This window comes from Saccharothrix australiensis (assembly GCF_003634935.1).
In the GTDB taxonomy this organism is placed as follows: domain Bacteria; phylum Actinomycetota; class Actinomycetes; order Mycobacteriales; family Pseudonocardiaceae; genus Actinosynnema; species Actinosynnema australiense.
Map to the genome: position 1 here is coordinate 902,462 of NZ_RBXO01000001.1, position 55,323 is coordinate 957,784.

Consider the following 55,323-nt stretch of genomic DNA (forward strand, 5'->3'; position numbering starts at 1 on the left):
TGTCCCGCGCGCGGTCCTCCACGAGCCGGCCGAGTTCGCGCGAGGCGTTGCCGAGGGCGGCGGCCACCGCGCGGTGGAACTCCTCGACCGCGTCCTCGATCCGCCGACGGCGCTCCTCGCGCCTGCTCACGTCACAGCTCCGCGGCCAGCCGCTGGACCAGGTCCAGGCTGCCGACGATCAGGTCGAGCTGGTCGGCGAACCGCTCGGCGGCGAGCGCGAACCCGGCGGGCACCAGGGACTCGGGGTGGTTCGCGCCCGCCTCGACGAGGACGTCCAGCGCCTCCTCCAGCGCGGACTGCGCCTCGCGGACGCACCGGTAGGCATCGCGGAGCAGCTCGCAGCTCTGCTCGAGCGCGAGCTTGATCTCGCCGACCGAGGTCATGTCGTGGCCTTCGCGGTCGTGGCCTTCGTGGTCGCATTCTCCGTGATCGCGGGCGTCGGGGCGACACCCCTCGGGATCGCCGACTTCGGGGTCGCCACCTCCGGGGTCACAGCCGGTTGTTGATGCCCTCGGCCTGCGAAATGCCCGCGCTGAGGTGCTTCTGAAGGTCGGACACCCCGTTCACGACCGCCGCGAACTGCGCGTTCGCCTGCTCGACGTCGCCCTGCGCGCTGCCCTGGGTGGCGGTGTTGAGCAGCGCCTGGGCGTCCTCCGCCAGGTCGGCCGCTTGCTGTAGGGCCTGCGCGCTCTGGCCGGCCTTGTCGACGGCCTGGGCGATCGCGGCGCGGACCTCTTCGATGCTGGCCATGACGTATCCCGACCCCTCCTGGGAGCTGGAGTTCCCATAGTTGAAAGTAGTACCGAAAGAAATGCGTTCCACAAGCAAGATCGGCTGACCGGGTGGTCCGACAACTCCACTCGATCGGATGAGCGGGAATGGTTTCAGCCGGGCACCGTCCACACGAATGCCGAGGCCGGTGTCGCGGTGAGTTCCAGCGCCGCGATCCCGCCGCGCGGCACGGGCGCGGCCGACCAGCGCGTCACCGCGGACCGACCGGACCACGCCACGGGCGTCCACCCCGAACGGCCCAGCGAGGAGACCGCGCCGAGTAGCGCCGCCGCGGGCGGATCGGCGCTCGACCCGAGATCGACGTGCACGCTCAGTAGATCCCCTTCCGGAGCCACTCGGGTGATCTTGCCACTCCGCGCGACGCGACTGGCTACCGCCCGCGCCTGCCACTCGGCCCCGGCCGACCGGTCGGTCGCCACGTCGACCCGCAGCAGCAGCCGGGTACCCGTCGGCGGCGCGCTCCCGGCACCCGACGGCGGTTCGACCCGATCCCCGGCGGGGTCGTCGGCTGGATCCTCGGTTGGATCCTCGGCCGCGCGCCCGGCCGGGTCCGCCGCCGGTCCGGCCGGGACCTCCGCCGCGGTCGCCTCCGGCCGGGCGGCCCGGTGCTGCGGATCACCGCCCGCCCACGCCTCCACGAGCAGCCGCTCGGCGCCCGGCACGAGTTCCCCCAGCAGCGCCTGGTCCTCCAGCACGGTCCACGCGGTGGGCGGTTCGCACGCGACGCGGGGCAGGGGGAACCGGTCGCCCAGCGACCGGACGAAGGTCCGGACGGCCCTGGCCAGCGCGCCCGCGACGTTCTGCGTGGCGCGCTCGCCGCTGACCAGGCTGACCGTGACGGACCAGCAGCCGGGCTCCTCGTCGGAGCAGTCGCCCGCCTGCACGACCCGCCCGCCGACGCGCCGCAGCAGGCCGGCGCAGGCCGTCCGGGCCTGCCGCTCGTCGTCCGCCCCGACCACCACGGTGATCAGCAGCTCAAGCTCTTCTCCCACCATCGCGGGGCAAATTGTCCACGAAGCCGGTCGCCGGGTCTTCCCCGGCTTGACCCGAGGTGCACCCCACCGTGTTGGCTGTGCCCATGACGTACCACCTGGAAGGCAAGGTCGCGCTGGTCACCGGCGCGTCGTCGGGCATCGGGGAGGCCACGGCGGTCGCGCTGGGTCGGGCGGGCGCGACCGTGGTCGTGGCCGCGCGGCGGGTCGAGCGGCTGGCGGCGCTGGAGCGGCGGTTGGCGGCCGACGGGGTCAAGGCGGCGGCGCTGGCGCTCGACGTGACCGACGAGGCGGCGTGCCGGGCCGCCGTGGAGCACGTGGTCGGGTCGTTCGGCGGGCTCGACGTCCTGGTCAACAACGCCGGCGTGATGCTGCTCGGGAACGTCGAGGGCGCGGACACCACCGACTGGACGCGGATGGTGTCGACCAACCTGCTCGGCGTCATGTTCCTGACCCACGCCGCGCTGCCGCACCTGCTGGCGCGGCGCGGGGCGGTGGTGCAGGTGTCGTCGACCGCGGCACGGGTGGTGCGGGCGGGCAGCGGGGTCTACAACGCGACGAAGGCCGGGCTCAACGCGTTCAGCGAGTCGCTGCGGCAGGAGGTCACCGAGCGCGGGGTGCGGGTGGTCGTGGTCGAGCCGGGCGTCGTGGACACCGAGCTGCCGGAGCACATCACCGACCCGGAGGCCCGCGCGAGCAGGGAGCGGCGGATCGCGCACCTGCGGCAGCTCAAGCCCTCGGACGTCGCCGAGGCCGTGCTGTACGCGGTGGGGCAGCCGGAGCACGTGGCGGTCAACGAGATCACGGTGCGGCCGACCGACCAGACCTGGTGACCGGCGGGCCGCCGCGACCGGTCGTCGCGGCGGCCCGCCCCGGTGCCCGGTGCGCCCTGCACAGCCGGTTCGCCCCGGTGCCCGGCCCGTCGCGATGCCCGCTGTCCTCGCTGCCTCGCTGCCTCGCTGTCCTCGGTGCCCGGTGCCGTCGTGCCGGCTCACCCGTCGTGGGACAGCTCCTCGGCGCGGGCGGCGATGAGCCGCAGGGACTCCGCCGGACCGAGCGCGACGGCCTCGACCCGCGCGGCGGCCGTCACGTACGGCGTCGCGTCGGCGCGTTCGAGGAACACCGCGGAGCGCTGGAGCCGCACGTGCGCGACCGGCGTGGCCACCCGGAACTCGAGGAGCAGGAACGGGCCGACCATGCCGGGGTGCACGGCCGCCGACGGCACGACACCGACCCGGACGTTGGGCAGCTCGGCGGTCTCCAGCACGTGCCGCCACTGGTCCGCCATGACCCGCCGGCCGCCGACGCCCGTGCGGAGCGCGGCCTCGCCGAGCAGCGCCACGTACTCGACGCCGCCGCGCAGCACCTGCTGCCGCCGCAACCGCGCCATCAGGCGGGGTTCGACGTCGCGCGGGTCGACGCCGTCGGCGGCCATGAACGCGCGGGCGTAGTGCATGGTCCGGAGCAGGCCGGGCACCAGCAGCGGCTCCCAGCACAGCATCCGGACGGCCTCGTGCTCGTAGCCCGCCAGCGTGTTCGTCTCCGGCGGCAGGCCGGGCAGGTCGCGCTCCCACAGGCCGGGGCCGCGGGCGCGCCCGGCGCGCTCGACCAGCTCGTCCCGGCGGCGGCCGACGACCCCGTAGAGCGCGAGCAGGGCAGCGACCTCCTCGGGCGAGGTCTTGCGCTTGCCGTTCTCCAGGTTCGACAACACGGACTTGCTCCACCCGAGCCGCGCGGCGGCGGCCGTCACGCTCAGCCTCGGCACGGCCGCCTCCCGGATGCCGCGCAGCTCCGCGCCGAGCGCGCGCTCGTGCGCGCCGGCGGCCTTCCTCGGCATGGGACCTCCGATGGGTCGGTGCCGCGCGTTGTGTTGTCGCAACGCACGTTGTCCGCACAGCAGCGTCCCACGTCGCGTGCGCGCGACAAAGGGTGCGTGCGCGACCCGTTCGGGTGAACCCGGCCGCCCGCGTCGTCAGCCCGCGTGCCCCCGGCCGGTGTCGGCCCGGTCGAGGCGCAGCACCCGCCGGACGAACGAGACCACGTCGGACAGCACCTCGTCGCGGTTGGTCTCGTTGAAGACCTCGTGCCGCGCGCCGGGGTAGACGCGCTCCTCGAACAGCAGGCCCCGGATGCGGTCGGTGCCGGTCCTCGTGTCCGCCAGGGGCACCAGCTCGTCGGCGTCGCCGTGCAGCCACAGCGTCGGCAGGTCCTCCAGCGTCGGCCCGTAGTTGGCGTCGTCCAGGGCCCGCTCCACCGCCTCCAGCGTCGCCCGCTTGAACGGCCCGTGCCAGACCAGCGGGTCGGCCGCGTAGCGCCGGCCGACCTCCGGGTCGCGGGACAGCACGTCGGGGTCGATGGGCGTGTCCGGGATCTCGTCCAGCGACAGCGCGTCGAGGCCCTGCCACGTGCCCAGCACGGGCGCGGAGAGGACCAGGGCCGCGACCGGGTGCGCCTGCGCGTAGCGGGTGGCGACCAGGCCGCCGAGCGAGTGCCCGATCAGGACGACCGGCAGGTCCGCCGCCGCGGAGCGGATCGCCGCGCCGACGTCCTCGACCACGCCGTCCAACGACGTGATCAGGGCCCGCTCGCCGGCCGAGGCGCCGTGCCCCACGTGGTCGGGGGCCACCACCAGCGCGCCGGCCGCCACCAGGCGCTCGGCGACGTGCCCGTACCGCCCGCCGTGCTCCCCGTACCCGTGCACGAGCACCGCCAGCCAGGTGGCGTCCAGGTTCGGCCAGGTCCGCACCACCAGTTCCCCGGCGTGGCCGGGGACGTTCGACTCGATCACCTATGCAGCGTAGAACGCGCTGATCCCGATCTTCCCGCCACCGCACACCGGGCCGAGGCCCCACTCGACGGTCATCGGCTCGGTCTCGTCCGGCGGGATGGCGGCGGCCTTCGCGGCCTCGGGCCGACAGGGCTGGTCCACCGGCTCGTCACCGGTCGGCACGACGGTCCAGCGCAGGTTGGCCGCCGCCGACGCGCCGGGCGCCAGGGTGACCGGCGTCGGTCCGGGCTCCTCGGTGCGCTCCAGGTCGGTGGGCACGGGCTGCCCGGAGGCGTCCAGCAGCTGGAAGCCGCTGTAGCCGTTGATCGTGCAGGCGTCCGCGCCGCCGTTGGTGACGACGAACTTCCCGTGGCGGTTGCCCGCGCCGGCGTCGGTCGGCTCGACCCGGCCGGTCAGCGAGGCGGCCGTGCACCGCGTCGACGACACGCCGGTGGCGGTCGGCGAGGGTGGCACCGCCGGCGCGGAGGACGAGCCGGCGGTCGGCGTGCCCGCGGTCGTCCCGGCGGCGGAGGGCGGCGCGCCGGTCGGGAGCGTCGGCTGGTCGCCGGCCTGCTGGGGACCCCCGCACGCGGTGAGCGCCAGCAGGGCGCCGCACAGCACGAGTCGCCTCATGTCCTACCTCCTGGTCCGTGGTCCTACCAGGAGGGCGTACCCAGCGCGCACGCCGTCGGGACGGTTGGCAAAGAATTCACTTGATCGGGCTCGTCACAGTCGATCCTCGACCCAACCGCCGGGCAGCACGGGCAGGTCGTGCGCGGCGGCCGTCCACAGGTACGTCCAGCACACCCGCCCGTCCGGCAGGGTCACGCGGACGCGGCGGTACTCGTCGCCCTCGTACTCGTCCAGCACGGGCAGGGCGTCCTCGGGCGACGCCAGCCGCAGGACGTGGCCCGGCACGCCCGGTCCGTCGCCGGGCCGCAGCGCCGGGTAGCCGCGGCCGGTGTCGTGCAGCGCGCCGGGCAGGGTCGCGGTGGTGGGCTCGCCGGTCACGAACGGCGCCACGAGGCCCCACGCCCGCATCCCCGGCTGGAGGGTGCCGTAGGCGAACAGGCGGTCCGGCCAGTCGTCCGGCGACGGGTCGCCGTGCACGGGCGTCACGTCCAGGCCGTCGCTCTCGGCGGCCCGCCCGCCCAGGCCGCGCGCGCCGCGCTGGTCGACGTCGGCGCAGCGCACCACCCGCCCGGCGGACAGCAGCGGCATCCGCCGCTTGCCCGCGCCGGTGTAGGCGAGGACGGAGTCGACCACGCCGCCGTCGAACAGGGTGACGCGGCCGGTGTGCACGCGGACCAGCCGGTACCGCAGGCCGCGGCCCTCGCAGCGGTCCAGGACGCGGAGCTGCTCGGCGGTGGCGAACCACACCGCGTGCTCCTCCTCGACACCGGGCGCGGCGGCCAGCGTCGCCGGGCGCTGCCCGTCGGTGGCGCGCAGCCCCGCCGCCCACACGGCGGTCAGCCCCTCGCAGCGGGCCCGCAGCACGACGGCGGGCCCGGACAGGCCCAGCTCCTCGCGCAGCCAGGTGACCTTGGCGGGGTTGGCGTTGGACCCGTAGGCGAGCACCGGCAGCCGGCCGGCCAGGGGCGGCTCGCCGTGGTCGGCGAGCCAGTCGTCGAGGTCTCGGCCGTCGGGCGCGACCCGCCACCCGGAGTCGGCCGCGGGGTGCGGGGTGACCGGCCAGCCCGCGCCGTCGAGGTGCACGAAGCAGTGTCCCGGCCGAGCGCCCGGATAGGGCTCGGCCGGGTGGGTATCGTCCGTGAACGGCAGCGTCATGAGCCCATTCTGGCGCACCACACGGGGAATTCACGGCTTGTTGGGTTATCGGTCACCCAAGACCTCGGAGCTGTGTTATTGGTGAAACGCTTGCGTCCGCTTTATTCGCGCGTAATCGAGACAGGGGTCGGATGTTTTGACGTGACCTGCCGCACGCCGATGGCGGTGGGTTCGGACTCGCGCGTGCCGGGGAGCGGACGGCGCGCCGTCCGACCGGGTGACCGGTCAGGCGGGTCGGGCGGGCCGTCGCGACCCCGGACCCGGCGACTCCCCGGACCCGGCGACTCCCCGGACCCGGCGGCGCGGGACCCGGCGGCGCGGGACCCGGCGGCGCGGGACCCGGCGGCGCGGGACCCGGCGGCGCGGGACCCGGCGGCGCGGGACCCGGCGGCGGCGCGGGATGTGGCGGCGCGGGATGTGGCGGCGCGGGATGTGGCGGCGCGGGATGTGGCGGCGCGCGGAACGCCGTCGGGTGCCCCTCAGCCGCCGGTCTGGAGGAGCGCGGCGTCGATCTCGGCGTGGGCCTGCGGGTTCTCCTCCCACCACCGCGCGTAACCGGGGTTGCGGGGCAGCACCGCCCGGTAGGCGCGGGCGGCGCACGCGAACACGTCGTGCGCCCGGCCCGCCGCCGGCCCCTCCCGCCGGGTGGCCAGCATCAGGTCGACCATCAGCGGCGCGCCCCGCAACGGGCGGATGACGATCCCGTCGCCGCTGCGCGACTGCGGCAGCGCGAACGACACCGCGCCCTTGGCGACCAGGCCGCGCGCCGTGGACGCCTCGTTGACGTGGTGGGTCAACCGGGGCGTGAAGCCGGCCTCCGCGCAGACCGTGAAGATCTGGAGGCGGTTGCCGACCAGCTCGTCCGGCGGCGACACCCAGTCCCGGTCCGCGAGCTGGGCGAGGTCGACCTCGTCCTGCTCACCCAGCGGGTCCCAGTCCGGCAGGGCGACGAACTGCGGCTCGCTGATCAGCCTGCGCACCTCCAGCCCGCGCAGCTCCCGCCGCTCCATGCCCTCGAACCGGTCCAGCACACCCAGGTGCACTTGGCCGTTGACCAGCAGTTCCAGCAGGTCGGAACCGCCGGGCATGATCTGGGTGCGCACCTCGGAGCACGGGATCGACCGGCGCAGCTCCTCCACGAAGTGGCCGAAGAACAGGGTGGGCACGCCGCCGACGACGAGCGGTCCGGGCGTGCCGTCGCGGGTCCTCCCCTTGGCGAGGCTGACGAGCTGCTCCACCTCGTCGAGCACCAGGCGGGCGGTGCCCACGACCTGCTTGCCCAGCTCGGTGGGCGCGCTACCGCCGTGCGTGCGGTCGAACAGCTGTCCGCCCACGATGCGCTCGACCGTCCGCAACTGGGCGCTCATCGCGGGCTGCGTCAGGCCCAGCCTGGTCGCGGCCTTGGTGAGGCTTCCCTCTTCGGCGATCGCGCACACCGCGCGGAGGTGGCGGAGTTCAAGGTCGGGCATAACGCTCTTCTATCCCCCTTTTGAATGAGCCGCTACCCCTCGGGACCGCCATAGTTGGCGCAGTCCCCGTGAAGTGGAGAGGAAGACATGCGCAGCGCCAGCCAGATCTACTGAGAACGGGCACCACACGCCTGTGGCCGTCACCTCCCGACCCACGCCCGACGCACGCGTGGTCGAGCGGCCCGGACGACCGTTTACGCGGGCGGACGTCCGGTGCCACGCCGGGGAGCCGGTGACGGGCCAAGGGGTGCGAGGCGGTCGTCCCCACCCCCGTTGCGGGCCGCCGGTCGTGACTGCGGAGTAGCGACCGGCGGCCTCGCCGCGTTCTGGGTAGCGTCTTGGGCATGACCGTGAGCGACAGCCCCGTCGACTGGGTGAACCAGCACATCCGCACCTACATCGAGACCGATGGCGCGCAGGGTCACGAGTGGCGGCCGGGCGTCTTCACGCTCCTGCTCACGACGACCGGGCGGAAGTCCGGGCAGCCCCGGCGCACCGCGTTGATCTACCAGCCGTACGGCGAGTCGTACGTGGTGGTCGCCTCGGACGGCGGCGCGCCGGGGCACCCCGCCTGGTACAAGAACCTCCAGGCCGACCCGACCGCCGAGGTCCGGGTGGGGCCGGAGGTGTTCAGGGCGACCGCCCGCACGGCGACCGGTGACGAGCGGGCCGAGCTCTGGGCGCTGATGAACGAGGTGTGGCCGGACTACGCGGAGTACCAGCGCAAGACCGACCGCGAGATCCCGGTCGTGGTGCTCGACCGCGCTTAGCCCCGCTCGGGTCGCGCTGGACGGGCCTGGATGGGCACGGCCGCGCCCGTGACCCGCACGCGGTCCCGGTCGGGCCGCACGTCGACCGTCAGGACGCTCGGGCGGCCCATGTCGTCACCCTGGTGGATGGTGATCGTGCGTGGCCGCCGCACCCGGCCGATCGTGCGCAGGTAGCCGCCGAACGCCAGGGCCGCCGCGCCGGTCGCCGGGTCCTCGACGACGCCGCCGACCGGGAACGGGTCGCGCGCGTCGAACACGTCCTCCGACCGCTCGTGGACCAGGTGGGCGGTGACGGCGTCGTTGCGCCGCAGCAGGTCGCCGAGCCGGTGGAAGTCGTAGTCGAGGTCGGCCAGCCGCTCCCGCGACCGCGCCGCCAGCACGAGGTGCCGCGCGCCGCCGAACGCCCAGTGCGCGGGGTGGCGCGGGTCCAGCTCGTCGCGGGTCCAGCCGAGCGCGTCGAGCGCGGCGTCGAGGTCCTCCGCGCCCACCGGCGTGGACGAGGTGGGCACGCTGGTCAGCGTGGCCGTCGAGCCGTCGGTCTCGACCACGACCTCGCCCGCGGGGGTGTGGAAGGCCAGCGTGCCGGTGCGCCGCAGGGCGACGGCCGCGGCCACCGTGGCGTGCCCGCAGAACGGGACCTCCACCTCGGGGCTGTAGTACCGGACGTGGAAGGAGTCCGGCTCGGCGCGCGGGAAGACGAAGGCGGTCTCGGAGTAGCCGACCTCCGCCGCGATCGCGCGCATGCCGGCGTCGCCCAGGCCGGTGGCGTCGAGGACCACCCCGGCGGGGTTGCCGCCCTCCGGGTCCGAGGTGAAGGCGGTGTAGCGCAGCACGTCCGTCATGGGCAGAGCTTCCACCACGGCCGGCCGCGCGCCGGAGCCGGTGTGCGTGCGGAGCGGGTCCGCGCGCGGGGGCTGGTGTGCGCGTGGCCGGTGTGCGTGCGGAGCCGATCCGCGCGCGGGGCTGGGGTGCGTGCGGAGCCCGATCCGCGTGCGGGGCTGGTGTGCGTGGCGGGGGCGGTGTGCGCGGGGCCGATCAGCCGAGGTCGGCCAGCATCCCCTCGCAGCTGCGCACGACCACGGCCGCCGCCCGGCGCCGGCCCTGGTCCAGCGCGGGGTCCGCGGCCTGCTCCCGCCACCGGCCGAGGGTGTCCAGCACGACGTGCCGCAGCTCGTCGGCGGTCGGCTCGTACTCCATGCCCAGGCGCGCCAGCGGGTTCGTGCCCAACCCGCCGACGAGCCGGGACGCCTCCGCGGCCAGCTCGCCGGGCAGCTTAATCCGCCCGCCCTGCAACGCGGCCAGCAGCCGCAGCTCCCGGAAGTCGTGCGCCGAGGCCACGACGCGCTCCAGCCCGGCCGCCAGCCCGACCGAGCCGGGCCGGGGTTCGTTGCGCAGCACGACGTCCAGGCCCAGCAACGCCGAGCGCGCCTTCAGCACGTCCTGGCGCTCGGTGAAGTACGCGCCGATCGACTCGCGCAGCTCGCCCAACCCGCTGCGCCGCACCAGCTGCGCGGTCAGCTTGACCTGGGTGTCGAAACCCTGCCGGATCAGCGTCGTGGTCAGCCGCACGCCGAAGATCCCGAACCGCTCCACGAGGCCGCGGCGGGCACCGGGGTCCAGCCGGACCGGGAAGTCGTCGGCGACGAACCGGTCCGCCGACAGCAGGTGGTCCTCCAGCTCGGTGCGCGCCAGCGACGCGAGCGACGCCAGCGCGGCGAACTCCTCGGGCCGCAGCGTCCGCGCCGCCACCGCGAGCAGGCCGGCGATCGCGACGACGTTCTGGCACAGCGGGCGCACCTGCGCCTCCCGCCGGTAGCGGCGGGCGATCTGCTTGGCCGAGGTCAGCGCGTCGATCCGGCCGCCGCCGATCTCGTCCGCCCGCGCGAGGACCAGGACGGTGCCCACCGGGGCGGCCCGCGCCACGGGGTGGTCGTGCGCGGCCTGGAGGTAGCGCAGGTCGGTGTGGTGCATGTGCCGGGTCAGGTACAGCACGGCGTCGGCCTCGCCGTAGACCTGCTCGACCGGCGCGTCCGCCGGGGTGTCGACCAGCGTGACGTCCCGCAGCGACCGGGACGGCCACTCCACCACCACCCGGTCCGCGTGGGCGGCGTCCACGAACGCCCGACCGTCCCGCCGCACGATCGGCACCTCGTGCGGACCCACCGACGCCCGCGCCCGCGGCCCGTCCCGGTACCAGGTGACCGTGCCGGTGGGCACGAACTCCTCGCCGATCAACGCGCTGACGACGGTCGACTTCCCGGTGCGCGGCGCGCCCGCGACCGCCACCCGGACCGGTTCGGCGAACCGGGCCTGGAGGGCGCGCAGCCACGCCACGGCGCGCGGGCTGTCCCGGTAGACCGCCAGCGCGTCCACCAGCAGCTCCCGCACCTCGTCCGCGAGCGTCACGCGCTGATGCCCAGCGGCGGCGTCCGCCCGAGCGCCTGCACCCGCTGGTAGAGCCGGACGAGGCGATCGAGTTCGAGCTTCGCCTCGCGGGTGCGGCGCTCCCGCTCGGTGGTGTCGTCCTGCACGGCGCGGCGTGCGCTGCGCGCGGACTCCAGCAGGGTCTCCTGCAACTCGTCGGCCAGCGCGCTGAAGTGGCCGCGCAGGCTGCGCTGGATGGTGCGGGCGGCGTCCCGGACGTCCTTGCTGAACTTGAGGAAGAAGTCGTCCACGTGCCGCTGCGCGGCGACCCGCGCGGCGGCCTGGCGGCGCTTGCGGCGCTGGTCGCCCTCGTCCAGGACGGACTTGCCGCCGAACAGCGCGCCCGCGCCCAGCGAGATCGCGTTGATCAGCGGCATCCCGGCGAGGCTCGTGACCAGGCCGACCATCAGCACGCCGCCGTAGGAGCCGCGCAGGCCGGTGAACAGCTTCTGGCCCAGGCCGAACTTCTCGATCACCGGCTTGTCCATCTTGGACACGCGGTCGAGCACGTCGGCCGGGAACACCGACTCCGGCAGCAGGTCGTCGCGGTGCACGGGGAAGCTCCGGGCGACCTTCTCCGCCACCCACGCCGAGCGGTCCAGCAGCCAGGCGAAGTTCGTCGCGGCGGCTTCGGTGAGGTTGGCCTCCAGCCAGCGCTCGAACTCCTCCCAGCCCAGCGCCGGGTCGGCCGTCTCGAACGTCCGGTCCACCTCGCGCAGGATGCGGCGGGTGCGGTCGCGCAGGTCGTACTCGACGTCGGACACCAGGTCGGCCATCTCGTCGGCCAGCACCGTCTGCCAGCGCGCGGACCGGCGGCGCAGCTCGTCGACGCGGCGCTGCGCCTCGTTCAGCGCGGCGATGGTGGCGTGCGCGCCCGCCGAGCCGCGCCCGTCCAGCTCCTCCCGCACCGGCGCGACGAGCTGCTCGATCGCCGACGCGGCGGCCACGGCGACCGTCCGGCGGGCCAGCACGTCGGCGGCGGCCACGATGTCCCGCTGCACGCACGCCAGCAGCTCGGGGAACCCGGACTCGGCGTTGAGGGCCCGGTCGCCGGTCTTGGCGGCGCGCAGCCGCAGCGCGGCCGACACGGGCACCTGCTTGGCCGGCACGCCCGCCCGCGCCAGGTGGGCGCGGTTGCGCTCCAGCACGCGCCGCCACTGCGCGGTGATGTCGATCTTGGTGAGCACCACGGTGACGTTCGGGCAGGAGGTCATGACCTGCTTGAGCAGCTCCAGCTCGGACTCGGTCAGCTCGGCGGTCGCGTCGGACACCATCAGCACGGCGTCGGCCTGGAGCAGCGCGGCGAACGTGCTGGCGGTGTGCGCGGGCCGGAGGTCGCCGACGCCCGGCGTGTCGATCAGCACCAGGCCGGAGGTGAGCAGGGCGCGGGGCAGGCCGACCTCGGCCCGCACCAGCTCGCCCGCGTGCGCCGCGCCGACCTGGCGCGCGAGCTGGTCCAGCGGGACCGGGACGCGCTCGGTCGGCGTGTCCGCGATCGTGCGCACGAGGGCCGCGCTGGGCACCTCGGCGTGCTGCACGAACGTCGGCACGGTGGTCGTCACGTCGTCGCCGACCGCGCACACCGGCGCGTTGACCAGGGCGTTGACGAGCTGGCTCTTGCCCTGCTTGGGCTCGCCCAGCACGAGCACCCGCAGCTTGGGGTCGAGCTGGCGGGCGCGCTTCTCGCGGAGCCGTTCGGCCAGGTCCGGCCGGTTGTGGGCGGCGCAGGACCGGATCGTGTCGTCGAGCACGTCGAGCCAGGGTGCGGACATCACCCGGCAGAGTGTGCCGTGTTCACCCGGTGAGGTGAAAGAGCGGGCCGGTCCCGTCCGGCGGACGGGACCGGCCCCGGAGGCGGAGCGCTCAGAACAACGTGTCGCTGATGTCGTGGCCGCCGCCGATGAGCGGCACGTCGTTCAGGCCGAAGCCGAGCACCGGCACGTCGATCGCGCCGACGTGGTCGGTGACGTTGCTCACGCCCGTGCCGTTGGACAGCCGGCCCGCGGTGTCCTCGGCGGTGTCGACCACCGTCTCCGGGGTCAGGTCGCGCTCGGGCAGGGCGGCCAGGCCGTCCGCGTTCAGGGTCTTGCCGAGGTGGGCCGGGTCGAGCGTGCCCGCCAGTTCGGTGGGCACGTGGCCGGCGAGGCCACCGGTCACGCCGTCGACCACGCCGGTCAGCGTGTCGACCGTGCCGAACACGGGGCTGGTCAGGCCGTCCGTGGCGGGCAGCGTGCCGGTGGCCTCGCCCGCGAGGGCGCCGTCCAGGGAGCCGGTCGCCGTGCCGGCCAGGTCGGAGACCGTGCCGGTGGCGGTGGTCGACGTGGCGTCCAGGGTGCTCGTCACGTCGCCCACCGAGGAGAAGTCACCCGACACGGTCCCGGCGAACGAGTCGGCGGAGTCGGTCGAGCCCCAGCCGGAGAAGCCGCCGAAGACCTCGTAGCCGTTGGCGTCGGCGCTCAGCGCGCCCGCCGCCGCGAGGTTCACGTCGGACGTGCCGGGCACGCCGGGGAGGGACAGCTGCTGGGCCACGGCCTGGAGCTGGCCGATGGCGCCGGTGGCGTCCGTCGCGTCCAGCGGCAGGTCGTTGAGCAGCGCGCCGTCGAGAGCGGGCAGGCTCCCGGCGGGCACGTAGTCGAGGACCAGCGGGAGGACCTCCTGCACGTCCAGAGCGCTGATGTCGCTCAGGCCCGCGTCGGCCAAGGCGCCCTCGGCGTCGGCCTGGAAGTCGGCCAGCGCGGTCGGGTTGCTCAGCAGGTCGAGGACGAAGTCGTGCAACGTGGTGGGGCTGGAGCCCATGATGGCGTGTCTCCTGGTCGGGTTCAGGGTGCGGTGCGGCGGGACCGGCAGGGGTGGGTCCAGCCGCGAACCACGGTAGGGAGCCGGGGAGCCGCCGCCATCGGGGATTACTCCCAGTAGATGCCGCAACCACGATGGGGTGCTTCTCGTTCACTCCCTAGGGGGTTAGGGGATGCGCTTGTGACTCCTTCGTAGCCCCGTGTACCAACTGGGACCGCTACTGACACGAGGGGGCTCCACGAGTTGCCGTACGTCCTCGGGGTCGACGTGGGCACGACCCGCACGGCCGCCGCCGTGTGCCGGCTCGACGGCGCGGGCCGCGCCGAACCGGAGCTGGTGGGCCTCGGCGGTCCCGGCGGCGGCGTCGCGTCGTCGTTGCGGCTCACCGCCGACGGGTCGTTCGCCGTGGGCGAGCCGGGCGACCCGCGCTGGACGGCGGTCGGGTTCGCGCGGCGCGTCGGCGACGGCGTGCCGGTGGTGCTCGGGTCCGAGCCGTGCGCCGCCGAGGAGCTGACCGCGCTCATGGTGCTGTGGGTCGCGGGGCAGGTCGCCGAGCGGGAGGGCGAACCGGCCGCCCGGATCGTGCTGGCGCACCCGCCGGGGTGGGGCCCGCACGCCAAGGGCCTCGTGCGGCGGGCGCTGCGCGCGGTGGGCCTGGAGGACGTCGTCCTGCTCGCCGAGCCCCTGGCCGCCGCGGCGAACCACTCGTTCGGGCGGGGACCGGTGGGCGTGTTCAGCCTGGGCAGCCACGCGTTCAGCGCGGCGGTCGTGCGGCCGTTCGAGCTGGTGGCGTGGGCCGACGGCGTCGACCAGGCGGCCGGCGCGGACTTCGACGACCTGGTCTTCGAGCACGTGCGGGCCGCGCTGGGGCGCGCGTTCGGCGAGCTGGACGCCGAGGACCCCCGCACGCGTGCCCTGCGCGGGCGGTTGCGGCGCGACTGCGAGGCCGCCAAGCGCCTCCTGTCCGGCACGTTCGAGACCGCGGTGCCCGTGCACCTGCCGAGCGGGCTCGTGGAGGTGCCGCTCGACCGGGCCCGGTTCGAGGAGCTGATCCGGCCTTCGGTCGAGCAGGCCGTGTCGGTGTTCGAGCGGGTCGTGCGCGGCGCGGCCCTGGAGGCGACCGTGCTGGTCGGCGGCAGCGCGCGGATACCGCTCATCTCGTCCCTGCTGCCCGGCCGGGTGGTGTTCGAGGCCGCGCCGGAGTCGTCCGCGGTGAAGGGCGCGGCGGTGGCCGGGCGGCAGTTGCTGCTCGGCCCGGACGAACCCGAGCCCATCGAGACGTCCGTGCTGGTGCGCGACGACGACCCGCTGCTGCGGTTCCCCGTCGGCGGTGCGCCCGCGCCGGACAACGACTGCACCGCGCCACCGCCGCGCCCGCCGATCGAGGTCACACCGCTGGAGCTGCCCGAACGGCGCTCGGTGAAGCGCGTCGTGCGGGGCCTCGTGTCGGCCGGGCGCTCCCGTGACCGAAAACCCGAGGACGGCCGTTGAGCTTGCGCATGACATCCGACCGCCCGCTGCTGGACGCCGAGACCCGCCGAGTGCTGGCGGGTCTCGCCGCCGCGCCGGGGACCGTGCCGAGGCTGGGCGTCGTCGCGCCCGGCGGGTACGGCAAGACCACCGTGCTGCGGGAGGTCGAGCGGGTCTGCCGGGACGCGGGCGTGGGCGTCGCCGTCGTCGACGACGCCCACCTGCTGGGCGACGAGGAGCTGCGGTCCCTGCGGTCGCGGGTCGAACGGGGCGACACCGGCGTCGTGGTCGCGTACCGGCCGTGGCCCCGGTCGCGGGCGTTGGCGGCGCTGGCCGAGTCGCTGGGCCGGGTCCGGCCGCCGCTGATGCCCCGCGCGTTCACGCGCGAGCAGGTGCGCGCGGTGCTGCCGGCGGCCGGGCGGGCGCTGGCCGACTTCGTGCACCAGCAGACCGGTGGGGTGCCGCGGTTCGTGGCGCGGCTGGCCGGGTTGACCTCGCCGGACGTGCCGGCCGAGGTGATCGCGTCGTTCCGGGCCGACCTGGACTGGCTGGAGCCGGACGTGCAGAAGTTCCTGCTCGCCGCCGAGGCGGGCGCGGCGCTGCGGCTGGACCTGCTGGGCGCGTTGCTGGACAAGGACTCCGACGCGGTCGGCGAGGTGATCGAGGCGGGCCGGGCGACCGGCCTGCTCGCGGCGGACGGCACGCTGCTCCCCGTCGCGCGCACGGCCGTGGTGGCGCTGAGCCGGACCGACCGGCGGATCGCGGTGCGGCAACGCCTGGCTGAGCTGCAGCTGCGGTCCGGCGGTCCGGTGCTGGACCTGGTGCGCCCGCTGCTGGGCGCCGGCGCGGGCGGACCGGTGGTGTCGGCCGCGTTCCAGGCGGCGGCGAGCGAAGCGCTGCCCACCGACCCGGCGCTGTCCGCGCGGTTGCTCGCGGCCGTCGGGACGCCCACCGCCGCGCTCGCGGTCCGGAGGGCGGCGGCGTCGGCGATGTCGGGCGACCTGGACGCGGCGCTGCGGCTCGCCGACCAGGTGATCTCCGCCGGGGAGGGCGAGCACCGCGGCGCGGCGGCGGAGGTCGCGGCGATCGCGTTGGCGCACCGGGGCCAGTTGGCGCGCAGCACGGAACTCCACCGGTGGTCGCCCAGCGCGGCGTCCGCGGCGTTCGCGGTGGTCGGCCTGGTCGGGACGGGGCGGTTGCCGACCGGGACGCTGCCCACCGCGCCGCCGACCCTGCTCGACGGCGGCGCTTCCCTGATGGCGCAGGGCGTCCTGGAGTCGGTGACGGGCACGCCGACCACCGCGCTGTCCACCCTGGTCCGGGCGGCCGGGCTGCTGGAGCCCGCCGGTCGGTCGGTGCTGCTGCCGGACACGCCCGCGGCGCTCGCGGCCCTGGTGGCGGTGCAGTGCGGTGAGCTGCCGGTGGCGGAGTCGGTGCTGGACCGGGCGCTGTCGACGGCGCTGGGCGGCACGCTGATGACGGTGCGGCACCGGTTGCTGCGGGCGTGGCTCGCGATGGTGCGCGGCGACCTGGTCGGTGCGCGGGAGGCGCTGGTCGCGCTGCGCAAGGCGGGGCGTCCGCTGGAAGCGCGCGACTGGATCTTCGCCGTGGCGCTGGAGGTCGGGATCGCCCGGCGCAACAGCGACCTGGCGGCGTTGAAGCGGACCTGGGAGCAGGCGTGCGAGGCCGTGCTGCGGCACCCGGTCGACCTGTACACGTTCCTGCCGCTGGGCGAGTTCGCGGCGGCGGCGGCGCGGCTGCGCGACCAGCACCGCGTCGCACCGCACCTGGTGACCGCGCGGACCCTGTTGCGGCAGTTGGGCGACCCGCCGCTGTGGGCCGTGCCGCTGCACTGGAGCGGGCTGCACGCGGCGATCATCGCGGAGGAGACGTCGGTGGCGGAGGAGCACGCCGCGGCGCTGGCGGCGTGCCGCGACCGGAGCCGGTACGGCGCGCTGGTGTCGAGCGCGGCGGAGAGCTGGCTGGACGTGCTGGCGGGCGAGGTCGACGCGGACCGGGTGGAGGAGGCCGCGCGCGGGCTGCACGCGGCGGGCCAGTGGTGGGACGCGGCGCGGCTCGCCGGGCAGGCGGCGATCCGGACGTCCGACCGGCAGGCGATGGTGCGGTTGCTGGACTGCGCGCGCCTGCTACAGGGCAGGCCGGCGGGTGGGGCGCGGAAACCGGCCGAACCGGCGGAGGCGGCGGCGACCGGGCAGCTCAGCGACCGCGAGCGGGAGGTGGCGGAGCTGGTGGTCGGCGGCCTGACCTACAAGCAGGTGGGCGACCGGCTGTTCATCTCGGCGAAGACGGTCGAGCACCACGTGGCGCGGATGCGGCAGCGGCTCGGTTGCGGCAGCCGGGCGGAGCTGCTGGACCAGCTCCGCCAGATCCTGGGCTGACACCGGACCACGACGGCCACCCGGCATCGCGCTGGTGGAGCACCAGGCCAAACGGGGCCACCCCATCGTGGTGATCCGGTGCGCGGCCGAGATCCCCTGCCTGTTGGGCCTGGCGCGGTGGGGATGCGAGTCGGTTGCGTGCGGCTCCGAGTCGGACTGATGGGGGATCGGTCCGGCGGATTTGTACTCGATCGATGGGGTGGTCGTTGTGCGTGGCGTTCCCGACGACCGTCCAAGACCTGCTGGGCTTCCGAGCGCGTTGAGTCCGTGCTCACCCTGCTGTGGTGGCGTTGCGCAGAAAGATTCGGCGGTTCGGCTTCCCCGCGTCGTTCGGGAGCGTCCTCACTGACGGGTGACAGTATTGCTCGCTCGTGCTAACTTTTGCTCGTGCGAGCAAAGTCGGTGACGGAGCAGGCCAGGCGGGCGCAGATCGTCGGGGCCGCGATCGAGACCTTGGCCGAACTCGGCTACGCCGAGACGTCGTTCAAGCGGATCGCCGCCCGCGCCGGGCTGAGCAGCACCGGGTTGATCTCGTACCACTTCAAGGGCAAGCAGGAGCTGGTCGACGAGGTGCGCGCGGAGGTGCTGCGCCGGTTCGCGGACTTCGTGATGGGCTTCCTCGACCGCTCGGACACGGCCGCCGGTGAGCTGCGGGCGTTCCTGGTGGCGAACCTGCGGTTCATGCGCCTCCACCGGTCGCACATGGTGGCCCTGATGCAGGTCCGGCCGCACGTGTCGGCTCGGGACGAGGGCGAGGACCTCCGGAAGATGGCGGACCTGCTGCGCGAGGGGCAGCGCGCCGGCGAGTTCCGGGGGTTCGACGCGGGGGTGATGGCCGTGTTCATCCTCGCGCTGCGCAACGGGGTGCTGGCGAGGGTGGCCGAGGACCCTGATCTCGACCTGGACCTCTGCGAGCGCGAGCTGCTGGAGGCCGTCCGGCGGGCGACAACCGCCGACCGCCCGGTCACGGGCGCGGAGGGCACGGAGGGCACGGACCGCCCGCCCGGCGGTGCGGCGCCACCGCGCACGAGCGCGGGACAACCACGAGGGACGCGGGGGTGAATCGATGCGTCGGGGGACGTTGGCATCGGTCGTGGCACTACTGGTCTCGGCATCGCTGGTCGCCGCCTCGGTGACGGCGTGTGAGGAGGGCGCGATGCGCGACGGTGTCGTGCGGATCGACACGGGGGACGTGCGCGGTGTCGTGCGGGGGGACCGGGTGGTCTTCCAGGGCATCCCGTACGCGGCGCCGCCGAAGGGCGAGCTGCGGTGGGACGCGCCGCGCCCGCCGGCGGGCTGGGGCGGCGTCCGGGACGCCACCGCTCCGGGCAACCCCTGCCCGCAGGTCGGGTCGTCCTACTCGGAGTTGAAGGCGAGCGACGAGGACTGCCTGTTCCTCAACGTCACGGCGCCGACCAGGCGCTCCGGGCCCAAGCCGGTGATGGTGTGGGTGCACGGTGACGGCGCGATCGGGGCCGGGCACTTCTTCGACGGCTCGCGCCTCGCCGTGGACGGCGACGTCGTGGTGGTGACGATCAACTACCGCATGGGCGTGTTCGGCGGGTTCGGGCTGCCCGGCCTGGCCGGCTCGGGCACGTTCGGCGTCCAGGACCAGCGGGCGGCGCTGGAGTGGGTGCGGCGCAACGCGGGCGCGTTCGGCGGCGATCCCGGCAACGTCACGCTGTTCGGCGTCTCGTACGGCGCGGCCTCCGTCGCCGCGCACCTGGTGTCGCCCGCCTCGCACGGGCTGTTCCACCGGGCCGTCCTGCACAGCGGTTTCGCGCTGGTCGACCTGCCCGCCGAGAGCTGGTTCCCCGGCCTGGGCGCGCTGCCGTGGCTGGCCTGGCGGCCGCGGGCGGAGGTCGAGGAGATCGGTCGGCAGGTCGCCGCCGAGCTGGGCTGCGCCGACCTGGCCTGCCTGCGGGCGCTGCCCGCGGAGCGGCTGCTCGACCACCCGCAGGTGATGAACATCTTCCAGCCGTTCGCCTACGACGAGCTGCCGCCGGACCTGCTGGCGGCGGGCCGGTTCGCGCGCGTGCCGGTGCTGGCCGGCGCCACCGCGGACGAGCACCGCAACCTCGTGTCGGTCTTCCGGGGCGAGGTCACGGCCGAGGACTACCCGCGCCTGCTCGCGGCGGCGTTCGGCGACCGGGCGGGCGCGGTCGCCGCCGAGTACCCGCTCGCCGACTACCCGACGCCCGCCCTGGCGTGGGCGAGGGTGCTGACCGACCGGGTGTGGGCGCGGGCCACGTTCCGCCAGCACCGGGTGCTCTCCGCGCACACCACGACGTACGCCTTCGAGTTCGCCGATCCGGGCGCGAGCGGCGACGGGGCGGCGCACCACTCCGACATCCCCTACCTGTTCCCGGCCGAGGACGAGCGGAACCCGCTGGGCGACCGCATGATCCGCTACTGGACCAACTTCGCGCGCACCGGCGACCCGAACGGCGACGGGCTGCCCGCGTGGCCGACGTTCCGCGAGGGGCACGTTCAGTCGCTGGCACCGGACGCGATCGGGAACGTCGACTACGCCCGGACCCACCGCCTCGCGTTCTGGGAGGACGGGTGACGCCGTCGTCCGCCTCGCACGCGAGGGTGGTCAGTCCGCCGTGGACCGGTGGACGAGGATCAGGCCGACGGAGGCGATCACGAGGTTCTGGAACGCGGCGTTGAGCCCGTTCCAGTCGCTCGACTGCCACATCTGGAACCACTCGCCGCCGATGGCGATGAACCCGCCGCCGAACAGCAGGACCTGCATGAGCCAGCCGAGGGCCGACAGGCGGCGGGCCACGGCCCGCCCGCGCGCCCACGCCACCGCGCCGCCGAGCAGCACCAGCGCGGTCGCCGCCTCCCACGCGATGATCAGGACGTAGGCGACGGTCACGACGGTCTGGTCGGTGATCGCGCGGTACATCGTGGCCGGTGACCGGAAGGTGGTGTCCATCGCGAACACGTGCTCGACGAACGCGCGGTTCGTCCCGTAGTCGGTGATGTTCCCGAACACCACGAGCCCCATGTAGACACCGGTGATCGCGGTCAGCACCGCCACCGCGACCTGCGGGCTCGCCACCCGGCCGAGTAGACGCATGGGTGGAACTTAGCCACAATCCGCGCGAAGTCCACGACGACAAGTGCCCGGAGCGGACACCGCGGTGCGGGTTCGCCCGCTGACGGGTTCGGGGCGGGCACCGGGGGTCGGTCGCGTTCGGCCCTCGCCGCTCGCCCACGGGTGCCGCCCCGCACCGCCCGCCCTGCACGGCCCGTCCTCGCGTCCGATACCGCCCCGCACTGCACCGCGCGCCCCGCCCCGCACCGCGGTCCGCACCGCGATCACGGGCACGGCGGGTCGTAGTCCAGTTGCGGCAGGTGCTTCCGCCACAGGTCCTCCGGCAGCACGCCCCTGGTCTTGGCGCAGATCCGCGTGATCGACCGGCTCTGGTCGAGGTCCCACAGCCGGACCGTGCTGTCCATGCTGGTGGACGCGATCATGCGCCCGTCCGGCGAGAACCGCAGGTCCTGGAGGCCCGCGTCGTGGCCGGTCAGCGTCTCGCCCAGGGCGCGCGGCCGGGACAGGTCGTGCACGTCCCACAGCCGGATGGCCCGGTCGTCGCCACCGCTGGCCAGCGTCCGGCCGTCCGGGCTGAAGGCGACCGCCACCACCGCCTCCACGTGCCCGGCCAGCGGCGGACCGATCGGCCGCACGCGCGAGGGCGTCGACAGGTCCCACAGCCGGATCGACCGGTCGTCGCCCGACGTCGCCAGGGTCCTGCCGTCGCGGCTGATCGCGCCCGCCCGCACCACACCCGCGTGCCCGTACAGCGGCTGGCCCAGCGGTTGCGCCGCCGCCGGGTCGGCCACGTTCCACAGCCGCACGGTCTGGTCGGCGCTGCCGGTGACCAGGCTCCGCCCGTCCGGCGTGAACGCCGCGAAGTGCACGTACCCGGTGTGCCCGACCAGCGGCCTGCCCAGCATCCGCGGGTTGGCGCGGTCGCTGATGTCCCACAGCTGCACCGAGTCGTCCTGCGAACCGGTGACCAGCACCCGGCCGTCGGGGCTGAACGCGACCGGCGAGCTGTACCGGGTGTGCAGGTCCAGCGGCGGGCCCAGCGGTCGGATCTCGCCGGGGTCCGACAGGTCCCACAGCTGTAGCGACTTGTCGCTCACCCCGGCCAGCGTCCTGCCGTCGGCGCTGATCGCGATGCCCCACACGCCGGTGTCGTCGGCGTGCACGGCCTGGAGCACGCCGCGGGGGCGCTGCGGGTCGCCGACGTCCCACACGCGGATCGTGCGGTCGCGGCTGCCGGTGACCAGGCGCGACCCGTCGGCGGTGAACACCGGCCCGACGGTGCGGGCCGAGTGCCCGATGAGGACGGTGCGCGGCAGCGACCACAGGCGCACGGAGGTGTCCTGGTTGCCGGTGGCGAGGTGGTAGCCGTCCGGGCTGAACGCCACCCCGTAGATCGTCCCGTTCCGGCCGGTCAGGGGCTGGCCGATGGCCAGCGGGTGCGCCGGGTCGGTGACGTTCCACAGGCGGGCGGTGCCGTCGGAGCCCGCCGAGGCCAGCACCCGGCCGTCGGGGTTGAACGCCACCGACCAGACCGGCCCGTTGTGCTCGGCCAGCGGACGACCCAGCAGGACGGCCCGCGCCGGGTCCGTCACGTCCCACAGCCGGACGGTGCGGTCCTCGCTGCCGGTGGCCAGGACGCGGCCGTCCGGGCTGAAGGCCACCGAGCGCACGATCCCGTCGAACCCGGCCAGCGGCGCGCCGACCAGCCGGGGTCGGGCGGGGTCCTCGACGTGCCACAGCACCACGGTCCGGTCGTCGCCGCCGACCGCCAGCAGCTTCCCGTCCGGGCTGAACGCGACCGAGCGCACCGGCCCGGAGTGCATGCCCAGCGGTTCGCCGATCGGGCGCGGCTCGCTCGGCGTGCCGACGTCCCACAGCCGCGCCGTGCGGTCCTCGTTGGCGGTGGCCAGGGTCCGGCCGTCCGGGGAGAACGCGACCAGGTAGATCGTGCCGTTGTCGCCGTCGAGCGGCTGGCCGAGGGCGCGTGGCCGGGCGGGGTCGGTGACGTCCCACAGCCGGACGGTGCCGTCGTCGCCCGCCGTGGCCAGCGTCCGGCCGTCGGGGCTGAACACCGCCGAGCTGACCCAGCTCTTGTGCGCGCGCAGCGGTGGGCCGAGCGGTCGCGGGCGGTCGGGGTCGCGCAGGTCCCACAGCCGCACGGTGGCGTCGTAGGACGCGGTGGCCAGCGTGTTGCCGTCGCGGGAGAACGACGTCAGGTAGACCGCGCCCTCGTGCCCGTCCAGCGGGGTGGCCAGCGGGCTGCCCTGGGTGGACAGGATGCGGGTGTGGACCTCGCGGTCCCGGGGCCGCATCCGGTGCGCGACCAGGTCGAGCTGGGCGGACAGCGACGGGTCGGTCTGCACGAGCCGGTCCGCCTCCGCGACGACCTGCCGGAACACCGCGTCGTCCCGCTGCCGCACGGCCAGCACGGCGGCGGTGACGGCGATGACCGCGAGGAACGCGACGACCGCCACCGCGGTGCGCTTGCCCCACAGGGCGCGCCTGCGGGTCTGCGTGGACACGGCGAGGAAGTCCTGCGCCACCGCGGTCAGGCCGCCCGGCCCGGCGGCGTCGGCCCAGTGCCGCGCCGTCTCCAGCCGCGCGCCCCGGTACAGCAGGGACGCGTCGCGGTCCTGGTTGGCCCAGGTCGCCGCGTCCTCCTCCAGGCGCTGCCGCAGCAGCTGGCCCTCGCGGTCCTGGTCGATCCAGCTGCGCAGCCGGGGCCACGCCTGGAGCAGCGCCTCGTGGGTGATCTCCACCGATCCCGAGTCCAGCGTGACGAGCCGGGCGCGGGCCAGCACCTCCAGCGCCTCCTCGCCCGCCGCCCGGTTCGCCGCCTGGTCGACCAGCTCGTGGCGGGTGGAGCGGCGGCGGGTGTCCTGGGTGTCCTCGCCGACCCGCACCAGGCGCAGCAGCAGCGGGCGGGCGGCGAGCTGCGCCTGCGGCGCGAGGTCCGCCCAGGCGCGTTCGGCGGTGGCCGCGACCGCGCCCTGGATGCCGCCCGCCGCGCGGTAGCCCGAGATGGTCAGCTTGCCCGCCGTCCGGCGCTGCCACGTCGCCAGCAGGGCGTGCGAGAGCAGCGGCAGCGCGCCCGCGTCGTACGCGCCCTGGCCCGCCCGGCCCTGCGCGCGACCGCTGCGCACGCCCAGGTCGCGCAGCATGAGTTCGATCAGGCCCGGCTCCAGTTGCAGCCCGGCGGCCTTGGCCGGGCGCGACACGGCTTCCCGCAGCTCCGCCGACGTCATCGGGCCGAGGACCATCTGGCGGTCCTGCAACGCGTCGGCGAGTTCGGGGAACGCCAGGCACCGGCCGTAGAAGTCGGCCCGCACGCCCAGGACGACCAGGGCGGGTGCCGCGCCGCCGGGCACCGCGGGCGTGCACGCCACGTGCAGGGCCTGGACGAACACCTGGACCAGGCTCTCGTCGCCGCACAGCGTGAACGCCTCCTCGAACTGGTCCACGACGACGACCACCCGCTCGCCGCCGTGGCGTTCCGCGTGCGTGGCGAACGCGGCGCGGATCTCCGGCGCGAAGCGGGCCACGCCCACCACCGCCTGCCCGAGGAAGGTCTCCGGCCCGTCCTCCTCGGCGGCGGGCTCCCGGTCCGCGTCGAGCACCGGGCCGAGCGCGTCGGCCAATTCCGGCACCTGCCGGACGAGTTCCTTCACCGGGTCGGCGCCGGGCGTGAGCACAATCGACGGCCACTGTTCCGAACCGGGCACCGCCAGCGCACCGTCGCGAATGGCCGGAATGACCCCGGCGCGCACGAGCGACGATTTTCCCGCACCCGACGCGCCGACCAGCATCACTATTCCGCCGGTGTCCGCCGCCGCGCCCATCCGGGACACCAGGGCGGCGGTGCTGCGTTCCCGCCCGAAGAACCACGACGAATCCTCGGGTTGGAACGCGGCGAGGCCCCGGTAAGGGCACACGCCGATTTCGTCGGTGCTCGGCGGGTCCTCGTCCTCGGGCGCGGTCGCGGGGCTCGCGAGGGCCTCCTCCCACAGCGCGCGCCACGCCGCCACGTCGTAGAGGCCGGGTGCGGGCGGGTGCGGGCGGGACTTGCGCGCCTCACCGATGAGGATGTCGAGGACTACCGAGAGTGCCGAGAACCGGGCGGGCACGTTGCGGCCCCGCCGCCAGTCGCTGACGCGCTGCGCGGTCACCCGGACCGGCCGACCGCGTTCGTCGGTGCGCCGGGAGCGGGCGACCGATTCGGTCACCCGCTTCAGGGGCGGGTCGCCCGCCTCGGCGTAGAGCAGCGCGAACCGCTCCGCGAAGACGGCGCGCGGCCCCGACCCGCGACCAGAACCAGCCATCCGCGGCTGACCTCCTAGGGTCCGGTCTTCCGGACCGGAAAACCGGATGTGAGCACGTGAACAGGTCGTTTGTGGACCGGTGTGGCACCAGGAAGACCACCCTAACGACTTGCGCCGGCAAGCTGGCCGGGACGTTCCGCTGGCGTCGACGGTGGTGCGAAGGGACCGGTCGAAGTGGTTTCGCAGGCAACTACCTTGCGTGGCAGGTCGATCGTCGCTGAGGGGTCCTGGGGGTCTTCTCAGCGCGGTGCGCCGAACCGGCCCGGCCGGTGGAACGGTGCGGCGACCTGCCACACCGAGCGGGACTGAACCGGGTGCGGCACACGGGTTGCGGTCACGGCCCGTGACGGGTCGGGCGTCGACCGTGAGGGCCGGTCGGCCCGGTGGTCCGGGGTCCGCCGGTCCCGGCGGGCCGGGGCCGCGCCGCCGCGCCGGGTGCGAGGCGGGGCCGGCGTGGCGCGCCGGGCCCGCGACCGCGCGCGGTCCGCGCCCGTCCGGTCACACCGGTCGCACAGCGTGGTGCGCCTGGCCGGGACCTTTTCCGTTGATGTCGCATTTCCGCCAGCCCGGCGCCGGTGGTTGACCGATGCTGGATGGCGTGCACGAAGACGCGGAACGTTGTGTGCGAGCCGTGCGGTCCAAGGACGCGCGGTTCGACGGGTGGTTCTTCACCGCGGTGCTGACCACCCGCATCTATTGCCGCCCGAGTTGTCCGGTGGTGCCGCCCAAGGTCGAGAACATGCGGTTCTACCCGAGTGCGGCGGCGGCGCAACAAGCGGGATTCCGCGCGTGCAAGCGGTGTCGTCCCGATGCCAGTCCCGGTTCCCCGTTGTGGAACCACCGCGCGGACTCGGTCGCGAAAGCCATGCGGCTGATCGCGGACGGCGTGGTGGACCGCGAAGGGGTGCCGGGGCTGGCCGCGCGGCTGGGGTACAGCGTGCGGCAGGTCGAGCGCCAGTTGCTCGCCGAGCTCGGCGCGGGCCCGCTCGCGCTGGCCCGCGCGCAGCGGGCCCAGACCGCGCGGCTGCTGATCGAGACGACGGCGCTGCCGATGGCCGAGGTGGCGCTGGCCGCCGGGTTCGCCAGCGTCCGGGCGTTCAACGAGACCGTGCGGTCGGTGTTCGCGCTGTCGCCCACCGACCTGCGGGCCCGGCGGGGCGCGGTGGCGGACACGCCCGGCGAGCTGTCGCTGCGGCTGCCGTTCCGCGCGCCGCTCTGCCCGGACAACCTGTTCGGGCACCTCGCGGCGACGGCCGTGCCGGGCGTGGAGGAGTGGCGCGACGGCGCGTACCGGCGGACGCTGCGGCTTCCGCGCGGGCACGCCGTGGTGTCGCTGCGCCCGCAGCCGGACCACGTGGCGTGCCGGCTGGCCCTGACGGACCTGCGCGACCTGTCGATCGCCATCGCCCGGTGCCGGCGGATGCTGGACCTGGACGCCGACCCCACGGCGGTGGACGACCGGCTGCGCGCGGACCCCGTGCTGAAGCCGCTGGTGGACAAGGACCCCGGCCGCCGGGTGCCCGGCACCGCCGACGCCGCCGAGTTCGCCGTCCGCGCCGTGCTCGGGCAGCAGGTCTCGACGGCCGCCGCGCGCACCCACGCCGGGCGGCTCGTGGCGGCGGCGGGCACGCCCATCGCCGACCGCGGCCTCACGCACCTGTTCCCGACACCCGCCCAGCTGGCCGAACTCGACCCGTCCGCGCTCGCGATGCCCACGTCCCGCAAGATCGCGCTCGCGGCCCTGGTGCGCGCGCTCGCGTCCGGCTCGCTGGACCTGGGCGTCGGCGCGGACTGGGACAAGGCGCGGGCGGACCTGCTGGCGCTGCCCGGCTTCGGCCCGTGGACGGTCGAGGTGATCGCGATGCGGGCGCTGGGCGACCCGGACGCGTTCATCCCCGGCGACCTCGGCGTCCGCGCCGCCGCCCGCGCGCTCGGCCTGCCCGACACCCCCGGCGCGCTGGTGCGGCGCGCGCGGGAGTGGCGCCCGTGGCGGGCCTACGCCGTCCAGTACCTCTGGGCGACCGGTGACCACGCGGTCAACCGGTTGCCCGCGTGAAAGGATCCGCCTTCATGGCACACACCACGGTCGACAGCCCCGTCGGCCCGTTGACGCTCGTCGCCGCGGCCGGCGCCCTCTCCGGGCTGTACATGACCGACCAGCGGTACCGGCCGGCGCAGGAGAGCTTCGGCCCCGAGGACGCGTCGCTGTTCGGTGACGTGATCGCCCAGCTGGAGGAGTACTTCGCGGGCCGGCTGACGGAGTTCGACGTCCCGCTCGACCTGCGGGGCACCCCGTTCCAGCGGACCGTGTGGGCGGCGCTGCTCTCGGTGCCGTACGGGCAGACGGTCTCCTACGGCGAGCTGGCCGCCGCGCTGGGCCGGCCGACTGCCGCGCGGGCGGTCGGCATGGCCAACGGGCGCAACCCCATCAGCATCATCGTCCCGTGCCACCGGGTGGTCGGGTCGACCGGCGACCTGACCGGGTACGGCGGTGGGCTCGCCCGCAAGCGGCAGCTGCTGGAGTTCGAGGCTCAGACGCCGACCCCCGGCCGGTCGGCGGGCCGCTCCTCGGGGCGGCCGGAGGGGTTGTTCGAGGCCGAGGGGCTGTTCGAGGTCGGAGGGCTGTTCGAGGGCCGGTCGGCGGACCCGCGCGCGGGGCTGCCGGGCTGACGGGCGGCGCGGGCGCGGCGCTTCCGGGCGTCGCCCCGCTCCAGCCACCACTCCACGAACAGGAACGGCAGCACCCAGCCCATCCACCCCGCCAGGCCCGAGACGGCCTGGGACAGCGCGACCTCGCTGCCGCCGAACGTCGTGTCGAGCTGCGGGGTCAGCGCGATGGTCGTGCCCACCGCCCAGAACCGGTTGGTGATGATGGACAGCGTCAGCGCGGAGCTGCGCAGCATCCACCGGCGGTGGTCGACGTACCGCTGCTGCCTGCCCATCCGGTAGCCGGCGATCGTGAAGCCCAGCCAGAGCAGGCCCATCAGGACGTTGCCCGCCTGGTTGATCGGGCCGAACGGGGACACCGCGCCGATCGCCACGGCGAGCACGCCGGCGGGCAGGACGCCGCCGAACACGTAGACGCGGCCCGCCAACCGGTGCCCGCGCGGGTACTTCTGCCGGAACCACGGCCAGATCTGCAACACGCAGGTCAGGATCGCGATCGACCCGAAGACCACGTGGGCGGCCAGCGCGGGGTAGTGCCACGCGTGGTCGCCCGGCTGCGGGACGCGGGACTGCGCCCGGTCCAGCGACAGGTACGGCGGCAGCGAGAACGCCACGAACGCCAGCACCAGGATACCCAGCGGTGCGACCCACGGCCGCCGCCACCATCTCACCCTCACTTGAGTCTCCACCATGAGGCGAATGTGGGGTGCGGGGCTGACGAAGCGCGCACGGAGGGCTGACGAAGGGAAGGGGGAGCGGGTGCGAGGCGGGGCGGGAGAGGGGGAGCGGGGCGGGGGGCGGGGGCGGGAGAAGGGAGCGGTGCGGCTGAGAGTCAAAGATCAAGAGCGTCCTCGCCGGACGGGCAGGCCGCCAAGGAGGGGGAAGGGCGTCGTGTTCTCCCCGTATGGCCTGTCGAAGACCACCACCCTTGTCAAGGCAGGTCAAGCGAAGGGCGTGCTTGACCTGCCTTGACAAGCGCGGTTGCCCTGCGGGCAGGCCATACGGGGAGAACACGAGGCCAGGAGTGTGGGAGGCATCCCGGCGGCCGACTCGGAGCTGCGGAGTGCGGAGGCAGACCGACAATGTTGGTTGTCTTGACAAGATTGATTGTCGGTGGGAGGGTTTGCCCATGCTTGAAGTGGCGGTGATCGAAGACGCGGCTACGGCCGAGGTGTCGTTGGACCCGGTCCGGGCGAGGTTGTTGGCCTTGTTGGCCGAGCCGGCGTCCGCGGCGATGTTGGCCGGCAAGGTGGGGCTGCCCCGGCAGAAGGTCAACTACCACCTGCGCACGTTGGAGCAGTACGGGCTGGTCGAGTTGGCCGAGGAGCGCCGCAAGGGCAACATGACCGAGCGGGTCATGCGGGCCACCGCCGCGTCCTACGTCATCTCGCCCGTCGCGCTGGCCGCGGTGCAGCCCGATCCCGAGCGGTCGCCGGACCGGTTGTCCGCGCGGTGGTTGTTGGCGGTGGCCGCGCGGCTCGTGCGGGACGTCGGCAACCTGCTCACCGGCGCGTCCAAGGCGGGCAAGCGGGTGGCCACCTTCGCCATCGACGGCGAGGTCCGGTTCGCCACCGCCCGTGACCGCTCCGCGTTCGCCGAAGAGCTCGCGACGGCCGTGACCGGCTTGGTCGCCAAGTACCACGACGACACCGCGGCGGGCGGGCGGGCGCACCGCGTCGTCGTCGCCGTCCACCCCAGCATCCCGAAGGAGTCGTGATGGGGCACGCGTTCAACGAGACCAACCGGGCCGTGCTGGACGGTGTCACGCCGGACCAGGTCTGGGCGGCCATCGCCACCGGGCCGGGTATCGACTCGTGGTTCATGGGCCGCAACGAGGTCGAGGCGGGCGAGGCGGTCAAGGGCGCGTTCGGCGGGTACCGGCCGCGTCACGCGATCACCGCCTGGGAGCCCGGCGAGCACCTCGCGTACGGCGGCGAGAAGGCGCCGGACGGCCGGTACCTCGCGTACGAGTTCCTGATCGAGGGCCGCGACCGGGGCAGCACGGTGTTGCGCATGGTGGTCGACGGCTTCCTGCCCGGCGACGACTGGCAGGACGAGTTCGAGGCGATGTCCGCGGGTGGCGCGATGTTCTGGCACACCCTGGTCGAGTACCTCCGGCACTTCGCCGGGCGCGTCGCCGTCCCCGTGACGGTGCTCGGGCCGGAGGTCGCCGACTGGCCCGCCCTGTGGACCGCCCTGCACCGCAAGCTCGGCCTGGACCGCGCGCCGCGCGCGGGTGACGAGGTCGAGGTGGACGGTCTCAAGGGGACCGTCTACTTCGCCAACTCCCAGACCGTCGGCATCCGCACGCCCGACGCGATGTACCGGTTCTTCCAGGGCATCACCGGTGTCCTGATCGCCATGCACCACGTCTTCGCCGACGACCGGCGCGACGAGGGCACGTGGGCCGCCTGGATGGGGGACCTGGCGTGACCGGGCAGGTGCGCGACGACGCCGCGCGGCCGAGCGCGGAGATCAAGGGGAGAGGGAAGATGGGGCACGTCACGTCCGCGGACGGCACGAGGATCGCGTACAGCCGGGTGGGATCGGGACCCCCGTTGATCATCGTCGACGGCGCGCTGTGCCACCGCGCGTTCGGCCCGGCGGGGCAGTTGGCGGAAGCGCTCGCACCGCACTTCACCGTCCACACCTACGACCGCCGCGGTCGGGGCGACAGCGGTGACACCGGGCCGTACGACGTGGCGCGCGAGGTGGAGGACATCGCCGCGCTGATCGGGGAGGCGGGCGGTCGGGCGCACCTGTTCGGGATGTCCTCGGGTGGGACGCTGGTCGCCGAGGCCGTGCACCGGGGAGTCCCGGTGGACCGGTTCGCGGTCTACGAGTCGCCGATGATCGTGGACGGCACGCGGGCGCCGATGCGCGCCGACTTCCCGGCGCGGGTGGAGCGGGCCGTGGCGGAGGGGCGGCGCGGCGACGCGGTGAAGCTGTTCATGGACTACGTCGGCACGCCGAAGATCGTCACGGCGGTGATGCGGGTGACGCCGCCGTGGAAGAAGCTCACGGCCGTCGCGCACACCCTGCCGAACGACCTCGCGGTGGTCGGCGAGTTCCAGCGCGGCACGCCGCCGCCGGTCGACCGCTGGGCGGGCGCGAAGGCGCCGGGCCTGGTCATCGCCGGCGGCAAGAGCCCCGACTACCTGCGCAACGCCCAGGCCGCCCTGGCGCGGGCGCTGCCGGACGCGGAGCTGAAGGTCCTCGACGGGCAGACGCACATGGTCAAGGCGCGGGTGACCGCGCCGGTGCTGGTCGAGTTCTTCACCCGCTGAGCGCGAGGGGTCCGGCGCGAAAGGACGGTCCACGGAGGACGATCGCCACGGGAGCGCCGTGCCATCCGCACATGGCACGGCGCTCGACGCGCGGTCACCGTCCTCCGGCGACGGTCGCTAGAGCTTCCGCGCGACCGCGCCAGCGATGCAGTGCGACACGGCGTCGAGCTTGCGCAGGCGCGGCCCGTCGGGCCACCAGTCCGCGCAGATCACCAGGCCCGGCTCGACCAGCTCCAGGCCGTGGAACAGGGACAGCAGCTCCGAGCGCGTCGCGAACCGGCCGGAACCCATCGGGGAGTGCAGGAACGTCTCCTCCATCCGGCGCGCGATCGCGGAGTGCTCCTCGGTCTCCGGGTCCAGGAAGTGGCTGATCGCCACGTACGAGCCGACCGGCAGCGCCTCGATGTACTCGCCCATGATCTCGGCGGTGGTCGGCGACTGCCCGTTGTAGTGGTGCAGCGTCCCGAGCTGGAACAGCGCGAGCGGCTGGTCGAAGTCGATGTGCTTGCGCACGGTCTCGTCCTGCAGGATTTCCTGCGGCTTGAAGATGTCCGCCGCGGAGAAGTGCGTCTGGTCGTTCTCCTCCAGCAGCGCGCGGCCGTGGGCGAGCACCACGGGGTCGTTGTCCACGTAGACGACGGTGGCGTCCGGCTGGATCCGTTGTGCCACCTGGTGGGTGTTCTCGGCGGTCGGCAACCCGGAACCGCAGTCCAGGAACTGGGTGATCCCCGTCTGGCTCGCGACGAACCGGGTGACCCGGATGAGGAAGGACCTGTTGTCCACGGCCAGCGTCGCGGCCTCCGGCGCGACGCGCTGGACGCTGCGCAGCACTTCCCGGTCGATCTCGTAGTTGTCCTTGCCGTTGAGGAAGGCGTCGTAGACCCTGGCGATACTGGCCTTGGTGGTGTCGATGAAGACGGGGGCGGCGGTGCCCGAGGACGTGGTCGGCATGGGGTGACCTCGCAATGGGGATAGGGGGCGGAGGGTGGTGCACGACGTCACAGTCCACCCAGCGTAAGCGCAGGGATCTGACGCGTGAGCAGGCGGTGCGCGGCGGACGGAATCGGGATGGGGGTGTACGTTCAGTGACGATGCGAGTTCGCCCCGCTCGGACACAACCGCTGTTCGGGTGGACAGTCTTCGCACGAGTGAGAACGGTCGGGAGGATCAGCGATGGCGATTGTTGACCCCGACGGCTCGTCGGCCGACCGGGACAGCGGCCCGACCGCGCTCCGCATCGTGCTGGGCTCGCAGCTGCGCCGGCTCCGCGAGGCGGTGGAGATCAGCCGCGCGGACGCGGGCTACGCCATCCGCGGCTCGGAGTCGAAGATCAGCCGGATGGAGCTGGGCCGCGTCGGCCTGAAGGAACGCGACGTCTCCGACCTGCTGACCATGTACGGGATGACGGACGAGGACGCGCGGGACAAGTTCCTCGCGATGGTCCGGCGGTCGAACGAGCCGGGCTGGTGGCACCGGTACACCGACCTGATGCCGGACTGGTTCCAGGACTACGTCGGCCTGGAGGAGGCCGCGACCCGCATCCTGACCTACGAGGCGCAGTTCGTGCCGGGCCTGCTCCAGACCGAGGACTACGCGATGGCCATCGCGAGCCACGGCCGCCCCGAGCTGGCCGGCCCGGCGGTGAAGCGGAGGGTGTCGCTGCGGATGCAGCGCCAGCGGATCATGTCCCGCCCGAGCGCGCCGCGGCTGTGGGCGGTCATCGACGAGTCGGTCCTCCACCGGCCGATCGGCGGGCGCCAGGTCCTGCTCGACCAGATCGAGCACTTGCTCTCCGTAACGGCGATCGCGCCGGTGACGCTCCAGATCGTGCCGTACCCGCTGAGCGGGTACGCGGCGGAGGGTTCGTTCACGATGCTGCGGTTCGGCGAGCCCGACCTGCCGGACATCGTGTACCTCGAACACCTCGCCGGTGCCCTCTACCTGGACAAACTCGAAGAGCTGGAGATCTACAGCCGCGTGTTCGACCGGCTGACGGTGGACGCGGAGACGCCGGACAGAAGCCGACAGATGCTCATGAAGATCCGAGCGGACCTCTGATTGCTCCTCCGTTCAGGGGAGTTTTGCGCTCTGCATCTGCACGTGCATTTACCCGGCCCTCACGGAGTGCTACGGTCCGTGCACAGCCAGATGCACGTGCAGATGCATCCCCGTCGTCGCGAATGGATAGGTGATGTCGATGGCCGTCGTGGCACACAACGGCATGTCCGCGGCCGAGTTGTCGGGCGTGACGTGGCGGAAGAGCGCTCGCAGTGGCGCCAACGGCAACTGCGTGGAAGTCGCTCTCCTGGACAGCGGCGACATCGCGATGCGCAACTCCCGGTTCCCGGACGGCCCCGCCCTCGTCTACACGCGAGCGGAGGTCGCGGCCTTCGTGGCCGGTGTCCGGGACGGGGAGTTCGATGACCTCGTCGACTGACCAGGCTTGCCGCACCACGTTCCAACTGCGTCAGCTGATCGAGCGCGGGTTCCAGTTCCTCCACCCGCGCGACGCCCGCGGTGAGCTCGCCGCGGTCGTCGGGGTGCGAGCGCACGACACCGTCATCGATGTCGTGCGCCTGCACACCGAAGACGACGCCGTGGCCATGCGGATGCCTGCCGACGAGGTGAACGTGCTGGCGCCCAGCAGGTTCTCGTGGCGGCGGCACGGGTCGGCGGCGAGGGTGCTCGACGAGCTGCTCGAACTGCCCGACGACCGCACGGCCTGATCGGACCGCCCGTTCGACGGATCGGACGGGGGAGGGGCACGCGGTGCCCCTCGTCGACGAACCTGACCTGGAGACGCAGCGGGAACCGGCTCCGCGCCCTTGCCGGTTCCGGGTCGCTCTGAGCGGAACTCCGTGTTCGTCGCCAGTGGCGCGGAGGTCAGCCGCACCTGACCTCCGCGCCGGCTGACCGGCGGTCGAGCGCCGTGCGCCACCGGGCCGTGCGTCGACCGGGCCGTGCGTCGACCGGGCCGTGCGTCGACCGGGCCGTGCGTCGACCGGGCCGTGCGTCGACCGGGCCGTGCGTCGACCGGCTGGTCGAGACCACGACCGGGCGGAGCGGGCCGGGTGACATCTCCGGGCCGTGGTGGCTCCCGTCGTCGGCCGGGGTCTCAGCCGTGTCGATGCCGACCGGGTCGGCTGCGGCGGCACGCTCCCGGTCCGGGCGACCCGCTCCGCATCGTTCGTCCACAGCGGAAGCGGATGACGGGATGCCTCGCGTGGCGGGTTCCGGTGTCGGTCAGTCCGCCGCCAAGCCGCGCAGCACGACGCTCAAGCCGTGGCGGAACTCGGCGTCGGCCAACCTCCGCGCGGTCGACGCGGTGTCCGCGAGCAGCGGGTACTCGGTCTGCTCCGCCATCACCTCCGTTCCCGGCCCGGACAGCGGGCCGAAGTGCTCCAGTTGCAGCGCGCCGATGAGGTAGCCGAGCAGCGAGCGCAGCGCGACGACCCGCCGCGTGCCGGTGAAGCCGGCCGCGGTCAGCACCTCCAGCACCGCTTCCGTCCAGCGCAGCAGCGCGGGACAGCGGTGGCGGTGGGTCATCGTCAGCGGCACGGCGGCCGGGTGTGCCGCGACGGCGTCCCGGACCCGCACGAACAGCGCCGCGACCTGGTCGGGCCACGGCGCGTCGGGCGGGCCGGTGTCCACCGCGGACAGCACGAGGTCGAGGACCAGCGCTTCCAGTTCGGTCCGGTCGGTGACGTACCGGTACAGCGACATGGTGCCCATCCCGAGTTCCTGCGCTACCGCGCGCATGGACAGGGCGGGCAGACCTTCGCGGTCGATCACGGCGAGCGCGGCGACGGCGAGGTCGTTCTGGGTGAGGGATCTGGGTCGTGGCATGGCGCTTGACAGCGTACGCCATACGCTCATAGCGTGGTGAGCGTACAGCGCACGCTTACGAGGGGGATGATGTGATCGAGGTACGCGAGTGGGAGGCGGTCCAGGGTGGCGTGGTGCGGGTGCCCGACCCGGAACGCCTGGTGCACCTCCAGTTCCGCCGGTTCGCCGGCTGCCCGGTGTGCAACCTGCACCTGCGGACGATCGTCGCGCGGCACGACGAGATCCGGGCGCGGGGCATCACCGAGGTCGTCGTGTTCCACTCGTCGGCCGCCGAGCTGCTGCCGCACGTCCGCGACCTGCCGTTCGCCGTCATCGGCGACCCGGAGAAGCGCCTCTACGCCGAGTTCGGCGTCGAGTCTGCGCCGCGCGCCCTGCTCGACCCCCGAGCCTGGGGAGCGATCGTGCGCGGGCTGGCGCGGGACCTCGTCCCCGCGATCCGGGGCCGCCGCCCGCTGCCGACGCCGTCCGGTGGCCGGCTGGGCCTGCCCGCGGACTTTCTCATCGCGCCGGACGGCCGGCTGATCGCCGAGAAGCGCGGCGTCCACGCCGATGACCAGTGGTCGGTGGACGAGCTGCTGGCCGCCGCGACCTGAGTTGTCCACAGGGGTTGTCCACAGTTGTGGACACATCGAACACGTGTTCGATTCAGGGTCGGCGCCCCGGACGCGAGCGGCGTCCGGGGCGCGGTCATCCCGTTCGGTCGCTGACGATCAGTTGCTGACGATCAGGATCCAGCCCACGATCCCCAGCTGGCACGTGTAGGAGCTCCACACGCCTTCGTTCCGGCCGTTGTTTCCGGCGAACTGGCAGTTGGTCTGCCCGTCCGGTCCGTCGAAGGTGTTGAGGTCGACGTCGGTGAAGGAGCCGTAGGTCGGCTCCACCAGCACGCTGTAACCGGCCACGCCGTTGCGGCACGTGTAATCCGAGAACACGCCGCCGTCGACACCGTGCTCACCGGTGTCGGTGCAGTGCGCCAGGGTGCCCGTGTACAGGTAGACGTCGGGCTCGGGCGTCGCCTGCGCGGCACCAGCGGTGAACGCGAACGACGCCGCCGCGGCGGCCAGGGTGGTGGTCAGGACCCGCGCGAGCTTGCTCATGTCGGTTCTCCCAGAATGTCGGATTCGACCGGGTCGACGCCATGTCGCAGCGCCTGGAGTGACGTTAACAGCGGATTACCGGCGTTTCACGGGTCATTCTCGTCGACTGTGAATACCTTGCTGCGGGTCCGGGTACCGGTATCCGTGAAGGCGCTGGTAACTGTCACGCGCGAGATCTCCTGTGAGCTGTGTCACGTAGCCGCGTAACAGTTTAAAAGACTGCCGGTGGAGTACCCGGTAAAGGCGTTGGCGCGGTTCTGGTTACCCTGCTCGCCGCAGCCCGGATAATCGATCGAAAGGAGCCGGCCGAATTGTCGGGGTGGCCCCTGGCAGGAATGACTGCCCGGCATGGCCGAGTCCGGTCGGCCCGCCGCCTGCCGGTCGGCGCGGGGCGCCGTCGTCGCCACCAGGCCGATGCGCACGACCGGGAGGCCCGTCCGCCCGGCCTGCCGGCGCCCGTCCGCCCCGGCAATGCGCCGCCGCCCGGAAAAACGCGGCGCGCTGTGGAATAACGGCCCCTCGCGGCGATGGCCGCAGATGTGCGGGGTCCTCACCGGCCGGCGCAACCGGTGGTCACCGGCCTGTCGACCGGGTGACGGGGAATGGTCCATACCGCGCGTCCCGAGCGATTCGGTGAATTCCCGCCTTTGATCGGTATATGCAGGTGAAGTGCATTGCGCATTTACTTCACCTGGTGGATGCTGCTCCCCATGAACGTCCCTCCCCTGCCAGCAGGGCAGTGGGCACCGGTACCCCGCCTACCCGGCATCCCCGAGGCGCTCCTGCGCGAAGGCGCCTACCTGCCACCGCCGCTGCCGTCGGACCTGCCGCTGCCCGCGGCCACCCACCGGCTCGTCGCCGAGGCCGAGCACGCCCTCGGCCGACTCGACGAGGCCGCCGCGCGGCTGCGCGTGCGGTCCGGGCTGGTCCGCGCCACCCAGGTGCGGGACGCGCAGGCGTCGGCCGGCCTGACCGGCGTGCTGATCGGCCTGCGGGAAGCGCTCGCGGCGGACCTCCTCGCCGGCCGGGGCGACCCGCCGGTGGACCGGTCCGCGCCGGAGCAGCTGCTCTCGCCCTACCTGTCGGCCTACGACCACGGCCTCGACCGCGTCCGGCGCGGCGCGGTGGTCGACGCCGGGCTGGTCGGGGAGATGACGGCGATCATGACCGGGCGGCCCGGCCTCGGCCTGCGCGACCTGCTGCGCCGCGAGCCCGGTGTGCTCGGCGTCCGCCCCGACCGCCCCTACCTGCTGACCGCGACCGGCGCGCACCTCGTGGCGCAGCTGGAGCAGTGGTCGACGTGGGTGCGCGAGGAGGACGAGCAGCCGAGGCTGGCCAAGATCGCGCTGGCCCACTACCAGCTTGAGGTGCTGCAACCGTTCCCCACCGCGAACGGGCACGTGGCGCGGGTGTTCTCGATGCTGGAGATGGTGCGGTGCGGCCTGTTGCGCGACCAGGTGCTGCCGCTGTCGGTGTGGCTGGACGACACCCTGCCCGAGTACGAGGAGCGCATCCGCGCGGTGGTCGACACCGGGCGGGTCCACGACTGGGTCGGGTTCTTCGCGCGCGCCGTCCGGGATCAGGCGCTGGCGCAGCTGCGGCTGGTCGGCCACCTGGAGGAGCTGGCCGAGCGGTACGCCCGGCTGCTGCCGCGGACGGGGAAGCTGCCGGAGGTCGCCGCCGCGTTGATCGGCTTCCCGGTGGTCGACCACCGGGCCGTGCGCGACCGGCACGGGGTGACCATGAAGGCCGCCACCGACCTCACCCGGCGGCTGGTCGAGCGCCGCGTCCTCGTGCCGTGGGACTTCCGCGACTACCGACGGGTGTTCGTCTGCCGCGACGTGCTGCGCCTGCTGGCCGACGACCCGGACACCACCGCCCTGCCGTGATCGCCCCCGGCACCGGCCACGGCCCGTCCGGCACGCCTCGTCCGTGGTCCCGGTGGGATCAGCCGTCGGGTCGCCGGCCAGGGTGGTCCCGGCCCGGTGCCGCGCTCGGGCCGGCCGCCGGGTCCGGGTTCTCGGCCGGCTCCCGGTCCTCGGCGGGTCCCTGGTCGGCGAGCGGTCCCTGGTCGGCGAGCGGTTCCGGGTCGTCGGTGGGTTCGCGGTCGGCCGCGGGTCCGGGGTCTTCGGCCGGCTCCGGGAGGTCGGCCGCCCGGTCGTCCCCGGTCGGTTCCGGGTCGCCGGTCGGCGGCACGCCCGGCGGCAGGTCGAGCAGCCGGCGAGCCTCCACCGCGTCGTCGCCGGAGAGGTCGGGCAGCGCGCGCTGCAATCGGCGGCGCGCGGCGGCCTCGTCACCGGACAGCCACAGGGCGCGGGCCAGCAGCACCCGCGCCCGCGCCCGGTCCGGGTCCGGCGGCAGGCCCTCGAACACCCGGTCCGCGCGGGTCAGGTAGTTGACCGCCGTGTCGAGCCTGCCCGCCTCGATCATCAGCGCGCCCAGGTGGGCGAGCGAGCGCGCGATGCCGGCCGGCCGCTCGTGCACGATGTTCAGCTCCAGCGCCTCGTCCGCGCACCCGATGACCCGGTGCAGGCGGCCCTGCGCGCGGTAGGTGGCGGACAGGGCGGCCAGCGCGTCCACGATCGGTTCCGGCTCGTCCAGCAGCCGCCGGATGGCCAGTTCCCGCATCCCGAGCGCGGCGGCGAGCCGGTGGAGCCCGTGTGCCCGCAGCGCCTCCGCGCCCGCCCGGAACGCCGCCGCCAGCGACCGCGACGTGGGCAGCGCGGCGGCCAGCGGCGCCGCGCAGTCGTAGAGCCGGCGGCACCAGGTCTCGTCGGCGTCCGGCGGCAGGGCCGCCCACACGTCGGTGAACAGCGCGACGGCGGTCCCGTCGGCCTCCAGCACCGCCGCGACCACGTCGTCGAGCCGTTCGGCGAACCAGCGGCGCACGTCGGCGGTGTCGGCCGGGCCGGGCTCCCCGGTGTCGTGGCCGAGGGCGCGCCGCACGACCCGCAGCAACTGCTTGGCCTGGTCGCTCACCTGCCGCCGTCCTTCCCGGTCCGCCGGCCCGGCTCCGATCGGCCGTCGTGCGTGGGCCACTGGTCACATCGGGGCGCGCCGCCCATCCATCTCTGTTGATCATTAGTGTCAATCAATCGGGTGATTCCGGGAACCGCCAAAGCGTCGGTCTGCCGGGTGGCGTTCAGTCGTCCCCGGCGCCCGCGGCGACCACCTCGAAGAGGTCCTCGAACTGCATCGGCGCGAGTGCGGTGAGCGCGCCGCCGATGAACGCGGGACCGGGGCGCAGCTCGCCGTTGAGCACGCGGGCCACCGTCGACCGGTTCACCCCCATCGCCTTGGCCAGCGCGTAGTCCGAGGGGTAGCCCGCCAGGAGCGCGGCCTTGGCGAAGGCCGCGGTGCGGAGCCTGATCGTCTTCGGCATGGCCACCTCGCGTCGTCTGTTGTGCGCCCGGAACGTCATGTTGCGTACGCAGAACACTAGTCCGGACGGTGGATGTTGTGCGCACGCAACCTGTGTTGCGTATAAACTGCGAGGTCAGGCGTGGTGGGTGTGCATTGCGAACGTTGTGTGCACGCGACTAACATGTGGCGGCATGACCGATGACGAGAACACTTCCTCGGGCTGGTGGGACTACCTCCAGGCCAACCTCCGGGCGCGGGGCATGTCCACCGGCGAGCTGGCCCGTGGCGCGCGGGTCGACCGGAGTCGCCTGACCGACTGGAAGCGGGGCGGCAAGGCGTCCGTCGACTCCGCGCGGGCCGTCGCCGCGCTGTTCGGGGTGAGCCCGCTGGAGGCGATGGTCGCGGCGGGGGTGATCAGCCGGGAGGAGGCGGCGCTGCGCGAGGTGCGGCCGGACCCGGCGCTGCTCGGCGACGAGGAGTTGGTGGAGGAGCTGAGGCGCAGGCTGCGCAACTGCTGAACACCGCCCCGGCCCGGCTCGGCGCGGTCCGGGCCCGGACGCGGGTCCGCGTCGTGGTCCGGGTCGCTGGTCCGCGTCGCGGGCCGGGGTCCGGGTTGCGGGCCGGGCCGATGTGGGCGGCGGTGGCCCGGAGTCGGCGCGGGGGCGGGGCGTGGCCGGTGGGTCGTCCACCCGTCGGACGCGTCGGGGACTCCACGTCACCTCGTGGCCACGTTCTGTTCCCCACGGGCTCCGGTCATGCCATCGTGGCTTTACCAATGATTGGTCTGGACCTCCGGTCCGGGTGCGAAAGGATGGCGACGATGCGTGGCACAACCGTGTTACCGGGCACGCCCTGTCAGACACCGCGCGTGGGTGAACTGCCGATGCACCGGTTGGAGGTGCCGATGCCCAACGCGCTGCCGTTCGCGATCGGCACGTTCGAGGCGATCGGCCCGATGTCCCGCGCGAACTTCCCGCACCGGCACACGTTTCACGAGATCGTGTACGTCACGGGCGGGACCGGCACCCACGTCGTCGACCTGGCCCGCTGGGAGTTGAGCCCGCCCCACCTGTGCGTCATCGCGCCGGGCCAGGTGCACCACTGGGTCGACACGCGGGACCTGGAGGGCTTCGTCGTCCTGTTCACGGACGACTTCCTGATCGACCACCCCGCGGACCGGGACCTGCTGCGCAGGCTGAGCGAGCGGCCCTGGCTGACCCTGGACGACGCCACCCACGCGAGCCTGTCCGGCCTGATCGCCGAACTCGACGTGGAGTACCGGGCGCGGGAGGTCGGCGTCGAGAGCGTGCTGCGCTCCCTGCTGCACGTGCTGATCGTGCGCGCGGCGCGGCTGCCGGAGACCCCGGCCGCCGCGCCGCCCGCCCGGACCGGCGCGGTGGCCGAGGAGTTCGCGCGCCTCGCCGGCCGGCCGGACGTGGACCTGTGGTCGGTGCGCGCCTACGCGGAGCGCATCGGCGTCACGCCCGGCTACCTCACCGAGGCGGTCAAGGCGGCGACCGGGCGCACGCCGTCGGAACTGGTCCGCGAAGCGCGGGCCAGCGAGGCGAAACGGCTGCTGGCCCGGACAGACCTGACGGTTCGGCAGATCGCGGCCCGCGTCGGGTTCGCCGACCCCGCCTACTTCTGCCGGTTCTTCCGACGTGAAACAGGGGTCAGCCCTGGCGACTTCCGCCGCACGGGTGACATCCGGCGCTTGCCACAGGGTGACGGCGTTCACAGTTATGACCGCCCGCGAGATACACCACGACCAACCGCCCCAGTCCATCGTCCGCGCCAGGGGGTCTCCATAGGTTCGTTATGAATTCCCGAGACCGCCACCCCCACGAGGAGCAGTCATGGACACGCCCATGGACGGCGACCACAGCACCAACGAGGAATCCACCGATTCCCGCAGCATCAGCCGCAGGCCGGTCCTGCGCGCGGCACTGGCCGCGGGTGTGGCCGTGCCCGCCGCGCTGATGGGTGTTCCCGCGCTGGCCCGCACCGTGCCCAGCACCGGCGGAACGCTGGAACTGACCCCGGAGTGCGACGACGGCGACGACCCGACGCCGGCGCAGACCGAGGGCCCGTACTTCAAGCCGAACTCGCCCCAGCGCACGTCGCTGGTGGAGCCGGGCACCGTCGGCACCCGCCTCACCGTCACCGGCTACGTGTTCGGCCTGGCCTGCCGGCCGATCGCCAACGCCCTGCTGGACTTCTGGCAGGCGGACAACAACGGCGTCTACGACAACCGCGGCTTCAAGTTCCGCGGGCACCAGTTCACCGACGCCCAGGGCAAGTTCACGCTGAGCACGATCGTCCCCGGCCTGTACCCGGGCCGCACGCGGCACATCCACGTGAAGGTCCAGGCGCCCGGCGGCCGGATCCTCACCACGCAGCTGTACTTCCCGAACGAGCCGCGCAACAACACGGACACGATCTACGACCCGCGCCTGCTGATGACGATGTCGAACAACGGCACGACGCGGATCGGCGAGTACGACTTCGTGCTGAACGTGCGGCAGACGCCCACCTCCACCTCCAACCCGACCTCCACCAGCCCGACCGGCCCGACCACGGTTCCCCCCGGCGGCACCTGGACGATCGGCACGCAGTACGCGCCGGGCACCACGGTCACCTACGGCGGCGTGACCTACGTCTGCACCCAGTCCCACACCGCCCAGCCCGGCTGGGAGCCGCCGAACGTGCCCGCCCTGTGGCGGGTCGGCTGACCCGAACAACGCCGCGCGGCCCGGTTACCGATCGCGCCCAACCCTGCCTTCGGCAGCAGTCCCGGCGTCCCGCGCGTGCCCCGTCTCCGGAAGGCCCCCGACCTGTCGGGGGCCTTCCCGGCGTGGTGAGAACCCTCACGGTGGTTCGACAACGCCGCCCGCCGCTTGCGATGCTCGCGGTGAGGACACCGGGGGAACGTTGAGCACCGACTTCGACCGCGCGGCCCGGCGGGCGGGCTTCGCCCTGGACCCCGCCCAGCGCGCGGTGGCCGACCGCCTGGCCGCCCTGGGCCGCGAGCTGACCCGCCGCCGGCCGGCGCGCGGCGTGTACCTCTGGGGCCCGGTCGGGCGCGGCAAGACCTGGCTGACCACGACGTTCTTCCAGGGCCTCCCCCTGGAGTCCAAGCGCAGGCTGCACTTCCACGACTTCTTCCGGCGGTTCCACGCCGCTTGCGCGCGCCACCTCGCCGAGGCCGACGCGGTCGACCGGGCGGTGGACGAGCTGCTCGGCGGCGTCCGCTTCCTGTGCTTCGACGAGTTCCACGTGCACGACCCGGGCGACGCGATGCTGCTGTCCCGGCTGCTGACCTCGTTGTTCCGGCGGGGTGTCGTGCTGCTGACGACGTCCAACCACCCGCCGGAGCGGCTGCTGCCCGACCCGATGTACCACCACCTGTTCGAACCCGCGATCGCCCTGCTCACCGCCGAGCTGGACGTCGTGGAGCTGACGGGCGAGCGGGACTACCGGACGGTCGGCGCGGACGTGCCGCGGTCGGAGTTCGAGCGCGGCCACTACCTGTGGCCCGGCGGGGAGGACGGGCTGCGCGAGGTCGGGCTGACGCCGCCCGCCCCCGGCGAGGCCGTCGAGCTGGCGGTCAACGGGCGGCGGCTCACCGCCGACGCCGTGCGCGACGGCCTGGTGTGGTTCGACTTCCACCGCCTCTGCGCCACACCGACGTCCACAGTGGACTACCTCGTGCTCGCGGAGTCGTTCTCCCACTGGGTGATCTCCGGCCTGCCGGTGCTCGGCCCGAGGTCGAAGGACGCGGCGCAGCGGTTCGCGAACGTGGTGGACGTCCTGTGCGACCGCGACGTCCGCCTCACGCTGGTCGCCGACGCGCCGCTGGAGCGGGTCCTGCGCGACGCGGCGCTGCCGCTCGACGTGGACCGGACCGTCAGCCGGTTGTCGTTGCTCGGGACGCCGGTCGGTCGGTAACGCGGGCACCGGGTTCCACCGATGCCGGGGCAACGCGTCCGCGAGCGTCTGGAGCCCGTCTTGACCGACAACGTGTCCGCAGGTGTGGTGCTGCTCCCCGCCGAGACGACCGTCCCGGTGACCCGCGACGAGGACCACCAGGCGGAGTTGTCCCGCTACCCGGTGGCGCCGGGGATGCCGCGGACCGAGGTGGTCGAACTCGCCTGGACCGCCGGCGGCCGGGTGATCGAGGTGCGCCTGGACGGGCTGCGCGTGGGCGAGTTGACGCACGCGGTGTCGCAGCGGTACGCGCCCGTGCTGGCGCGGTTGAGCGCGGGGGGTGCGCGTGCCGGGTGCGTCGCCCTGCTCCGGGCGGGCGTGCAGGGCACGGAGGTGAGCCTGCGGCTGCCGCGCGACGGCGACGCCCCGATCCCTTCGGGCGCAACGGGATTCGCGGTGTCGTCGTGGCGCGGGTCGGGCCGGCGGCGTCCGTGGTGGATCGCGGTGGCGGTGGTCGCGGCGATCGCCCTCGCGGCGGCGGTCGGGTCCGGCGTCCGGAGCACCGAGACGGTGTCCGGCAGCCCGTCGGCCCGCGACGGCGTCGCCTGCCGGTAGCGCGCCGGGAGGGCCCGACCGGTCGGGCGGGCCCGTGCGCGTCAGCGGACCACGTCGTAGACCAGCTTCTGGATGCCGTTCGAGTAGGACTCGCTCTCGACGAGCTCCAGGTTCTGCCTGTCCTTGTCGGCCGAGCCGAACATCCGCTTGCCCGCGCCGAGCAGCACCGGGAACACGAGCAGGTGGTAGCGGTCCACCAGGCCGGCGTCGGACAGGCCGCGGTTCAGGGTGGCGCTGCCGTGGACGCTGATCGGACCGCCCTCGGTCTCCTTGAGCGCCGCGACGTCGTCCAGGGAGCGCAGGATGGTGGTGTCGCCCCAGTTCGACACCAGGTCCTGCTCCCGGAGGGTGGTCGACACGACGTACTTGGGCATCGCGTTGTAGCCGGCGAACTCCTCCACCATGCCCGGCCACACCGGCGAGAACGCCTGGTAGCTCACCCGGCCCAGCAGCAGCGCGGTGGCCTCGTCCTGCTCGCGGCCCTTGATCTCGTAGGCGTCCGCGTCGAACTCGACGTCCTGGAACGTCCAGCCCGAGTTGCGGTAACCCGGTTCGCCGCCGGGCGCCTCCACAACGCCGTCGAGCGAGATGAACGCGGTGGAGATCAGGGTGCGCATCGGTTTCGTGCTCCTCGGTCGGTCTTGCGTGCTGTCATCAGTGCGTCGAACGGGGACCGTCCGAATCGACACCGGCCGTCGGAGATTTCCGGTGTGCCCGGCCACCCCGTCCGGCGGCGGGTTCAGGGCGGGTCGGCGTGGGCGGTGAACTGGCGCACGATCATCTCGGTCAACGCCGTGACGTCGGCGTCGACCATCGGCGCGCCGGTGATGCCCATGCGGTGGAGCAGGGTCCCGACGACGACGTCGATGAAGAGCAGCACCCGGTGTTCGGGCTCGCCCAGCACGTCCTGGAGCGCGCGCAGGTACGGGGCCTGGAACCGCGTGGACAGCACCTCGCGCAGGGCCGGGTCGCTGACCGCGTCCACGAACACGCCCGCGAACGCCGCGGCGACGCCCGGCTCGGCGATCTTGGCCGCGCCCCAGCGGATGACCGAGGACAGGATTTCGGCGGGGTCGTCGCCCTCCAGCGGCAGCGGGCCGAACGTGTCGAGGAGGCAGTCCACGATCAGCGCGCCCTTGGACTCCCACCGGCGGTAGATCGTCGTCTTCGCGACACCCGCCGCCGCCGCGATGCGGTCCATCGTCGCGCCCGCGTAGCCGAGTTCGTGCGCCGTGCGGAGCGTCGCGGCGAAGACCGCGGCGTCGATGCCGGCGCGCGGTCGTCCCGGCGGTCGTCCGGAGGGGGTCGTCGGCGTCATGGCCCCACGATAGCAATTGCGCTACCATCGGTAGCGCTACTATCGGTAGCGAAATTTGTCCGGTCGAGGAGGGGCATGAACGCCGTGCTGAGCACCGAACGTCCACCGCTGGGAATCCGCCTGCTCCGGGCGCTGGGCCAGGGGGAGCCGGACTGGGTGTCGATGACCGACGAGGAGCTGGCCGCCTTCAGCGCGGCGCAGAACCGCAAGCGGTCGTCCCGCGTCGTGCGGGTGATCACCGGGTGCCCGGACCGCGGCGCGGTCAGGTCGTGGCAGGACGTCGTGCTGCCCGACCGCCGGGTCCGCGTCCGGGTGTACCGGCCGACGCCGGAGCGCGGCGGCGGGCGCGTCGACCTGCCCCTCGTGCTCCACGTGCACGGCGGCGGGTTCGTCGGCACGGCGGCGCAGAGCGACTGGGTGAACAGCCACCTCGCCGCGCGGCTGCCCGCCGTCGTCGTCTCGGTCGAGCACCGGCTCCTGGACCGGAGGACCGCGCTGCCGGCGGGCGTCGACGACGGCTGGGACGTGCTGCGGCACGTGGTGCGGCACGCCGCCGACTGGGGTGTGGACCCGGCGCGGGCCGCGGTCTTCGGCGAGAGCAACGGCGGGTTGATCACCGCGCTCGGCACGTTCCGGGCCAGGGAAGCCGGGCTGCCCCTGCGGGCGCAGGTGCTGGTCAACCCCGCGCTCGACCTGACCGACGAGGCGTACGAGCACCCGTCGATGCGCCGGCACGGCAACAGCCCGACCCTGAACATCGGACAGGTGCGGCTGTACCAGCGGTTGGCCGTGCCGCCGGGCGTCGACGCCCGCGCGATGTCGCCGCTGCACGCCGCCGACCTGAGCGGGCTGCCGCCCGCACTGGTCGTGGTGCCGACCATCGACCCGATGGCCGACCAGGGCCGCGGCTACGCCGAGCGGCTGCTCGAAGCCGGCACGCCCGCGCGCCTCACCGAGCACGCCGGGGCGACGCACGGGTTCGTGAGCATGCCGGGCGTGGTGCCGCAGGCCAAGGCCGCGCGGGCGGAGATCGCCGCGTTCCTGCGGCACCACCTCATCGGGTGACGGACCGGGTCGTGACGGGCGAAGGGGGAACGATGACCACGACGGCCGGGCGCGCCGAGGCGGGCGAGCAGCGCGCACCGACACCACCGCCGGCAGGACCGGGGCTGCTGCGCCCCTTCGCCGGGGGATTCGCGGCCGTGGTGGTCCTCCAGGTCGTCGGCTCGGTCGCGGGTCTGGCGCCGCTGCTCGCGGTCGTCGAACTGGGCCGGGCCCTGCTGTCGCCGGGCCCGCTCGACCACGGCCGGGTCTGGTCCGCCGTGCTCGCGGGCGCGGGCGGCCTGCTGGTCCGGCTGCTGCTCACGGCCGCCTCCGCCGGGGTCGGGCACCTCCTCGACGGCCGCGTGCGACTGGCGTTCCGCCGGCAGTTGGCCACACGGCTGGGGCGCGTGCCGATCGGCTGGTTCTCCCGGCGGCGCACCGGGGAGCTGGCGGCGGTGGTGGGCGACGACGTCAGCGCCGTGCACCCGGTCATCGCCCACGCGCCCGGCGAACTCGCCTCGGCGTTCGCGGTGCCCCTGGTGTCGCTGGTCTACCTGCTCACCGTCGACTGGCGGCTGACGCTGATCACGCTGGCGCCGGTGGTGCTCGCGGTGGCGGTGGTCCCGCTGATGACGACGCCGACCCGGCTGCGCGAGCAGCGCGAGCTGGACGCGGCGATGGGGCGGATCACGAGTTCGGTCGTCGAGTTCGTGCGGGGCATCGCGGTGGTGAAGGCGTTCGGGGGCGGCGAGCGCGCCCACCGCCGGTTCCGCACGGCCGCGGACGGCTTCGTCGACGTCTTCTCCCGGTGGGTCCACGGCATGTCGGTACCCGCCGCCGCGATGCAGTTGGCGCTGTCACCGCCGTTCGTGCTGCTGGTCGTGCTGGTCGGCGGCGCCTGGCTGATCACGTCCGGCGGCCTCGCGCCGGTCGACCTGCTGCCGTTCCTGCTGCTCGGGCTGGGCCTGACGGCTCCGGTGGCGGCCCTCGGCCACGGCTTCGACGACGTGCAGGCCGCCCGGCGCGCGCTCGGCCGCATCCGGGAGGTGCTCGACGTGCGGCCCCTGCCGGAACCCGCGCGCCCGGTCGCGCCGCGGGGGCACCGGGTGGAGCTGCGCGACGTCCGGTTCGGCTACGAGCCCGGTCACGAGGTGCTGCGGGGCATCGACCTGGTGCTCGAACCGGGCACGGTGACCGCGCTCGTCGGTCCGTCGGGGAGCGGGAAGTCCACGCTGGTCCGGCTGCTGCCGCGGTTCTTCGACCCGACCGGCGGCGCGATCCTCCTGGGCGGCGTCGACCTGCGCGACCTCGGCGGCGGGCGGCTGCACCGGATGGTCTCCTTCGTCTTCCAGGACACCACCCTGCTGCGCGCGTCGGTCGCGGACAACATCGCGCTGGCGGTGCCGGGCGCGGACCGGGACGACGTGGTGCGCGCCGCCCGGCTGGCGGACGTCCACGACCGGGTCCTCGCGCTGCCGCGCGGGTACGACACGGTGCTCGGCGAGGAGGCCGAGCTGTCGGGCGGCGAGGCGCAGCGGATCTCGATCGCCCGCGCGCTGCTCGCCGACACGCCCGTCCTGGTGCTCGACGAGGCGACCGCCTTCGCCGACCCGCGGACCGAGCGCGCGGTGCGCCGCGCCCTGGCGGACCTCGGTGGCGACCGGACGGTCCTCGTCATCGCGCACCGGCTGGAGACGATCGCCGACGCCGACACCGTCGTGGTGCTGGAGGACGGGGTGGTCGTCGAGCGCGGCACACCCGCCGAACTGGCGGCGCGGGGCGGGCGGTTCGCCGCGTTCCGGGGGGTCCACCGGTCGGCGGCCGGTTCCGACGGACAGGGGGAGCACAGATGATCGGGATGTTGCTGCGGGTGCTGGGTGACGAGTACGGGCGACCGGTGCGGCGCACCGTGGCCCTGATGTCGGCGGCCGCCGCGGCCGAGGGGTTGGCCTGCGCGCTGCTGGTCCCGGTGCTGCGGGCGCTGCTCGGGAGCACGCCCGGCGACGCCTGGCCGTGGCTGGCCGCGTTCGGGGCGGCGGTCGCCGTCTGCGCCGTCCTGCGCTACCGCGGCGACCTGACCGGGTTCCGCGCCGGGACCGCGCTGCTGCGCGGCATGTACCACCGGCTCGGCGACCACCTGGCCCGCCTGCCCATCGGCTGGTACAGCGCGGACCGGGTCGGCAGGCTGTCCGTCCTGGCCGGGCGCGGCGTCCTGGAGACGATGGGCGTGATCGCGCACCTGCTGCCGCCGTTCCTCTCGGCCTGCGTGACCCCGTTGACGATCGTCGCCGTGATGACGGCGTTCGACTGGCGGCTCGGGTTGGCCGCGCTGGCCGGCGCGCCGGTCGTCGTGGCGGTGCAGGTCTGGGCGGGACGTTCGACGGCCGCCGCCGACGCGGAGCGCGCCGAACGCGACCACGAGGCGACCGGGCGGGTCATCGAGTACCTGCGGGCCCAGCCGGTGCTGCGCGCGGGCGGGCGGACCGCCGAGCGCTTCCGGTTGCTCGACGACTCGCTGCGGGAGGTCGAGCGGGCGTCCCGCCGCGCCGTGCGGTCGGCGCTGCCGGGCGCGGTGGGCCTGGCGGTCGCGGTGCAGGCGGTGTTCACCGCGCTGCTGGTGCTGGGCGCTCACCTCGCGCTCGGCGGTGACGTCGGCGCGGCCGAGGTGGTGGCGCTGCTGGTGCTGGCGGCCCGCTGCGCGGACCCGTTGCTGTCGCTGGTGGACCTCGGCGGCCGGCTCCGCGGTGCGCGGGCCGAACTGGCGAGGCTCGACGCGGTGCTGCGCACCGAGCCCCTGCCGGAACCCCGCCGGCCGGTCCGGCCGACCCGCCACGACCTGGAGTTCGCGTCCGTCGGCTTCCGGCACGGCGAGCGGGTGGTGTTCGACGGCGTGTCGCTGACCGTGCCGGAAGGGCAGCGGGTGGCGGTCGTCGGGCCTTCGGGTGCGGGGAAGAGCACGCTGCTCCAGCTGCTCGCGCGGTTCTACGACGTGGACGCGGGCGCGGTGCGCGTGGGCGGGGTGGACGTGCGGTCGATCGGGTCGGACGAGCTGATGTCGCGGATCGCCATCGTGTTCCAGGACGTCTACCTCTTCGACGGCACCGTCGAGGAGAACGTGCGCCTCGGGCGTCCCGAAGCGAGCGCGGCCGAGGTGCGGGCGGCGGCGGCAGCGGCGGGGTTGGACGAGGTGGTGGCGCGGCTGCCGGGCGGGTGGGCGACGGAGGTCGGTGAGGGCGGTGCGCGGTTGTCGGGCGGTGAGCGCCAGCGGGTGTCGATCGCGCGGGCGCTGCTCAAGGACGCGCCCATCGTGCTGCTGGACGAGGTGACGTCGGCGCTGGACCCGGAGAACGAGGCGGCGGTGCAGGAGGGCGTCGAGCGCCTCATGGCGGGCCGCACGGTGGTGATGGTGGCGCACCGCATGCGGACCGTCCAGCGCGCCGACCGGGTGGTGTTCCTGGACGGGGGCAGGGTGGTGGAGGAGGGCACACCGGCCGACCTGCTGCGCCGCGGCGGTCGCTACGCGGAGTTCCAGGCGATCTCGCAGGAGAGCGGGCTGACTCCGTGAGCGGGGCCGTCCCGCGCGGCCGGGCGTACTCCACGCCTTGAAAGGCCAGGTCACAGGCCGTTCGCGGGCATGGGCGCCGGTGACTCTTCACACAAAGGGACGACTGGATCGTGACTCACGCCACAACGTGTCTGGGTTAACCTTTGTGCATGGCCACCCCACGCACCTTCACCGCCGCTGTCACTCGTGACGGCGACTGGTATGTGGCTCGGTGCCTTGAGGTCGAGGTCACCAGCCAGGGGCGCACGGTCGAGGAAGCGCTCGGCAACCTTCGTGAGGCTCTGGAACTCTACTTCGAGGACGTGCCCGTGCCGCCGCCGGCGCGTGATCACCCGCTGGTGACGCAAGTGGAGATCTGCGTTCCAGCGTAGATCTTCTCTGTGGGTAGTCTTCCGGCCGTGAGTCCTTCGCTGCCGGTGGTGTCTGGTGCTCGCGTCATGGCCGCACTGCGCCTGGCCGGGTTCGACCACGTATCGACCAAGGGCAGCCACGCGAAGCTCCGGAACGAGGGCGGTAGGACCGTTGTCGTTCCGCTCCACGACGAACTCGCCAAGGGGACCCTGTCGTCCATCCTCAAGCAGGCGAGCCTCACGACTGCGGACCTGTTGGCGCTGCTGCGGTCGTGAGGTCGCTCGCCGCCTGGAGCGCTTGTCGGGCGTCCCACCTCGCGGGGGCAGCGGATGCGAGCCGTGCCCGGCTCGCGGCGGTTGCCGGGAAGAGTTCAGGCCCCGAGCGGGCTGCCACTGCTCAGGTCCTGATTCACCCGGCGCAAGGTGAGTGCCCCCAGCGGGACTCGAACCTGCGACCCCTCCGATCGTGCCCCTGACCTGTGTTCGGGGGGAGGGCGGCGATGGTGCGGGCTCGTGCTGCATGTGAATGAGCGTGGGTCCGGTCCGGTGGGTCACGGTTGTGGCGTGTTCGCGGCGGTGGTCGTGCGGGCCCACGAGGCCAGGAGCTGGAGTCGTTCGGCGGTCGGGGAATTGGGTTCGGCGATATAGGTGGAGAGGGTGATGGTCGGGGTGGAGGCGATGGTGAGTTGCTCGAAGCCGAGGATGAGCTCGCCGACGTCGTGGTGGTGCAGGGCCTTCGCGCCCGCGCGGTGGGTGCTGACGTCGTGCGCGGCCCACCTGGTGCGGAACTCGGGGCTGCGGGTGGACAGTTCCCCGATGAGGCCGGTGAGGTGCTTGTCGTAGGGGGCGGCGCCTGCGTGGGCGCGCAGCATGTGCACGCAGACGGCGGCGGCTTCGTCGATGTCGGCGTAGAAGTCCTGAGCGGCCGGGTCCAGGAAGACGAAGGCGGCCAGGTTCGGGTGTGCGGTGCTCGAACGTCGTGTCGGGCTGTCGTAGGCGGCGGAGAACAGGGCGCGGCCCAGCGGGTTCGCGCCGAGGATGTCGAGGCAGCCGTCGTGGGCGATGACGGGGGTCGCGCCCATGCTGTCGATGAGCAGCTGCACGCGGTGCGACACACCCCTGGCGCGACGCGTCCGGCCCGGCGCCCGGGTGGGGCGGCGCGCGGCGCGGGCGAGGTCGAGGAGGTAGCGGCGCTCGTCCTCGTCCAGCTGTAGGGCGCGAGCCACGGCGTCCAGGACCTCTTCGGAGACGCCGGCGAGGTTCCCCTTCTCCATGCGGGTGTAGTAGTCGGCCGACACGCCCGCGAGCAGTGCGACCTCCTCGCGGCGCAGGCCGGGAACGCGCCGGGTCGTCGTGCCGTAGTCGGGCAGCCCGGCCATTCGGGGGGTGATCTTCGCGCGCCGGGTGGTGAGGAAGTCCCGCGCCGCCTGGTTCTTCGGGGACACGCCGCCAGCCTATGACCGGGCCCGCGGGCCTGCCAGGTACTGCCAGAACCCCGACCAGCTCGACCCGGCGGACGGCGGCGACCGCGTGTTCACTGAGCTGTGTTCCTCCGGATGGGACGTTCGAGAGAGTTCGTGAAGAACAGGAAGGCCGACGACATGACCGACACCCTCCAGGCCGTGACCAGTGAGGACACCAGCATCCAGACCCACAACGGGTACGGCACGACGCTGGCCGCCGTCACCTACCTCCCGGCGGGGTTCGACGCGGAGGGCAGCTACCCGGCGATCGTCGTCTCCCACCCCGGTGGGGGCGTGAAGGAGCAGACCGCCGGTCTGTACGCGCGCAAGCTCGCCGGGCACGGGTTCGTCACCATCGCCTACGACGCGTCCTTCCAGGGCGCGAGCACCGGCACCCCGCGCCAGTTGGAGAACCCGTACATCCGCACCGAGGACGTCAGCGCGGTCGTGGACCACCTCACCACGCTGCCCTACGTCGACGCGGACCGGATCGGCGCCATGGGCATCTGCGCGGGCGCCGCGTACACCGCCAACGCCGCCATCAACGACCCCCGCATCAAGGCCGTGGGCACCGTCAGCATGGTCAACATCGGTCAGATGTTCCGCAACGGCTGGGACGGTGCGATGGCCGACGCCGACGCCGCACCGGTGCTGGCCCAAGCCGCCGCCGCCCGTACCTCCGACGCCACCGGCGCGCCGGACGGCAACCAGTTCCCGCTCGCGCCGCTGCGCAAGGAAGACGCACCCAGCCCCGAGTTGGAGGAGGCGTGGGAGTACTACCGCACTTCGCGCTGCGAGCACCCCAACGCACCCAGCTGGATGACCACCCGCAGCCTCAGCCAGATCGTCACCTACGACGCCTTCCACAAGGCCGAGACGTTCCTGACCCAGCCGCTGCTGCTCGTCGCCGGGAGCGAAGCCGGGTCGAAGTGGATGAGCGAAGACCTGTACGGGCGTGCCGCGAGCACCGACAAGAGCTTCCACGTCGTGGAGGGCGCGAACCACATGTCCCTCTACGACGGCGAGAAGTACGTCGAGGAAGTCGTCGGTGCGCTCGCGCCGTTCTTCACCGAGCGGCTCTGACCGGTCGGACACGACAGAGAGATCCGGGATGGCCACCTGGACCCGGACGAGCACGGACACATCAACGCCGAGCAGTGCTCCAGCGTGTCCGCCGCCTGCCGGACGGCAGCACACCGAAGTCGGTGAACACCTGGTCGGTGGGAGTGGACGACCGGATCTTCATCCGCTCCTGCCACGGCACCGACGGGGAGTGGCACGGCCCGGAGCGCGTGGAGGCTGCTCTGGAGCACCGGCCGGGCTATCCCGAACTTTGGTCGGTATTTTCCCCGGACACCCGTAGACGCCGGGCTCCACCGGACGCAGCCGGACGGACGAATAAGGCCCTTGACCGCGTTCGCGCTGGTCAAGGGCCTTTTCGACGACCGCGCGGACCGATCGCGGTGGGCCGAGCACGACGACCTGCTCGCTACGATCCGACAGCTGCCGGGCTTCGACCGCTTCCTCCTCCCGCCCCGGCGGACCGAATTGCGCCCCGCTGAGGCCGTAGTCAGTCCGTGGTGAGTCCCGTGGAGGACGGCGGCCGATTCCAGCCGATGGCGACTGACGGGAAAGTTCAGGCCCCGAGCGCGTTGCCGCTGCTCAGGGCCTGATTCACCCGGCGAAAGGTGAGTGCCCCCGGCAGGATTCGAACCTGCGACACACGGTTTAGGAATGCTCCTATCCGGCGTCCACGAGGCGTCTACCTGCATGTATAGGTCGTCGGGTACTCGCACCATGACGTCTGTGGTCACGGTTGCGCCACAGTTCGCACCACGACCCGCACCACGCGCGTGCGTGGTAGGTGAGGCGGCTTCGTCCCTCCACTGTGTACTCGCTCAAGTTGCGCACTCCTGAGGTCGGTCTACGTTGCGGTCCTGGATGCTGTGCGGCTGGACTGGAGCTGGGAAGGGGTGTCGTGGCTGCGACTTCCGGTGCCGGTGTGGAGCGGACGCTAGTGCTGCTCAAGCCGGATGCTGTTGCCCGCGGGTTGGTCGGGCGTCTTGTCGCTCGATTTGAGGATGCGGCGCTCAAGATCGTTGGCGTCAAGATGAAACACTTGGATGCGGAGTCCACCCGCAGGCACTACTTCGACCTCGAAGAACGTGCCGGTTCGGTCATCTACAACGCTACGGCTGAGTTCATGCAGAGTAGCCCGGTGGTGGCGTTGGCCCTGGAAGGTGTCGATGTCGTGGGCAAGGTGCGTAAAATCATCGGTGGCACGTTTCCGGAGCACGCCGAGATTGGCACCATTCGCGGAGACTTCGCGCATCAGACGAGGTTGTCTTCCGAAACTACCGGAAAGGCGGTAATGAACCTCGTCCACGCTTCCGGGAACCCCGAAGAGGCCAAGTACGAGATATCGGTTTGGTTCACTGGATCTGAGCTCTTCGAGTATCGGACGCTGGCCGAAAAATATGCCTACTGAGGCGACGCGAGAAAACTGGACGAGGTGTCGCATCGGATTTCTCTGGAAGAGTTGCAGGCGGCCTATGATCGCGAATTGCTGGTTGACAGAAGGGCCGCGGCTGAGACTGCGTATGCTTTGGCCTTCCGCTACCGGGATGAAGATGTCGGCGGGCTGCGTCGGTTTGACCTGGCGAGGATGTGGGCCGTTCGCGCTGTGGAGATACTCGACGTTCTCCCATCCGATGCACTTGAAGACGTGGTATCGAGGCGTACCTCGGTAGGAGGCGTTCCCCTTCCTGAATTCTTGCACTCGTCGGTCGTCCGTAGTCGATTGTCAGACGTCTTGTTCTGACACGGCAGTCAGACTTGTGGAGCGCTTCATCTGTACATGGGCCGGCCTGGTGGCGTGCTGTCTTGACGACTCGCTCGCTGGCGCGTCAGCGACGAAGCTCGGTGTCGAGATATTCTTGGACGGGTTCGAAGAGGCCGTAAGGCACGTACTCGGGGAGCTGGCTGTGGGAGACCCATTCAAATGCGTCAAGCTCTTCGTCATCAACCACAGAAGCTTCACCTGTTACCTGGTTGAACGCCGCATAGACCATCGTGCGACCAGTCTTAGGGTGTACTCGTTCACCGAGCAACGTGCCATCGGAAGCCGTAACTCCAGTCTCTTCGTGGGCCTCTCGTGCCGCTGCTTCCACGCTCGACTCACCAGGCTCGACCTCACCGGCTGGAAATTGCCACGAGAGGCTGCCCTCTGACACGCGACGCCGGACCATGAGAACGCGACCGTTCTGCGTGATGATGGCGGCTGCGATCGGCGGTCGCGTCGTTTCGGGCGTCTGGTCACTCATTGATCAGCTCCTCTATGGCTTGCAATATCGGTGGGAAGATTCGGTCAGTCGGAATGAAGCGGGTCAGCCGGTCGCTCGTGGTCCACGTGACGCTGACGTTCTCCACGACGTCCAAGTTCTGTGCATCACCACCCAGGTACTCGCAGAGCAAGTAGTCACAGTACACGTGGGTGATGGGGTGGAGACGGCTGCCGAGGTTGCGTACGACCGCACAGTGGACGCCTGTCTCGCCGAGGGTTTCTTGGATCGCGACGGTTTCCGCCGACACTCCTGGCTTCACCACTCCGGCTGGGAACTGCCATGAAATTCCGCGCCCATCTTCGCCGCGACGCTGAACTATCAGTATTTCATACCCCTTAAGTACTACTGCTATTGCAACGCGCAGAGCATAGCTCGACCCGGTGT

Annotated in this window: 53 protein-coding genes and 1 pseudogene (2 of these 54 only partly in view); 28 read left to right on the forward strand and 26 right to left on the reverse strand. The window is 73.3% G+C overall.

Annotation, left to right across the window (positions count from 1 at the left end):
• From C8E97_RS04390 to C8E97_RS04405, 4 genes are all read right to left on the reverse strand, one after another.
• Window positions 1-130: the start of an FtsK/SpoIIIE domain-containing protein gene (locus C8E97_RS04390; protein ID WP_121001878.1), read on the reverse strand. The gene continues 2,636 nt to the left of window position 1, outside the view; 130 of the gene's 2,766 nt are visible here — the first part of the coding sequence; the start codon lies at window positions 128-130; the stop codon falls past the left edge of the window.
• A 1-nt stretch (window position 131) separates the two neighbouring features.
• A complete protein-coding gene (locus C8E97_RS04395; RefSeq protein WP_121001880.1) occupies window positions 132-383 on the reverse strand; it encodes a hypothetical protein in 252 nt (83 codons plus the stop codon).
• Between the two features lie 106 nt (window positions 384-489).
• Window positions 490-750 (reverse strand): hypothetical protein, encoded by a 261-nt coding sequence (locus C8E97_RS04400; protein ID WP_121001882.1) that lies wholly within the window; start codon window positions 748-750, stop codon window positions 490-492.
• Between the two features lie 134 nt (window positions 751-884).
• A complete protein-coding gene (locus tag C8E97_RS04405; protein WP_121001884.1) occupies window positions 885-1,787 on the reverse strand; it encodes a hypothetical protein in 903 nt (300 codons plus the stop codon).
• 83 nt (window positions 1,788-1,870) lie between these two features.
• Here C8E97_RS04405 and C8E97_RS04410 point away from each other — a divergent pair, with 83 nt between their 5' ends.
• Window positions 1,871-2,617 (forward strand): SDR family NAD(P)-dependent oxidoreductase, encoded by a 747-nt coding sequence (locus C8E97_RS04410; protein WP_121001886.1) that lies wholly within the window; start codon window positions 1,871-1,873, stop codon window positions 2,615-2,617.
• Window positions 2,618-2,775: 158 nt separating this feature from the next.
• Here C8E97_RS04410 and C8E97_RS04415 read toward each other — a convergent pair whose 3' ends face one another.
• The 5 genes from C8E97_RS04415 to C8E97_RS04435 all read right to left on the reverse strand — a co-directional run bounded on the left by C8E97_RS04415 (window position 2,776) and on the right by C8E97_RS04435 (window position 7,808).
• The gene (locus C8E97_RS04415) at window positions 2,776-3,621 is read right to left on the reverse strand and encodes a helix-turn-helix domain-containing protein (RefSeq protein WP_121001888.1); all 846 of its coding nucleotides are present in this window, start codon (window positions 3,619-3,621) and stop codon (window positions 2,776-2,778) included.
• 135 nt (window positions 3,622-3,756) lie between these two features.
• Window positions 3,757-4,572, reverse strand: a complete 816-nt coding sequence (locus C8E97_RS04420; RefSeq protein ID WP_121001891.1) for an alpha/beta fold hydrolase — start codon at window positions 4,570-4,572, stop codon at window positions 3,757-3,759.
• Window positions 4,573-5,184 carry a DUF4232 domain-containing protein gene (locus C8E97_RS04425; RefSeq protein WP_121001893.1) on the reverse strand — a complete coding sequence of 204 codons (612 nt, stop codon included), beginning with the start codon at window positions 5,182-5,184 and terminating at the stop codon, window positions 4,573-4,575.
• 93 nt (window positions 5,185-5,277) lie between these two features.
• Complete coding sequence (locus C8E97_RS36655) at window positions 5,278-6,339, reverse strand: gamma-glutamylcyclotransferase (RefSeq protein WP_121001895.1); 1,062 nt, start codon at window positions 6,337-6,339, stop codon at window positions 5,278-5,280.
• Between the two features lie 479 nt (window positions 6,340-6,818).
• Window positions 6,819-7,808, reverse strand: coding sequence for a LysR family transcriptional regulator (locus tag C8E97_RS04435; RefSeq protein ID WP_121001897.1), 990 nt, complete (start codon window positions 7,806-7,808; stop codon window positions 6,819-6,821).
• Window positions 7,809-8,152: 344 nt separating this feature from the next.
• Here C8E97_RS04435 and C8E97_RS04440 point away from each other — a divergent pair, with 344 nt between their 5' ends.
• Window positions 8,153-8,578 carry a nitroreductase family deazaflavin-dependent oxidoreductase gene (locus tag C8E97_RS04440; RefSeq protein ID WP_121001899.1) on the forward strand — a complete coding sequence of 142 codons (426 nt, stop codon included), beginning with the start codon at window positions 8,153-8,155 and terminating at the stop codon, window positions 8,576-8,578.
• On the opposite strand, the gene C8E97_RS04445 is transcribed toward C8E97_RS04440, so the two are convergent.
• From C8E97_RS04445 to C8E97_RS04460, 4 genes are all read right to left on the reverse strand, one after another.
• Window positions 8,575-9,420, reverse strand: coding sequence for a PhzF family phenazine biosynthesis protein (locus tag C8E97_RS04445; RefSeq protein ID WP_121001901.1), 846 nt, complete (start codon window positions 9,418-9,420; stop codon window positions 8,575-8,577). The genes C8E97_RS04440 and C8E97_RS04445 overlap by 4 nt on opposite strands.
• 193 nt (window positions 9,421-9,613) lie before the next feature.
• Window positions 9,614-10,984, reverse strand: coding sequence for a GTPase domain-containing protein (locus C8E97_RS04450; RefSeq protein ID WP_121001902.1), 1,371 nt, complete (start codon window positions 10,982-10,984; stop codon window positions 9,614-9,616).
• Complete coding sequence (locus C8E97_RS04455) at window positions 10,981-12,774, reverse strand: dynamin family protein (protein WP_121001904.1); 1,794 nt, start codon at window positions 12,772-12,774, stop codon at window positions 10,981-10,983. The genes C8E97_RS04450 and C8E97_RS04455 overlap by 4 nt, the downstream gene beginning before the upstream one ends.
• A gap of 91 nt (window positions 12,775-12,865) precedes the next feature.
• On the reverse strand, window positions 12,866-13,798 hold the full coding sequence (locus tag C8E97_RS04460; protein ID WP_121001905.1) for an IniB N-terminal domain-containing protein: 933 nt from the start codon (window positions 13,796-13,798) through the stop codon (window positions 12,866-12,868).
• A 243-nt stretch (window positions 13,799-14,041) separates the two neighbouring features.
• Between C8E97_RS04460 and C8E97_RS04465 the strand changes: the two genes are divergently transcribed.
• From C8E97_RS04465 to C8E97_RS04480, 4 genes are all read left to right on the forward strand, one after another.
• The gene (locus C8E97_RS04465; RefSeq protein ID WP_121001907.1) at window positions 14,042-15,289 is read left to right on the forward strand and encodes an Hsp70 family protein; all 1,248 of its coding nucleotides are present in this window, start codon (window positions 14,042-14,044) and stop codon (window positions 15,287-15,289) included.
• Between the two features lie 8 nt (window positions 15,290-15,297).
• Window positions 15,298-17,667: a helix-turn-helix transcriptional regulator gene (locus tag C8E97_RS04470; protein WP_121001909.1), complete on the forward strand. Its 2,370-nt coding sequence runs from the start codon at window positions 15,298-15,300 to the stop codon at window positions 17,665-17,667.
• Window positions 17,668-18,054: 387 nt separating this feature from the next.
• The gene (locus C8E97_RS04475) at window positions 18,055-18,729 is read left to right on the forward strand and encodes a TetR/AcrR family transcriptional regulator (RefSeq protein WP_170211613.1); all 675 of its coding nucleotides are present in this window, start codon (window positions 18,055-18,057) and stop codon (window positions 18,727-18,729) included.
• 94 nt (window positions 18,730-18,823) lie between these two features.
• Window positions 18,824-20,236 carry a carboxylesterase/lipase family protein gene (locus C8E97_RS04480; RefSeq protein ID WP_121001913.1) on the forward strand — a complete coding sequence of 471 codons (1,413 nt, stop codon included), beginning with the start codon at window positions 18,824-18,826 and terminating at the stop codon, window positions 20,234-20,236.
• Between the two features lie 30 nt (window positions 20,237-20,266).
• Here the strand turns inward: C8E97_RS04480 and C8E97_RS04485 are convergent, their stop codons facing one another.
• The gene (locus tag C8E97_RS04485) at window positions 20,267-20,755 is read right to left on the reverse strand and encodes a DUF2165 domain-containing protein (protein ID WP_121001915.1); all 489 of its coding nucleotides are present in this window, start codon (window positions 20,753-20,755) and stop codon (window positions 20,267-20,269) included.
• 242 nt (window positions 20,756-20,997) lie between these two features.
• The gene (locus C8E97_RS04490) at window positions 20,998-25,053 is read right to left on the reverse strand and encodes an NACHT and WD repeat domain-containing protein (protein ID WP_121001918.1); all 4,056 of its coding nucleotides are present in this window, start codon (window positions 25,051-25,053) and stop codon (window positions 20,998-21,000) included.
• Between the two features lie 598 nt (window positions 25,054-25,651).
• On the opposite strand from C8E97_RS04490, the gene C8E97_RS04495 reads away from it, so the two are divergent.
• Window positions 25,652-27,109: an AlkA N-terminal domain-containing protein gene (locus C8E97_RS04495; protein ID WP_121010749.1), complete on the forward strand. Its 1,458-nt coding sequence runs from the start codon at window positions 25,652-25,654 to the stop codon at window positions 27,107-27,109.
• Between the two features lie 14 nt (window positions 27,110-27,123).
• A pseudogene (locus C8E97_RS35785) lies at window positions 27,124-27,582 on the forward strand (methylated-DNA--[protein]-cysteine S-methyltransferase); the annotation flags it as partial.
• Between the two features lie 2 nt (window positions 27,583-27,584).
• Here the strand turns inward: C8E97_RS35785 and C8E97_RS04505 are convergent.
• A complete protein-coding gene (locus C8E97_RS04505) occupies window positions 27,585-28,397 on the reverse strand; it encodes a DUF2306 domain-containing protein (protein ID WP_342776184.1) in 813 nt (270 codons plus the stop codon).
• 452 nt (window positions 28,398-28,849) lie between these two features.
• On the opposite strand from C8E97_RS04505, the gene C8E97_RS04510 reads away from it, so the two are divergent.
• Genes C8E97_RS04510 through C8E97_RS04520 form a run of 3 tightly spaced genes read left to right on the forward strand, consistent with a single transcriptional unit; the run spans window position 28,850 to window position 31,007 of the window.
• Window positions 28,850-29,437: an ArsR/SmtB family transcription factor gene (locus tag C8E97_RS04510; RefSeq protein WP_211346908.1), complete on the forward strand. Its 588-nt coding sequence runs from the start codon at window positions 28,850-28,852 to the stop codon at window positions 29,435-29,437.
• Window positions 29,437-30,153, forward strand: coding sequence for an SRPBCC family protein (locus C8E97_RS04515; protein WP_121001925.1), 717 nt, complete (start codon window positions 29,437-29,439; stop codon window positions 30,151-30,153). Before C8E97_RS04510 ends, C8E97_RS04515 begins: the two co-directional genes overlap by 1 nt.
• A 59-nt stretch (window positions 30,154-30,212) precedes the next feature.
• Window positions 30,213-31,007: an alpha/beta fold hydrolase gene (locus C8E97_RS04520; protein WP_121010752.1), complete on the forward strand. Its 795-nt coding sequence runs from the start codon at window positions 30,213-30,215 to the stop codon at window positions 31,005-31,007.
• A 117-nt stretch (window positions 31,008-31,124) separates the two neighbouring features.
• Here C8E97_RS04520 and C8E97_RS04525 read toward each other — a convergent pair whose 3' ends face one another.
• On the reverse strand, window positions 31,125-31,958 hold the full coding sequence (locus tag C8E97_RS04525; protein WP_121001927.1) for an SAM-dependent methyltransferase: 834 nt from the start codon (window positions 31,956-31,958) through the stop codon (window positions 31,125-31,127).
• A 222-nt stretch (window positions 31,959-32,180) separates the two neighbouring features.
• Between C8E97_RS04525 and C8E97_RS04530 the strand changes: the two genes are divergently transcribed.
• From C8E97_RS04530 to C8E97_RS04540, 3 genes are all read left to right on the forward strand, one after another.
• The gene (locus C8E97_RS04530) at window positions 32,181-33,065 is read left to right on the forward strand and encodes a helix-turn-helix domain-containing protein (RefSeq protein WP_121001929.1); all 885 of its coding nucleotides are present in this window, start codon (window positions 32,181-32,183) and stop codon (window positions 33,063-33,065) included.
• A 139-nt stretch (window positions 33,066-33,204) separates the two neighbouring features.
• Window positions 33,205-33,444, forward strand: coding sequence for a DUF397 domain-containing protein (locus C8E97_RS04535; RefSeq protein ID WP_170211615.1), 240 nt, complete (start codon window positions 33,205-33,207; stop codon window positions 33,442-33,444).
• On the forward strand, window positions 33,428-33,733 hold the full coding sequence (locus tag C8E97_RS04540) for a hypothetical protein (RefSeq protein WP_121001933.1): 306 nt from the start codon (window positions 33,428-33,430) through the stop codon (window positions 33,731-33,733). The genes C8E97_RS04535 and C8E97_RS04540 overlap by 17 nt, the downstream gene beginning before the upstream one ends.
• Before the next feature lie 517 nt (window positions 33,734-34,250).
• On the opposite strand, the gene C8E97_RS04550 is transcribed toward C8E97_RS04540, so the two are convergent.
• Window positions 34,251-34,853, reverse strand: coding sequence for a TetR/AcrR family transcriptional regulator (locus tag C8E97_RS04550; protein ID WP_121001937.1), 603 nt, complete (start codon window positions 34,851-34,853; stop codon window positions 34,251-34,253).
• Between the two features lie 71 nt (window positions 34,854-34,924).
• Here C8E97_RS04550 and C8E97_RS04555 point away from each other — a divergent pair, with 71 nt between their 5' ends.
• Entirely contained in the window at window positions 34,925-35,446 is a 522-nt protein-coding gene (locus tag C8E97_RS04555) for a peroxiredoxin-like family protein (protein ID WP_121001939.1), read from the forward strand.
• Between the two features lie 117 nt (window positions 35,447-35,563).
• Here the strand turns inward: C8E97_RS04555 and C8E97_RS04560 are convergent, their stop codons facing one another.
• Window positions 35,564-35,950, reverse strand: a complete 387-nt coding sequence (locus C8E97_RS04560; RefSeq protein ID WP_121001941.1) for a hypothetical protein — start codon at window positions 35,948-35,950, stop codon at window positions 35,564-35,566.
• 710 nt (window positions 35,951-36,660) lie between these two features.
• On the opposite strand from C8E97_RS04560, the gene C8E97_RS04565 reads away from it, so the two are divergent.
• Window positions 36,661-37,839: a Fic family protein gene (locus C8E97_RS04565; protein WP_121001943.1), complete on the forward strand. Its 1,179-nt coding sequence runs from the start codon at window positions 36,661-36,663 to the stop codon at window positions 37,837-37,839.
• 58 nt (window positions 37,840-37,897) lie between these two features.
• Here the strand turns inward: C8E97_RS04565 and C8E97_RS04570 are convergent, their stop codons facing one another.
• Window positions 37,898-38,929, reverse strand: coding sequence for a tetratricopeptide repeat protein (locus C8E97_RS04570; RefSeq protein WP_121001945.1), 1,032 nt, complete (start codon window positions 38,927-38,929; stop codon window positions 37,898-37,900).
• 163 nt (window positions 38,930-39,092) lie between these two features.
• A complete protein-coding gene (locus tag C8E97_RS04575; protein WP_121010755.1) occupies window positions 39,093-39,332 on the reverse strand; it encodes a helix-turn-helix domain-containing protein in 240 nt (79 codons plus the stop codon).
• 172 nt (window positions 39,333-39,504) lie between these two features.
• Between C8E97_RS04575 and C8E97_RS04580 the strand changes: the two genes are divergently transcribed.
• The 5 genes from C8E97_RS04580 (at window position 39,505) to C8E97_RS04600 (ending at window position 43,855) form a co-directional block, all read left to right on the forward strand.
• A complete protein-coding gene (locus tag C8E97_RS04580) occupies window positions 39,505-39,831 on the forward strand; it encodes a helix-turn-helix domain-containing protein (protein ID WP_121001947.1) in 327 nt (108 codons plus the stop codon).
• Window positions 39,832-40,133: 302 nt separating this feature from the next.
• A complete protein-coding gene (locus tag C8E97_RS04585) occupies window positions 40,134-41,135 on the forward strand; it encodes an AraC family transcriptional regulator (RefSeq protein WP_121010758.1) in 1,002 nt (333 codons plus the stop codon).
• Between the two features lie 46 nt (window positions 41,136-41,181).
• Window positions 41,182-42,045: a dioxygenase family protein gene (locus tag C8E97_RS04590; RefSeq protein WP_425470657.1), complete on the forward strand. Its 864-nt coding sequence runs from the start codon at window positions 41,182-41,184 to the stop codon at window positions 42,043-42,045.
• A gap of 199 nt (window positions 42,046-42,244) precedes the next feature.
• On the forward strand, window positions 42,245-43,261 hold the full coding sequence (gene zapE / locus C8E97_RS04595) for a cell division protein ZapE (protein WP_121001951.1): 1,017 nt from the start codon (window positions 42,245-42,247) through the stop codon (window positions 43,259-43,261).
• A 60-nt stretch (window positions 43,262-43,321) separates the two neighbouring features.
• The gene (locus tag C8E97_RS04600; protein WP_121001954.1) at window positions 43,322-43,855 is read left to right on the forward strand and encodes a hypothetical protein; all 534 of its coding nucleotides are present in this window, start codon (window positions 43,322-43,324) and stop codon (window positions 43,853-43,855) included.
• A 41-nt stretch (window positions 43,856-43,896) separates the two neighbouring features.
• Here C8E97_RS04600 and C8E97_RS04605 read toward each other — a convergent pair whose 3' ends face one another.
• A complete protein-coding gene (locus C8E97_RS04605) occupies window positions 43,897-44,472 on the reverse strand; it encodes a dihydrofolate reductase family protein (RefSeq protein WP_121001956.1) in 576 nt (191 codons plus the stop codon).
• A 122-nt stretch (window positions 44,473-44,594) separates the two neighbouring features.
• A complete protein-coding gene (locus C8E97_RS04610; RefSeq protein ID WP_121001958.1) occupies window positions 44,595-45,173 on the reverse strand; it encodes a TetR/AcrR family transcriptional regulator in 579 nt (192 codons plus the stop codon).
• A gap of 75 nt (window positions 45,174-45,248) precedes the next feature.
• Here C8E97_RS04610 and C8E97_RS04615 point away from each other — a divergent pair, with 75 nt between their 5' ends.
• The 5 genes from C8E97_RS04615 to C8E97_RS04635 all read left to right on the forward strand — a co-directional run bounded on the left by C8E97_RS04615 (window position 45,249) and on the right by C8E97_RS04635 (window position 50,408).
• Window positions 45,249-46,238 (forward strand): alpha/beta hydrolase, encoded by a 990-nt coding sequence (locus C8E97_RS04615; RefSeq protein ID WP_121001960.1) that lies wholly within the window; start codon window positions 45,249-45,251, stop codon window positions 46,236-46,238.
• 32 nt (window positions 46,239-46,270) lie between these two features.
• On the forward strand, window positions 46,271-48,070 hold the full coding sequence (locus C8E97_RS04620) for an ABC transporter ATP-binding protein (RefSeq protein ID WP_121010761.1): 1,800 nt from the start codon (window positions 46,271-46,273) through the stop codon (window positions 48,068-48,070).
• Window positions 48,067-49,782 carry an ABC transporter ATP-binding protein gene (locus tag C8E97_RS04625; RefSeq protein ID WP_121001962.1) on the forward strand — a complete coding sequence of 572 codons (1,716 nt, stop codon included), beginning with the start codon at window positions 48,067-48,069 and terminating at the stop codon, window positions 49,780-49,782. Before C8E97_RS04620 ends, C8E97_RS04625 begins: the two co-directional genes overlap by 4 nt.
• Window positions 49,783-49,931: 149 nt before the next feature.
• Window positions 49,932-50,153 (forward strand): type II toxin-antitoxin system HicB family antitoxin, encoded by a 222-nt coding sequence (locus tag C8E97_RS04630; protein ID WP_121010764.1) that lies wholly within the window; start codon window positions 49,932-49,934, stop codon window positions 50,151-50,153.
• 66 nt (window positions 50,154-50,219) lie between these two features.
• Window positions 50,220-50,408: a type II toxin-antitoxin system HicA family toxin gene (locus C8E97_RS04635; RefSeq protein WP_211346909.1), complete on the forward strand. Its 189-nt coding sequence runs from the start codon at window positions 50,220-50,222 to the stop codon at window positions 50,406-50,408.
• A 275-nt stretch (window positions 50,409-50,683) separates the two neighbouring features.
• Here the strand turns inward: C8E97_RS04635 and C8E97_RS04640 are convergent, their stop codons facing one another.
• Window positions 50,684-51,577 carry a helix-turn-helix transcriptional regulator gene (locus C8E97_RS04640; RefSeq protein WP_121001964.1) on the reverse strand — a complete coding sequence of 298 codons (894 nt, stop codon included), beginning with the start codon at window positions 51,575-51,577 and terminating at the stop codon, window positions 50,684-50,686.
• Between the two features lie 132 nt (window positions 51,578-51,709).
• Here C8E97_RS04640 and C8E97_RS04645 point away from each other — a divergent pair, with 132 nt between their 5' ends.
• Window positions 51,710-52,678 (forward strand): alpha/beta hydrolase, encoded by a 969-nt coding sequence (locus tag C8E97_RS04645; RefSeq protein WP_246018669.1) that lies wholly within the window; start codon window positions 51,710-51,712, stop codon window positions 52,676-52,678.
• Window positions 52,679-53,573: 895 nt separating this feature from the next.
• Window positions 53,574-54,083, forward strand: a complete 510-nt coding sequence (locus tag C8E97_RS04650) for a nucleoside-diphosphate kinase (protein ID WP_121001966.1) — start codon at window positions 53,574-53,576, stop codon at window positions 54,081-54,083.
• Between the two features lie 418 nt (window positions 54,084-54,501).
• Here the strand turns inward: C8E97_RS04650 and C8E97_RS04660 are convergent, their stop codons facing one another.
• Both C8E97_RS04660 and C8E97_RS04665 read right to left on the reverse strand, forming a co-directional pair.
• Window positions 54,502-54,918, reverse strand: coding sequence for an NUDIX hydrolase (locus C8E97_RS04660; protein ID WP_121001970.1), 417 nt, complete (start codon window positions 54,916-54,918; stop codon window positions 54,502-54,504).
• Window positions 54,911-55,323, reverse strand: the 3' portion of a protein-coding gene (locus C8E97_RS04665) for an NUDIX hydrolase (protein ID WP_211346910.1). Its footprint extends 109 nt past the window's final position; only the last 413 of its 522 coding nucleotides appear in the window; the start codon falls outside the window, past its right edge — the gene reads right to left on this strand; its stop codon occupies window positions 54,911-54,913. Before C8E97_RS04665 ends, C8E97_RS04660 begins: the two co-directional genes overlap by 8 nt.

Bases quoted from the DNA above. Each gene is read 5' to 3' on its own strand.
- C8E97_RS04395 (WP_121001880.1), bottom strand. From the start codon at position 383: ATGACCTCGGTCGGCGAGATCAAGCTCGCGCTCGAGCAGAGCTGCGAG.
- C8E97_RS04400 (WP_121001882.1), bottom strand. From the start codon at position 750: ATGGCCAGCATCGAAGAGGTCCGCGCCGCGATCGCCCAGGCCGTCGAC.
- C8E97_RS04405 (WP_121001884.1), bottom strand. From the start codon at position 1,787: ATGGTGGGAGAAGAGCTTGAGCTGCTGATCACCGTGGTGGTCGGGGCG.
- C8E97_RS04410 (WP_121001886.1), top strand. From the start codon at position 1,871: ATGACGTACCACCTGGAAGGCAAGGTCGCGCTGGTCACCGGCGCGTCG.
- C8E97_RS04415 (WP_121001888.1), bottom strand. From the start codon at position 3,621: ATGCCGAGGAAGGCCGCCGGCGCGCACGAGCGCGCGCTCGGCGCGGAG.
- C8E97_RS04425 (WP_121001893.1), bottom strand. From the start codon at position 5,184: ATGAGGCGACTCGTGCTGTGCGGCGCCCTGCTGGCGCTCACCGCGTGC.
- C8E97_RS36655 (WP_121001895.1), bottom strand. From the start codon at position 6,339: ATGACGCTGCCGTTCACGGACGATACCCACCCGGCCGAGCCCTATCCG.
- C8E97_RS04435 (WP_121001897.1), bottom strand. From the start codon at position 7,808: ATGCCCGACCTTGAACTCCGCCACCTCCGCGCGGTGTGCGCGATCGCC.
- C8E97_RS04440 (WP_121001899.1), top strand. From the start codon at position 8,153: ATGACCGTGAGCGACAGCCCCGTCGACTGGGTGAACCAGCACATCCGC.
- C8E97_RS04445 (WP_121001901.1), bottom strand. From the start codon at position 9,420: ATGACGGACGTGCTGCGCTACACCGCCTTCACCTCGGACCCGGAGGGC.
- C8E97_RS04455 (WP_121001904.1), bottom strand. From the start codon at position 12,774: ATGTCCGCACCCTGGCTCGACGTGCTCGACGACACGATCCGGTCCTGC.
- C8E97_RS04460 (WP_121001905.1), bottom strand. From the start codon at position 13,798: ATGGGCTCCAGCCCCACCACGTTGCACGACTTCGTCCTCGACCTGCTG.
- C8E97_RS04470 (WP_121001909.1), top strand. From the start codon at position 15,298: ATGACATCCGACCGCCCGCTGCTGGACGCCGAGACCCGCCGAGTGCTG.
- C8E97_RS04480 (WP_121001913.1), top strand. From the start codon at position 18,824: ATGCGCGACGGTGTCGTGCGGATCGACACGGGGGACGTGCGCGGTGTC.
- C8E97_RS04485 (WP_121001915.1), bottom strand. From the start codon at position 20,755: ATGCGTCTACTCGGCCGGGTGGCGAGCCCGCAGGTCGCGGTGGCGGTG.
- C8E97_RS04490 (WP_121001918.1), bottom strand. From the start codon at position 25,053: ATGGCTGGTTCTGGTCGCGGGTCGGGGCCGCGCGCCGTCTTCGCGGAG.
- C8E97_RS04510 (WP_211346908.1), top strand. From the start codon at position 28,850: ATGCTTGAAGTGGCGGTGATCGAAGACGCGGCTACGGCCGAGGTGTCG.
- C8E97_RS04515 (WP_121001925.1), top strand. From the start codon at position 29,437: ATGGGGCACGCGTTCAACGAGACCAACCGGGCCGTGCTGGACGGTGTC.
- C8E97_RS04520 (WP_121010752.1), top strand. From the start codon at position 30,213: ATGGGGCACGTCACGTCCGCGGACGGCACGAGGATCGCGTACAGCCGG.
- C8E97_RS04525 (WP_121001927.1), bottom strand. From the start codon at position 31,958: ATGCCGACCACGTCCTCGGGCACCGCCGCCCCCGTCTTCATCGACACC.
- C8E97_RS04530 (WP_121001929.1), top strand. From the start codon at position 32,181: ATGGCGATTGTTGACCCCGACGGCTCGTCGGCCGACCGGGACAGCGGC.
- C8E97_RS04535 (WP_170211615.1), top strand. From the start codon at position 33,205: ATGGCCGTCGTGGCACACAACGGCATGTCCGCGGCCGAGTTGTCGGGC.
- C8E97_RS04540 (WP_121001933.1), top strand. From the start codon at position 33,428: ATGACCTCGTCGACTGACCAGGCTTGCCGCACCACGTTCCAACTGCGT.
- C8E97_RS04550 (WP_121001937.1), bottom strand. From the start codon at position 34,853: ATGCCACGACCCAGATCCCTCACCCAGAACGACCTCGCCGTCGCCGCG.
- C8E97_RS04560 (WP_121001941.1), bottom strand. From the start codon at position 35,950: ATGAGCAAGCTCGCGCGGGTCCTGACCACCACCCTGGCCGCCGCGGCG.
- C8E97_RS04565 (WP_121001943.1), top strand. From the start codon at position 36,661: ATGAACGTCCCTCCCCTGCCAGCAGGGCAGTGGGCACCGGTACCCCGC.
- C8E97_RS04575 (WP_121010755.1), bottom strand. From the start codon at position 39,332: ATGCCGAAGACGATCAGGCTCCGCACCGCGGCCTTCGCCAAGGCCGCG.
- C8E97_RS04580 (WP_121001947.1), top strand. From the start codon at position 39,505: ATGACCGATGACGAGAACACTTCCTCGGGCTGGTGGGACTACCTCCAG.
- C8E97_RS04585 (WP_121010758.1), top strand. From the start codon at position 40,134: ATGCGTGGCACAACCGTGTTACCGGGCACGCCCTGTCAGACACCGCGC.
- C8E97_RS04590 (WP_425470657.1), top strand. From the start codon at position 41,182: ATGGACGGCGACCACAGCACCAACGAGGAATCCACCGATTCCCGCAGC.
- C8E97_RS04605 (WP_121001956.1), bottom strand. From the start codon at position 44,472: ATGCGCACCCTGATCTCCACCGCGTTCATCTCGCTCGACGGCGTTGTG.
- C8E97_RS04610 (WP_121001958.1), bottom strand. From the start codon at position 45,173: ATGACGCCGACGACCCCCTCCGGACGACCGCCGGGACGACCGCGCGCC.
- C8E97_RS04615 (WP_121001960.1), top strand. From the start codon at position 45,249: ATGAACGCCGTGCTGAGCACCGAACGTCCACCGCTGGGAATCCGCCTG.
- C8E97_RS04620 (WP_121010761.1), top strand. From the start codon at position 46,271: ATGACCACGACGGCCGGGCGCGCCGAGGCGGGCGAGCAGCGCGCACCG.
- C8E97_RS04625 (WP_121001962.1), top strand. From the start codon at position 48,067: ATGATCGGGATGTTGCTGCGGGTGCTGGGTGACGAGTACGGGCGACCG.
- C8E97_RS04630 (WP_121010764.1), top strand. From the start codon at position 49,932: ATGGCCACCCCACGCACCTTCACCGCCGCTGTCACTCGTGACGGCGAC.
- C8E97_RS04635 (WP_211346909.1), top strand. From the start codon at position 50,220: ATGGCCGCACTGCGCCTGGCCGGGTTCGACCACGTATCGACCAAGGGC.
- C8E97_RS04660 (WP_121001970.1), bottom strand. From the start codon at position 54,918: ATGAGTGACCAGACGCCCGAAACGACGCGACCGCCGATCGCAGCCGCC.